Annotated in this window: 57 protein-coding genes (1 of these 57 only partly in view); 30 read left to right on the forward strand and 27 right to left on the reverse strand. The window is 59.6% G+C overall.

The annotated features are described in order from the left end of the window. Positions 1-248: 248 nt before the first annotated feature. Entirely contained in the window at positions 249-629 is a 381-nt protein-coding gene (locus ACWIKB_RS31930; protein WP_475271412.1) for a hypothetical protein, read from the reverse strand. A gap of 357 nt (positions 630-986) precedes the next feature. Here ACWIKB_RS31930 and ACWIKB_RS31935 point away from each other — a divergent pair, with 357 nt between their 5' ends. Both ACWIKB_RS31935 and ACWIKB_RS31940 read left to right on the forward strand, forming a co-directional pair. Further along, positions 987-2,009, forward strand: coding sequence for an alpha/beta fold hydrolase (locus ACWIKB_RS31935; protein ID WP_475271413.1), 1,023 nt, complete (start codon positions 987-989; stop codon positions 2,007-2,009). 145 nt (positions 2,010-2,154) lie between these two features. Next, on the forward strand, positions 2,155-2,820 hold the full coding sequence (locus ACWIKB_RS31940; RefSeq protein WP_475271414.1) for an NAD-dependent epimerase/dehydratase family protein: 666 nt from the start codon (positions 2,155-2,157) through the stop codon (positions 2,818-2,820). Between the two features lie 14 nt (positions 2,821-2,834). Here ACWIKB_RS31940 and ACWIKB_RS31945 read toward each other — a convergent pair whose 3' ends face one another. Continuing rightward, positions 2,835-4,358, reverse strand: coding sequence for an MFS transporter (locus tag ACWIKB_RS31945; protein WP_475271415.1), 1,524 nt, complete (start codon positions 4,356-4,358; stop codon positions 2,835-2,837). 118 nt (positions 4,359-4,476) lie between these two features. On the opposite strand from ACWIKB_RS31945, the gene ACWIKB_RS31950 reads away from it, so the two are divergent. Further along, the gene (locus tag ACWIKB_RS31950) at positions 4,477-5,382 is read left to right on the forward strand and encodes a LysR family transcriptional regulator (protein WP_475271416.1); all 906 of its coding nucleotides are present in this window, start codon (positions 4,477-4,479) and stop codon (positions 5,380-5,382) included. 287 nt (positions 5,383-5,669) lie between these two features. Here the strand turns inward: ACWIKB_RS31950 and ppnN are convergent, their stop codons facing one another. Continuing rightward, positions 5,670-7,043 carry a nucleotide 5'-monophosphate nucleosidase PpnN gene (gene ppnN / locus ACWIKB_RS31955; RefSeq protein WP_475271417.1) on the reverse strand — a complete coding sequence of 458 codons (1,374 nt, stop codon included), beginning with the start codon at positions 7,041-7,043 and terminating at the stop codon, positions 5,670-5,672. A 217-nt stretch (positions 7,044-7,260) separates the two neighbouring features. Here ppnN and ACWIKB_RS31960 point away from each other — a divergent pair, with 217 nt between their 5' ends. Together ACWIKB_RS31960 and ACWIKB_RS31965 are read left to right on the forward strand one after the other, a co-directional pair. Continuing rightward, positions 7,261-7,788 carry a DUF3087 domain-containing protein gene (locus ACWIKB_RS31960; protein WP_475271418.1) on the forward strand — a complete coding sequence of 176 codons (528 nt, stop codon included), beginning with the start codon at positions 7,261-7,263 and terminating at the stop codon, positions 7,786-7,788. Positions 7,789-7,899: 111 nt separating this feature from the next. Beyond that, positions 7,900-8,319, forward strand: a complete 420-nt coding sequence (locus ACWIKB_RS31965; RefSeq protein ID WP_475271419.1) for a hypothetical protein — start codon at positions 7,900-7,902, stop codon at positions 8,317-8,319. A gap of 6 nt (positions 8,320-8,325) precedes the next feature. Here ACWIKB_RS31965 and ACWIKB_RS31970 read toward each other — a convergent pair whose 3' ends face one another. Further along, a complete protein-coding gene (locus ACWIKB_RS31970) occupies positions 8,326-9,315 on the reverse strand; it encodes a LysR family transcriptional regulator (protein ID WP_475271420.1) in 990 nt (329 codons plus the stop codon). 85 nt (positions 9,316-9,400) lie between these two features. Here ACWIKB_RS31970 and ACWIKB_RS31975 point away from each other — a divergent pair, with 85 nt between their 5' ends. The 6 genes from ACWIKB_RS31975 to ACWIKB_RS32000 all read left to right on the forward strand — a co-directional run bounded on the left by ACWIKB_RS31975 (position 9,401) and on the right by ACWIKB_RS32000 (position 15,399). Beyond that, positions 9,401-10,570, forward strand: a complete 1,170-nt coding sequence (locus ACWIKB_RS31975; RefSeq protein ID WP_475271421.1) for a M20 aminoacylase family protein — start codon at positions 9,401-9,403, stop codon at positions 10,568-10,570. A 63-nt stretch (positions 10,571-10,633) separates the two neighbouring features. Further along, positions 10,634-11,422: an ABC transporter substrate-binding protein gene (locus ACWIKB_RS31980; RefSeq protein ID WP_475271422.1), complete on the forward strand. Its 789-nt coding sequence runs from the start codon at positions 10,634-10,636 to the stop codon at positions 11,420-11,422. Between the two features lie 91 nt (positions 11,423-11,513). Next, positions 11,514-12,203, forward strand: a complete 690-nt coding sequence (locus ACWIKB_RS31985) for an ABC transporter permease (protein WP_475271423.1) — start codon at positions 11,514-11,516, stop codon at positions 12,201-12,203. Beyond that, the gene (locus tag ACWIKB_RS31990; RefSeq protein ID WP_475271424.1) at positions 12,200-12,913 is read left to right on the forward strand and encodes an ABC transporter permease; all 714 of its coding nucleotides are present in this window, start codon (positions 12,200-12,202) and stop codon (positions 12,911-12,913) included. Before ACWIKB_RS31985 ends, ACWIKB_RS31990 begins: the two co-directional genes overlap by 4 nt. A 21-nt stretch (positions 12,914-12,934) precedes the next feature. Beyond that, positions 12,935-13,702, forward strand: coding sequence for an ABC transporter ATP-binding protein (locus ACWIKB_RS31995; protein WP_475271425.1), 768 nt, complete (start codon positions 12,935-12,937; stop codon positions 13,700-13,702). Positions 13,703-13,821: 119 nt separating this feature from the next. Beyond that, positions 13,822-15,399 (forward strand): sensor domain-containing diguanylate cyclase, encoded by a 1,578-nt coding sequence (locus tag ACWIKB_RS32000; RefSeq protein ID WP_475271426.1) that lies wholly within the window; start codon positions 13,822-13,824, stop codon positions 15,397-15,399. A gap of 2 nt (positions 15,400-15,401) precedes the next feature. Here the strand turns inward: ACWIKB_RS32000 and ACWIKB_RS32005 are convergent, their stop codons facing one another. The 4 genes from ACWIKB_RS32005 to ACWIKB_RS32020 form a co-directional block, all read right to left on the reverse strand. Further along, entirely contained in the window at positions 15,402-16,319 is a 918-nt protein-coding gene (locus ACWIKB_RS32005) for a LysR family transcriptional regulator (RefSeq protein ID WP_475271427.1), read from the reverse strand. 104 nt (positions 16,320-16,423) lie between these two features. Beyond that, positions 16,424-16,798, reverse strand: a complete 375-nt coding sequence (locus ACWIKB_RS32010) for a DUF2784 domain-containing protein (protein WP_475271428.1) — start codon at positions 16,796-16,798, stop codon at positions 16,424-16,426. 61 nt (positions 16,799-16,859) lie between these two features. Further along, a complete protein-coding gene (dapA, locus tag ACWIKB_RS32015) occupies positions 16,860-17,726 on the reverse strand; it encodes a 4-hydroxy-tetrahydrodipicolinate synthase (protein ID WP_475271429.1) in 867 nt (288 codons plus the stop codon). 283 nt (positions 17,727-18,009) lie between these two features. Continuing rightward, positions 18,010-18,945, reverse strand: coding sequence for a GGDEF domain-containing protein (locus ACWIKB_RS32020; RefSeq protein ID WP_475271430.1), 936 nt, complete (start codon positions 18,943-18,945; stop codon positions 18,010-18,012). 179 nt (positions 18,946-19,124) lie between these two features. Between ACWIKB_RS32020 and ACWIKB_RS32025 the strand changes: the two genes are divergently transcribed. The 3 genes from ACWIKB_RS32025 (at position 19,125) to ACWIKB_RS32035 (ending at position 20,354) form a co-directional block, all read left to right on the forward strand. After that, positions 19,125-19,823, forward strand: coding sequence for an AzlC family ABC transporter permease (locus tag ACWIKB_RS32025; protein WP_475271431.1), 699 nt, complete (start codon positions 19,125-19,127; stop codon positions 19,821-19,823). After that, complete coding sequence (locus ACWIKB_RS32030) at positions 19,820-20,134, forward strand: AzlD domain-containing protein (protein WP_475271432.1); 315 nt, start codon at positions 19,820-19,822, stop codon at positions 20,132-20,134. Before ACWIKB_RS32025 ends, ACWIKB_RS32030 begins: the two co-directional genes overlap by 4 nt. Positions 20,135-20,195: 61 nt before the next feature. Continuing rightward, positions 20,196-20,354, forward strand: a complete 159-nt coding sequence (locus ACWIKB_RS32035) for a hypothetical protein (RefSeq protein WP_475271433.1) — start codon at positions 20,196-20,198, stop codon at positions 20,352-20,354. A gap of 112 nt (positions 20,355-20,466) precedes the next feature. Here ACWIKB_RS32035 and ACWIKB_RS32040 read toward each other — a convergent pair whose 3' ends face one another. From ACWIKB_RS32040 to ACWIKB_RS32060, 5 genes are all read right to left on the reverse strand, one after another. Further along, positions 20,467-20,694 (reverse strand): DUF6555 family protein, encoded by a 228-nt coding sequence (locus ACWIKB_RS32040; protein WP_475271434.1) that lies wholly within the window; start codon positions 20,692-20,694, stop codon positions 20,467-20,469. 188 nt (positions 20,695-20,882) lie between these two features. Continuing rightward, positions 20,883-21,155 carry a hypothetical protein gene (locus ACWIKB_RS32045; RefSeq protein WP_475271467.1) on the reverse strand — a complete coding sequence of 91 codons (273 nt, stop codon included), beginning with the start codon at positions 21,153-21,155 and terminating at the stop codon, positions 20,883-20,885. Positions 21,156-21,404: 249 nt separating this feature from the next. After that, entirely contained in the window at positions 21,405-22,118 is a 714-nt protein-coding gene (locus ACWIKB_RS32050; RefSeq protein WP_475271435.1) for an ABC transporter ATP-binding protein, read from the reverse strand. Between the two features lie 3 nt (positions 22,119-22,121). Next, the gene (locus ACWIKB_RS32055; protein WP_475271436.1) at positions 22,122-22,958 is read right to left on the reverse strand and encodes an ABC transporter permease; all 837 of its coding nucleotides are present in this window, start codon (positions 22,956-22,958) and stop codon (positions 22,122-22,124) included. 122 nt (positions 22,959-23,080) lie between these two features. Next, positions 23,081-24,067 (reverse strand): aliphatic sulfonate ABC transporter substrate-binding protein, encoded by a 987-nt coding sequence (locus ACWIKB_RS32060; protein ID WP_475271437.1) that lies wholly within the window; start codon positions 24,065-24,067, stop codon positions 23,081-23,083. A gap of 295 nt (positions 24,068-24,362) precedes the next feature. On the opposite strand from ACWIKB_RS32060, the gene ACWIKB_RS32065 reads away from it, so the two are divergent. Then, entirely contained in the window at positions 24,363-25,310 is a 948-nt protein-coding gene (locus ACWIKB_RS32065) for an ABC transporter substrate-binding protein (RefSeq protein ID WP_475271438.1), read from the forward strand. On the opposite strand, the gene ACWIKB_RS32070 is transcribed toward ACWIKB_RS32065, so the two are convergent. After that, positions 25,284-26,186 (reverse strand): LysR family transcriptional regulator, encoded by a 903-nt coding sequence (locus ACWIKB_RS32070; RefSeq protein WP_475271439.1) that lies wholly within the window; start codon positions 26,184-26,186, stop codon positions 25,284-25,286. The genes ACWIKB_RS32065 and ACWIKB_RS32070 overlap by 27 nt on opposite strands. 131 nt (positions 26,187-26,317) lie before the next feature. Here ACWIKB_RS32070 and ACWIKB_RS32075 point away from each other — a divergent pair, with 131 nt between their 5' ends. The 5 genes from ACWIKB_RS32075 to ACWIKB_RS32095 all read left to right on the forward strand — a co-directional run bounded on the left by ACWIKB_RS32075 (position 26,318) and on the right by ACWIKB_RS32095 (position 30,688). After that, the gene (locus ACWIKB_RS32075) at positions 26,318-27,610 is read left to right on the forward strand and encodes a CitMHS family transporter (RefSeq protein WP_475271440.1); all 1,293 of its coding nucleotides are present in this window, start codon (positions 26,318-26,320) and stop codon (positions 27,608-27,610) included. Further along, positions 27,610-28,974, forward strand: a complete 1,365-nt coding sequence (locus ACWIKB_RS32080) for an acyclic terpene utilization AtuA family protein (RefSeq protein WP_475271441.1) — start codon at positions 27,610-27,612, stop codon at positions 28,972-28,974. Before ACWIKB_RS32075 ends, ACWIKB_RS32080 begins: the two co-directional genes overlap by 1 nt. Continuing rightward, positions 28,971-29,279: an AtuA-related protein gene (locus ACWIKB_RS32085; protein WP_475271442.1), complete on the forward strand. Its 309-nt coding sequence runs from the start codon at positions 28,971-28,973 to the stop codon at positions 29,277-29,279. Before ACWIKB_RS32080 ends, ACWIKB_RS32085 begins: the two co-directional genes overlap by 4 nt. 148 nt (positions 29,280-29,427) lie before the next feature. Continuing rightward, positions 29,428-30,327, forward strand: a complete 900-nt coding sequence (locus ACWIKB_RS32090) for a polysaccharide deacetylase family protein (RefSeq protein WP_475271443.1) — start codon at positions 29,428-29,430, stop codon at positions 30,325-30,327. A gap of 118 nt (positions 30,328-30,445) precedes the next feature. After that, on the forward strand, positions 30,446-30,688 hold the full coding sequence (locus ACWIKB_RS32095; RefSeq protein ID WP_475271444.1) for a DUF1652 domain-containing protein: 243 nt from the start codon (positions 30,446-30,448) through the stop codon (positions 30,686-30,688). Positions 30,689-30,872: 184 nt separating this feature from the next. Here the strand turns inward: ACWIKB_RS32095 and ACWIKB_RS32100 are convergent, their stop codons facing one another. The 9 genes from ACWIKB_RS32100 to gloB all read right to left on the reverse strand — a co-directional run bounded on the left by ACWIKB_RS32100 (position 30,873) and on the right by gloB (position 42,467). Further along, the gene (locus ACWIKB_RS32100; RefSeq protein WP_475271445.1) at positions 30,873-31,331 is read right to left on the reverse strand and encodes an REP-associated tyrosine transposase; all 459 of its coding nucleotides are present in this window, start codon (positions 31,329-31,331) and stop codon (positions 30,873-30,875) included. Between the two features lie 258 nt (positions 31,332-31,589). Then, positions 31,590-32,384 carry an enoyl-ACP reductase FabI gene (gene fabI / locus ACWIKB_RS32105; protein WP_133836158.1) on the reverse strand — a complete coding sequence of 265 codons (795 nt, stop codon included), beginning with the start codon at positions 32,382-32,384 and terminating at the stop codon, positions 31,590-31,592. Positions 32,385-32,405: 21 nt separating this feature from the next. Next, positions 32,406-34,016, reverse strand: a complete 1,611-nt coding sequence (locus ACWIKB_RS32110) for an ABC transporter ATP-binding protein (RefSeq protein ID WP_213939220.1) — start codon at positions 34,014-34,016, stop codon at positions 32,406-32,408. A gap of 1 nt (position 34,017) precedes the next feature. Beyond that, positions 34,018-35,037, reverse strand: a complete 1,020-nt coding sequence (locus ACWIKB_RS32115; RefSeq protein WP_475271446.1) for an ABC transporter permease — start codon at positions 35,035-35,037, stop codon at positions 34,018-34,020. A gap of 1 nt (position 35,038) precedes the next feature. After that, the gene (locus ACWIKB_RS32120) at positions 35,039-36,112 is read right to left on the reverse strand and encodes a microcin C ABC transporter permease YejB (RefSeq protein ID WP_475271447.1); all 1,074 of its coding nucleotides are present in this window, start codon (positions 36,110-36,112) and stop codon (positions 35,039-35,041) included. A gap of 3 nt (positions 36,113-36,115) precedes the next feature. Next, positions 36,116-37,957 carry an extracellular solute-binding protein gene (locus ACWIKB_RS32125; RefSeq protein ID WP_475271448.1) on the reverse strand — a complete coding sequence of 614 codons (1,842 nt, stop codon included), beginning with the start codon at positions 37,955-37,957 and terminating at the stop codon, positions 36,116-36,118. Then, positions 37,954-39,762 carry an extracellular solute-binding protein gene (locus ACWIKB_RS32130; RefSeq protein ID WP_475271468.1) on the reverse strand — a complete coding sequence of 603 codons (1,809 nt, stop codon included), beginning with the start codon at positions 39,760-39,762 and terminating at the stop codon, positions 37,954-37,956. Before ACWIKB_RS32130 ends, ACWIKB_RS32125 begins: the two co-directional genes overlap by 4 nt. Before the next feature lie 374 nt (positions 39,763-40,136). Then, the gene (locus tag ACWIKB_RS32135; protein WP_475271449.1) at positions 40,137-41,600 is read right to left on the reverse strand and encodes a transglycosylase SLT domain-containing protein; all 1,464 of its coding nucleotides are present in this window, start codon (positions 41,598-41,600) and stop codon (positions 40,137-40,139) included. Positions 41,601-41,699: 99 nt separating this feature from the next. After that, positions 41,700-42,467: a hydroxyacylglutathione hydrolase gene (gene gloB, locus ACWIKB_RS32140; protein ID WP_475271450.1), complete on the reverse strand. Its 768-nt coding sequence runs from the start codon at positions 42,465-42,467 to the stop codon at positions 41,700-41,702. Between the two features lie 65 nt (positions 42,468-42,532). Between gloB and ACWIKB_RS32145 the strand changes: the two genes are divergently transcribed. The 7 genes from ACWIKB_RS32145 to ACWIKB_RS32175 all read left to right on the forward strand — a co-directional run bounded on the left by ACWIKB_RS32145 (position 42,533) and on the right by ACWIKB_RS32175 (position 49,365). Further along, entirely contained in the window at positions 42,533-43,291 is a 759-nt protein-coding gene (locus ACWIKB_RS32145) for a methyltransferase domain-containing protein (RefSeq protein ID WP_475271451.1), read from the forward strand. Between the two features lie 90 nt (positions 43,292-43,381). Further along, positions 43,382-43,843, forward strand: a complete 462-nt coding sequence (gene rnhA, locus ACWIKB_RS32150; protein ID WP_475271452.1) for a ribonuclease HI — start codon at positions 43,382-43,384, stop codon at positions 43,841-43,843. A gap of 197 nt (positions 43,844-44,040) precedes the next feature. Beyond that, positions 44,041-44,619 carry an NAD(P)H-dependent oxidoreductase gene (locus ACWIKB_RS32155; protein WP_475271453.1) on the forward strand — a complete coding sequence of 193 codons (579 nt, stop codon included), beginning with the start codon at positions 44,041-44,043 and terminating at the stop codon, positions 44,617-44,619. A 160-nt stretch (positions 44,620-44,779) separates the two neighbouring features. Continuing rightward, positions 44,780-45,163 (forward strand): MerR family transcriptional regulator, encoded by a 384-nt coding sequence (locus ACWIKB_RS32160; RefSeq protein ID WP_475271454.1) that lies wholly within the window; start codon positions 44,780-44,782, stop codon positions 45,161-45,163. Between the two features lie 237 nt (positions 45,164-45,400). Beyond that, entirely contained in the window at positions 45,401-46,159 is a 759-nt protein-coding gene (gene dnaQ, locus ACWIKB_RS32165) for a DNA polymerase III subunit epsilon (protein WP_475271455.1), read from the forward strand. Positions 46,160-46,480: 321 nt separating this feature from the next. Further along, complete coding sequence (locus tag ACWIKB_RS32170) at positions 46,481-48,736, forward strand: Orn/Lys/Arg family decarboxylase (protein ID WP_475271456.1); 2,256 nt, start codon at positions 46,481-46,483, stop codon at positions 48,734-48,736. A 14-nt stretch (positions 48,737-48,750) separates the two neighbouring features. Then, positions 48,751-49,365: a GNAT family N-acetyltransferase gene (locus ACWIKB_RS32175; RefSeq protein WP_475271457.1), complete on the forward strand. Its 615-nt coding sequence runs from the start codon at positions 48,751-48,753 to the stop codon at positions 49,363-49,365. Here ACWIKB_RS32175 and ACWIKB_RS32180 read toward each other — a convergent pair. Both ACWIKB_RS32180 and ACWIKB_RS32185 read right to left on the reverse strand, forming a co-directional pair. Then, positions 49,331-50,224 carry a LysR substrate-binding domain-containing protein gene (locus tag ACWIKB_RS32180; protein ID WP_475271458.1) on the reverse strand — a complete coding sequence of 298 codons (894 nt, stop codon included), beginning with the start codon at positions 50,222-50,224 and terminating at the stop codon, positions 49,331-49,333. The genes ACWIKB_RS32175 and ACWIKB_RS32180 overlap by 35 nt on opposite strands. A gap of 88 nt (positions 50,225-50,312) precedes the next feature. Next, positions 50,313-50,573, reverse strand: a complete 261-nt coding sequence (locus tag ACWIKB_RS32185; RefSeq protein ID WP_213938219.1) for a hypothetical protein — start codon at positions 50,571-50,573, stop codon at positions 50,313-50,315. Positions 50,574-50,749: 176 nt separating this feature from the next. Here ACWIKB_RS32185 and ACWIKB_RS32190 point away from each other — a divergent pair, with 176 nt between their 5' ends. Further along, positions 50,750-51,310 (forward strand): NADPH-dependent FMN reductase, encoded by a 561-nt coding sequence (locus ACWIKB_RS32190; protein ID WP_475271459.1) that lies wholly within the window; start codon positions 50,750-50,752, stop codon positions 51,308-51,310. Between the two features lie 96 nt (positions 51,311-51,406). Here the strand turns inward: ACWIKB_RS32190 and ACWIKB_RS32195 are convergent, their stop codons facing one another. Next, positions 51,407-52,075 (reverse strand): TetR/AcrR family transcriptional regulator, encoded by a 669-nt coding sequence (locus tag ACWIKB_RS32195; protein WP_475271460.1) that lies wholly within the window; start codon positions 52,073-52,075, stop codon positions 51,407-51,409. A 55-nt stretch (positions 52,076-52,130) separates the two neighbouring features. Between ACWIKB_RS32195 and ACWIKB_RS32200 the strand changes: the two genes are divergently transcribed. Continuing rightward, entirely contained in the window at positions 52,131-53,234 is a 1,104-nt protein-coding gene (locus tag ACWIKB_RS32200; protein WP_475271461.1) for a DUF2855 family protein, read from the forward strand. 232 nt (positions 53,235-53,466) lie between these two features. Next, positions 53,467-54,750 carry an arsenic transporter gene (locus tag ACWIKB_RS32205; protein WP_475271462.1) on the forward strand — a complete coding sequence of 428 codons (1,284 nt, stop codon included), beginning with the start codon at positions 53,467-53,469 and terminating at the stop codon, positions 54,748-54,750. Between the two features lie 107 nt (positions 54,751-54,857). Here ACWIKB_RS32205 and ACWIKB_RS32210 read toward each other — a convergent pair whose 3' ends face one another. Next, a protein-coding gene (locus ACWIKB_RS32210) for a DUF1853 family protein (RefSeq protein WP_475271463.1) crosses the window boundary here: on the reverse strand, positions 54,858-55,263 show its final stretch. Its footprint extends 545 nt past the window's final position; 406 of the gene's 951 nt are visible here — the last part of the coding sequence; its start codon lies beyond the right edge, outside the window; the stop codon is at positions 54,858-54,860.

The following is a 55,263-nucleotide window of genomic DNA, read 5'->3' on the forward strand; positions in this document are numbered from 1 at the left end:
GAGCGGGCTTGCTCGCGAAGACTGCCTGACATTCAACAAAAATATCGTCTGTTACACCGCTTTCGCGAGCAAGCCCGCTTCCACAGTTGATAGGTGTTGATCGCATTTTCTGTGCCCGGCACAAAAACATTGTGGGAGCGAGCCAGCTCGCGAAGAGGCCTGTACATTCAACATTGAAGTTGTCTGTCAGGTCCCATTCGCGAGCAGGCTCGCTCCCACAGGGGATTTCGGTTGTGGCTGGATTGTGATCAGTAGCGCTGATATTTAGAGCCGAACTCAGGGCGGTTTTCTGCAACGACCACTCCGGCGTTCACGGCGTTGCTCGGGCTGATCAGCGCAACACGTTCGCGCAGTTCTTGCAGGCGGTCGGCGCCGCCTTCTGCCACGCGATTCTGGATCAGGCGATCCGAACCACCCTCGGCGACACGATTCTTTTGCAGGTTTTCAGAGCCATATTCCGCAACACGATTCTGTTGCAGTCGATCCGAGCCACCTTCCGCCAGCAGTTGCTTGACCGGGCTGTGGGAGGCCGCACTCAGGGTGTTGGCCGAAGCCAGGTTCGACAGGCCGAGGCCGCCAACCAATGCCAGACCGAGTGCCAGGGACGAGAATTTCGAGAAGTTGAACATGGATGATTCTCCGTGCATTTAAGTTGAGTGAGTCAGTAGCGCTGAGTGGGTCAGCGCTATCTGGTGTTCACAGTTGAAAGCTCGGGTGTATCGGGGATGTGTGCAGGAACGCCGCGAAATCGGGGTTTGCGTATCCGGAGCGGTTTCTTATACAGACCGATACAAAACCCTTTGAAATACCCGATCGGACTGTGGGCTTTGTATCGCTCTGTATCCAGCGGCCGGTTTGACACCTTTGGCCTTAATAACAGTGGTTTTACGACACATGACAGATACCTAGGGTCGATTGAATGGGTTCATCGAGACAAGGCGGCTCGCGTCGCGACTAGTCTTCATTGCAACCCGGAGGAAATCACCATGAACTGGAACAAACTAGCGGCAGCCAGCTTCTTCGCGGTCCTGAACGTTGCTGCGTTTGCGGCGCATGCGGATGTCAAAACCACGGCGCCTGTGGCAGCTAGCGCGAGCACCCTCAAGGTCGACCCGTTCGGCGCGCTGAAACATGTCAACGCCGGGTTGCTGAATGTGGCGTACGCCGAGGTCGGCCCGGCCGATGGGCCGGTGGTGATTCTGCTGCACGGCTGGCCCTACGACATTCACAGCTACAGCGACGTGGCGCCGTTGCTGGCGGCCAAGGGTTACCGGGTGTTGATCCCGTATGCGCGAGGCTACGGCGATACGCATTTCCTGTCTGACAAGACCCTGCGCAACGGCCAACCCGCCGCGCTGGCCAGTGATGTCATCGATTTCATGGATGCGCTGAAGATCAAAAAAGCCGTGCTCGGCGGTTACGATTGGGGCGCACGTTCGGCGGACATCGTCGCGGCGCTGTGGCCGGAGCGGGTAGAAGCGCTGGTTGCCGTGAGCGGTTACCTGATCGGTAACCAGGCCGCAGGCAAAAATCCGTTGCCACCCAAGGCTGAACTGCAATGGTGGTACCAGTTCTACTTTGCGACAGACCGTGGCGAGGCCGGTTACGAAAAAAATCGCCATGACTTCGCCAAGCTGATCTGGCAAATAGCGTCCCCGAAATGGACCTTTGACGACGCCACTTTCGACCGCAGTGCTGCGGCGCTGGATAACCCGGACCATGTCGCGATCACGATTTTTAACTATCGCTGGCGCCTGGGCATGGTTCAGGGCGAACCCCAATATGAAGCGCTGGAGCAACGGCTGGCCAAGGCACCGAGCATCACGGTGCCGACCATCACGATGGAAGGTGACGCCAACGGCGCGCCGCATCCCGCTGCCGAAGACTATGCCAAACGTTTTACCGGCAAATATGAGTACCGACTGATCAATGGCGGCATTGGCCATAACCTGCCGCAGGAAGATCCGCAGGCGTTTGCCAAAGCGGTGATTGACGCTGATCACCTGTAACATCGACACCGAACTACTGTGGGAGCGAGCTTGCTCGCGAAGGCGAAGTGTCCGGCGACGTTGATGCCGGATATGACGGCCTCTTCGCTAGCAGGCTCGCTCCCACAGGTATTTGATCGTTCCACTCAATCAGGATTCGCCGTTCATGAAAGCACTGATCTTCGGCGCCACCGGCATGGTCGGCCAGGGCGTACTGCGCGAAAGCCTGCTGGCGGCGGATGTCGAGCAAGTGGTCGTCGTCGGCCGAACCGCAGTCGAGGCGACGGACCCCAAGCTGCAATCGCTGGTGGTGCCGGACTTGACCCGGCTCAGCGGTGTTGAATCCCGGTTGCAAGGCTTTGACGCCTGCTTCTTCTGCCTGGGCGTTTCATCGTCCGGGATGGATGAGGCGCAGTATTCGCGCCTCACCTATGAGCTGACCCTGGCGGTGGCCGAAGTGCTCGCGCGACTCAACCCGAACATGACCTTCGTGTATGTCTCGGGTGCCGGCACCGACAGCAGCGAAAAGGGCAAAAGCATGTGGGCGAGGGTCAAGGGCCGTACCGAGAATGCGCTGCTGCGGTTGCCGTTCAAAGCGGTTTACCTGTTTCGACCGGGGATGATCCAGCCGTTGAATGGCGCCACCTCCAAGACCTCGGTGTATCGCTGGACCTACATCGTGATGGCGCCGTTAATGCCGCTCTTGCGCTGGCTGTTCCCGCGGCAGGTGTTGACCACCGTTTCGATGGGGCAGGCGATGTTGGGGGTTGTCAGGAACGGTTATACGACGGCGGTGATGGAGGCCGGGGATATCTATAAAGCGTCGGCCTGACATCGTTAACGCGATCAGTCCGCCGGTTCAAGGGCCGGCGCGGCTTCGTCGTTCTGCTCATTCCCACGATCAAGGAACAGAAAAACCACGCCTGCCGTCACCACAGTGATCGAGGTCAATACCAGCAGCAATGTACTGAAACCGGCGCTATAGCCATTGATCAGCGCGGCATGGCTGGTTCCGGCCAATAGCGTGGAAGCCCCCGGGACATCGCCGGTGACCAGGTGCTGTGCAGCCTCTGCGGTGTTGGTCGAGGGGCTTAGATGACTGGCCGTCAGTGCCGAGAGCAGGGCGCTGACCACCGCGACCGCGACCCCTTCACCGGCGACTCGCGTGGTGCTGAAAATGCCGGTGGCCATGCCGGCCCGTTCCTTGGGAACGACGCTGACCGCCAGCCCATCCATCAAGCCCCAAGGCAGGCTGATGCCGATGCCAATCACTAACATCGGCAATGCCAGCGCCCAAGGCGCGCTGCCGTTTGGCACATGACTGAGCCAGAACAGACCCGCTGCCGACACGAGCAATCCCACGCCGCAGATCGTCGATGGGGATAACCAGCGAGTCAGGTAGCCCGCCACGATCGGCAGAAACAACAGCGGTGCCGACAGCGCAATCATCAGCCGGCCGGCGTCGATTTCACTCATGCCGTCGATGCCGACAAAACGCACGGGCAGTAACAGGAGCAACACCACAAAGGCATAGGCCGGGGCGGCGGCGAGCAATTGCACGCCGACGAAGCGCGGGTAGCGGAACAGGCTGAGGTCGAGCATCGGCTGGGCGACCCGTTGTTCGATTACCACGAAGGCAATGAACGAGAGTAAGGCAACGGCGAACAAGCCGAGCACAAGCGGATCGCTCCAACCGCTTTGCGGCACCTTGAGCACGCCATAGGTGAAGATCCCCAAGGCCCAGGTGAAGCTGATTGCACCGGGCCAATCGATTCCGCCCGCCTGCGGATTGCGCGATTCGTCCATGTGCCGCGCCGCCAGAATAAAAGCGATCGAGGCCAGCAGCGTAATCAGCAGGAAAATCGTCGGCCAGCCAAACGCTTCAATCATGACGCCCGCCGCAATCGGTCCGAATGCCAGACCGATGCCAAAACTGCTGCCGACAAAACTGAACGCACGGATTCGCGCGGGTCCATCGAACACTTGCGCCAGGGCCGACATGCCGCCTGAGAAAGCCGCCGCAGCGGCGATCCCTTGGGCCGCGCGCAGCAGATCGAAAGTGGTCAGATCGGCAGCAAACGTCAGCGCCGCTGACAGCACCGCAAACGACGCTACGCCGCCGATGAAGACTTTCTTGCGACCGAAACTGTCGGCCAGTGCGCCTGCCACCATCAGGCAACTGCCGAAGGTCAGCATGAAAGCGTTGGTCACCCAATTGAGTTGCATGGGGCTACCGCTGAAGGCCCGGCCAATCGCCGGCAGTGCGACAGCGGCGGCCGTGAAGTTGAACGGCATGGTGATGGCCGCGATGCACACGGCCAGCAACACCAGGTTTTTTTGCGTTGTACGCGAAGCCGCTGAGCTTTCCATCGGGAGAATCCTTTGCTGAAGTTTGAACATGCAAGGATGATAGGGCGGCGGTAATCGTGTTAAAAACGGCAAATATTCCGCTTATATCGGAATAAAACGCTCGAATAGGAGATAGGTGATGGATCGGCTCAGTGGGCTCATGCCCTTCATACGAGCGGCTGAACTGGGCAGTTTTGTCGCGGCGGGCAGGGCGCTCGGATTGTCTGCCTCGGCGGTTGGCAAAGGCGTGACGCGGCTTGAACAGCAGGTCGGCGTGCGACTGTTTCAGCGCTCGACCCGCAGCATCAGTCTCACTGATGAAGGCCGGATGTTTCAGGAACGCTGTCGGCGCATTCTCGATGATCTGGACGATGCCCAGGCGGCGTTGTCACGCTCCACCGAAACCCCGCGCGGGCGCTTGCGACTGAGCTTGCCGATCGCCAGTTATCACCTGTTCCAGTCAGCGTTTCTCGAATTTATGTCCCAATACCCGGACATCGAACTGGACATCGATTTCAGCGACCAGATGGTCGACCTCATCGAGGAGGGCATCGACATCGCGATTCGTGGCGGCGAGTTGCCGGACTCGCGCTTGATGAAGCGCGCTTTGCTGCCGGTGCAGTTGATCATCTGCGCATCGCCTGACTACCTGGCGCGTCATGGCACGCCAAAAACGCCCAGAGACCTGGACAGTCATCTGGGCGTTCGTTTCCGGTTTTTCAAAAGTGGCAAGCTACAGGACTGGCCGCTCAAGCTTCGCGTCGGCGAGGCTGAAATTCGCACGCGTACCGTCCTGACCTGCAACAACATGGACATGGTGTGCAGCGCCATCATCAGCGGGTTCGGTGTGGGGATTCTTCCGGACTTCCTGGCGCGCGAACCCTTGGCCGATGGCTCGTTGCACAGGGTCTTGGGCGATCATCTGATCGGCCCTAATCCCTTGAGCCTGGTTTGGCCCTCAAGCCGTCAGCTCTCGCAGAAAATCAGGGTGTTTGTCGATTTCATCAGTGCGCATCTGGAAGGGCAGATGGCGTCGACGCGTTGAAACTCATGCTTTTTGCAGCATCTAGATAAGCCTTTGTGGCGAGGGAGCTTGCTCCCGCCGGGTTGCGAAGCGATCCAATTTTGGCGGGTGATCTGTAGGAGCGAGGCTTGCCCGCGAACAGGCATGACGCGGCGCAATAGATGACCGCGGCGCTCCCTTCGCGGGCAAGCCTCGCTCCTACAAAGGGCTGCTGCGCAGCCCCACGGGAGCAAGCTCCCTCGCCACAGGTTTTGCGTAAACCCGGAGAACGCAGCCCTCATCCAGCGGCAGCATTCACTTTAGGTTTGTTACGCAACCACTTGATAACAAGGCACATATGCCGCGCCGCCCGGCAGTTTCATCCGGTGCTGGGCAACGAACGCCTTGAGCAATTGATCCAGCGGTTGCATCACTGCCGCGTCGCCACGGATCTGGTATGGGCCGTGTTCTTCGATCAGGCGGATGCCCTTGTCCTTGACGTTGCCGGCGACGATGCCGGAGAACGCCCGACGCAGGTTGGCCGCCAATTCGTGGGCCGGCAGTTTGCGGCTCAGTTGCAGGCTGGCCATGTTTTCGTGAGTCGGATCGAACGGGCGCTGGAAGCCTTCGTCGATCTTCAGCAGCCAGTTGAAATGGAACGCATCGTTGCGCTCGCGGCGGAACTGTTTGACCTCTTTCAGGCCAGCCGTCATATGCCGCGCCACTTCCGCCGGGTCGTCGATGATGATGGTGTAGTGCTGCTTCGCCGCGTCACCCAGGGTGGCGCCGACGAATGCATCCAGTTGCTCAAGGTACGGCGCCGCGTGTTTCGGCCCGGTAAGGACGACCGGGAAGGGCAGGCCCTGGTTGTCCGGGTGCATCAGGATGCCCAGCAGGTACAGGAACTCTTCCGCCGTACCGGCGCCGCCCGGGAAGATGATGATGCCGTGACCGACGCGGACGAAGGCTTCCAGGCGCTTTTCGATGTCTGGCAGGATCACCAGTTCGTTGACGATCGGGTTTGGCGCTTCAGCGGCGATGATGCCCGGCTCGGTCAGGCCCAGATAGCGGCCGCCGTGGATGCGCTGCTTGGCGTGGGCAATGGTCGCGCCTTTCATCGGGCCTTTCATCACGCCGGGACCGCAACCGGTGCAGATGTCCAGGCTACGCAGGCCCAGTTCGTGGCCGACTTTCTTGGTGTATTTGTATTCTTCGGTGTTGATCGAGTGGCCGCCCCAGCACACCACGATCTTCGGCTCAACGCCTGGACGCAGGGTGCGGGCGTTGCGCAGCAGGTGGAAGACGTAGTCGCTGATGCCCTGGGACGTGCTGAGGTCGATGCGCTGGGCGTCGAGTTCGTTTTCGGTGTAGACGATGTCGCGCAGGGCGCTGAACAGCATTTCCCGGGTGCTGGCGATCATTTCGCCATCGACGAAGGCGTCGGCCGGGGCGTTCAGCAGTTCCAGGCGTACGCCACGGTCTTGCTGGTGGATGCGGATTTCGAAGTCCTTGTAGGCTTCGAGGATGGTCTTGGCGTTATCAACATGGGCGCCGGTGTTGAGGATGGCCAGGGCGCACTGGCGGAAAAGGGTGTAGGTGCTGCCGGAACCGGCTTCGCTCAGTTGCTGGACTTCACGTTGTGACAGGGTTTCCAGGCTGCCTTTAGGGCTGACAGAGGCGTTGATTACTTGTCGTTGGGACATTCAATGATCCTTAAAACGATGCCAGTCATAGAGGAGGAGCGATTGGCATCCGAATAAAATGTATCCATGAAAGAAGATGGCACGAAGTACGGTGTCTCGCCACGTTCTCCTTTTGACGATGAAAAGATGAAAAGGAGCCCCAGCATAGCTAAATCCTGTGATGAGGCGATAATGCCCCGCACTCTTTTTGCTCACTGACTCAAGGACGTTAGCCACGATGTTCGAAATCCAGCCGATGAATGCCGAAACCTTCCGACGCCAGACCCGGCGCAGCACGGTGATCATTGCCCTGATTTTCCTGGCGCTGGCGATGGTGCTGTCGACCACGGCCGTGGCGCTGTTCGGTGAGCCCGGCGGCGACAATTTACGGTTTAACGTCGGCGGCGTGTTTGTCGCGGTGCTGCTGATGGCGGCGCTGATGCGTGGCCGGTTCTGGAATCAGGAATGGATGGCCCCGGCGGTCTACGGCTGGCGCCTCAAGCGCAGCCTGATGAGCGTCACCAATGTCATGCACCAGGTGACGGCGGCGGTGGAGAAGCAAGACCCGACGGCCATGAAGCTGCTGCGTTTCTATCACCTGGGGTTGAACCAGATGCATGAACTGGACGGCAACTCCAGCGATCACAGCCAGTTGATCCGCGAAATGGATCAGCACAAGGCGCGGATGGAAGCGCTGGGCCTCGACACCGAACAGACGCAATTGAATCCGGCGTGGCTTGAGGCCGTGAAGCAAACGCCGCGTTAAGCCTGTGGTATGGGGGAAATCCGCACGATTGGATCTAGGGTTTCCCGGCGCTGGCGCCTAGGCTGAAAGTCATTCCCCGAACGGGGAAGCGGATGCCAGCAAGGAGCCCCCATGACCGCGACTCGCCCTATCCTTATCTTCGCCATGATCCTCGGCGTAGCCATGGCCGCCAACGGCGTGTTCATGCTGATCAATCCATCGTTGTGGTACAGCGCGGTACCCGGCGTCGAGCGCACCGGGCTGTTCAACCAGCATTTCATTCGCGATATCGGCTTGCTCTACGTGGCGATTGGCGCCGCGTTCGTCGGCGGCAGCCTGAGCCTCATCCACCGGATATTACTCTGGGCCTCGGCGGCGACCTGGCTGACCGCTCACGCACTGTTTCACTTCTGGGAAGTCGCCGCCGGGATCTGCGGGCCAGAGGCGCTACGGGTGGATTTTGCGGCGGTGACGTTGCCGGCGATTATCGGGATCTTGCTGACGTATTGGGCGTGGAAGACGTCGCGTCGCGTGACCGACTCCCGCGCCTGACACCTTTCAAACCCGCAGCCGCAGGGTCTCGAAGAGCTGCCGGTCTTCCTTTTTGGCCGAACGGGCATGACGTCGAATCACCTGCAACAGACATTCGGTGAAGCACTGGGCCGGATTGCTTAACGCGCCATTGCGGCGTGTCACGATGCTCAGTTGTCGCGGCTCGAACTGCTCGATCAGTCCCAGTGAGACCACTCGACCGAGGAAGGGAGGGGCAATACTGACGATGGACGGTCCCCAGGTGCACATGTCGACTCGCTCGACCATCATCTGCAAGATCGCCAGCGAGTGGGCGCGAACGATGCGGTTTTCATCGATCTGCGCGCCGTGTTGCCAGAACAACTCTTGCATCAGCCCATCGTGTCCGTCCGGCGCATAGTTCAACGTCCAGTTCTGCTCCAGCAGTTCATGGATCGATCGCGCGTCCTGACGAACATGGCCCTGACGGACCAGCACTGACGTCTGGTAATCGAGCAGGGTTTCGCAGGCAAACTCCTGGGTTGATTGCGCCGGGTGCAACTGGCCGATCGCAAAATCCATGCTGCCGTCGCGCAGCAGCGGCTGGGCCACGGCCATCAGGCTTTCGAACAACTCCAGGCGGATTTGCGGCATGCGTTCGCGAAAGGCCAGCACCACCTCGGGCAAGAAGGTCAGGGCGATCCACGGGGTAATCCCGACACAGAGCCGGCCCTGCGCCTTGCCGCGCATGTGATCGAGCTCGGTCTGTGCATGTTCCAGTTGCTTGATCACCAGCCGGGCGTGCGTCAGCAGCACTTTGCCGTATTCGGTGAAGTTCAGGCCGCTGGGGGTTCGGGTGAACAACGGCAGTTGTTGGCTGGTTTCCAGTTCACGCAGTGCTTTGGTCACTGCAGCCTGGGAAATCTCCAGCGAACGCGCGGCGGCCCGGATGCTGCCGGTTTCGGCGCTGGCAATCAGCGCTTGTAATTGATGCAGTTTCATCTGCTCACCCTGGTGACAACTGATGGTTGTCATCATAACCAAACTGCGTCTCCCCAGCCCAGAGGCCATTCCCTAAGATCCACCTCATCAACTGCTCAGCGTTTGTCGAAGGGGTACAACAATGGATGCCGGCCATGTCCTGCCTGGTATTGCAGCGATGCAAGATGAAATGATCGCGGTGCGTCACAGCCTGCACGCGCATCCTGAACTGGGTTTTCAAGAGTTCGCCACCAGTCAGCGGGTTGCAGAGTGTTTGACTCAATGGGGTTTTCAGGTCAGCACGGGCGTCGGCAAGACCGGTGTCGTCGGCACCCTGAAAAATGGTGAGGGCCGCTCCATCGGTTTGCGCGCCGACATGGATGCACTGCCGATTCAGGAAGCCACCGGTTTGCCCTATGCCAGCCAGATTGACGGAGTCATGCATGCCTGTGGCCATGACGGTCATACCGCAACCCTGTTGGCCGCTGCCAGGTATCTGGCGCAGACCCGGGCGTTCAACGGCACGCTGCAACTGATTTTCCAACCGGCCGAAGAAGGCCTGGGCGGCGCCCGGAAAATGTTGGAGGAGGGGCTGCTGGAGCGCTTCCCGTGCGACGCGATCTTTGCCATGCATAACGTGCCGGGTTACCCGGTCGGGCACCTGGGGTTTTACAGCGGACCGTTCATGGCATCTGCCGACACGGTGACGATCACTATCATCGGCAACGGTGGCCACGGCGCCGTGCCGCACAAAGCGATCGACCCGGTGGTGGTCTGCTCCTCGATTGTGATTGCGCTGCAAAGCATCGTCTCGCGCAACGTCAATCCGCAGGAAATGGCGATTATCACCGTGGGTTCCATTCATGCCGGCAGCGCATCGAATGTGATCCCGTCCAGTGCACAGATGAGCCTGAGCGTGCGTGCCCTGACGCCCGAGATCCGCCAGTTGCTGGAAGTCAGAATTACTGAGCTGGTCAACGGTCAAGCCGCCAGTTTCGGAGCCCGGGCCGAAATCGACTATCAACATTGCCATCCGGTGTTGATCAACCATCCCGGGCCTACCGCGTTTGCCCGGGAGGTCGCACGGGACTGGCTGGGCGAAGAGCGATTGATCGACGACCTGCGACCCTTCACCGCAAGTGAGGATTTCGCTTTCATCCTGGAAAAATGCCCCGGCAGTTATCTGGTGATCGGCAATGGCGACGGCGAGAGCGGCTGCCTGCTGCACAACCCCGGCTATGACTTCAATGATGCGTGCCTGCCGATCGGGGCGAGTTACTGGGTCAAGTTGGTCGAGGGATTTTTGAGGTGAGACGGCTTTTTTCGAGTGTCCATCTGTACACACATCGTTTGCGGTCTGGAGAGGAAAATAACAATGAACAAGATGATTGCCACTGTTTCTCTGCTTTGCCTGACGGCGTCCAGCCTGGCTGGCGCGGCTGACTGGTCTGGCAAAGTATTGAAACTGGGTGTCGACCCCACGTACCCGCCGCTGGAGTACAAAAACCAGGATGGCACGCTGACCGGGTTTGGCGTGGACATTGCCGAAGCGCTCTGCGCGGAATTGAAAGCCCGCTGCGTTTGGGTTGAAAGCAGCTGGGACGGGATGATCCCGGCGCTGCTGGCGCGCAAGTTCGACGCGGTGGCGTCGTCGATGACCGTGACGTCCAAGCGGCTGGAGCAAATTGCGTTTACCGACAAGGTGTCCAACGCTCCGGCACGGCTGGTGGTCAAGCGTGGATCGGGCCTGCTGCCGACCCTGGAATCGCTCAAGGGCAAACGCATCGGCGTAGAGCAGGGCTCGACCCAGGAAGCCTATGCCAAAGCTGTCTGGGGGGCGAAAGGCGTGGATATTTTGTCTTACCAGAATCAGGACCAGGTGTACGCCGACCTGGTGGTGGGGCGACTCGATGCCTCGCTGCAGGGCGCCATTCAAGCCAGTTACGGCTTCCTGGGCACGGCGGCGGGCAAGGACTATGAATTTGCCGGTGCAACCCTGGATGACCCGAGCTTCTTCGGCGTCGGTGATGGCATCGGCTTGCGCAAGAACGATGTGGAGTTACGTGAGGACTTGAACAAGGCACTGGCGACCATTCTGGCCAACGGCACGTACGCGCGGATCAACAAGAAATACTTTGATTTCGACGTCTACGGCGCGAAATAACGCCCCTCGCGACTTTGTGCAGGGCGGTCGACCTGGCCGCTCTGCTTCAGCATCCCCTTCACCTCAACCTAATAAGAACAAGGAGAGTGAAATGCTTCTGGAAGGCTTTGGCCCGCAGATCCTGCTGGGCACCCTGGCCACAATCAAACTGGCGTTGTGGTCATTATTGATCGCTGTGTTGGCAGGACTGCTGGGCGCCAGTTCCAAGTTGTCCTCCAACCGATTATTGCGGGCGCTGGCCACCGGTTACACCACGGTGATCCGCAGCATGCCGGACCTGGTGATCATGTTGCTGCTGTTCTTCAGTCTGCAGATGCTGCTCAACCGGATGACCGATTGGCTGGGTGTCAGTCAGATCGACATTGACCCGTTTCTGGCCGGTGTCGTGACCTTGTCCTTCATTTACGGGGCTTACTTTACCGAGACGTTTCGCGGTGCCTTCCAGGCCGTTCCGGCGGGTCAGCTCGAAGCGGCGCGGGCTTACGGCATGAGCCGGGGGAAAACCTTTCGCAAGGTGTTGTTCCCGCAAATGCTCCGTCACGCGTTGCCGGGTATTGGCAATAACTGGCAGGTGTTGATCAAGTCCACAGCCCTGGTATCGATCATTGGCCTGACCGATGTGGTCAAGGCCACCCAGGATGCGGGCAAGGGGTCGATGCAGTTTTTTTACTTCACGCTGGTGGGCGGCCTGATTTACCTGGCGATCACCACGGTGTCCAACGGCGTGTTGCTGTGGCTTGAGCACCGTTACTCAGTGGGTGTCAGGAAGGCCGCGCCATGACCGGCATACTCGACGAATACTGGCAGGCTTACTTGTGGAGTGACGGGCCACACTTTTCCGGGTTGGCGGTAACTTTATGGCTGTTGATTCTGGCGGTGGTGAGTGGCTTCTTGCTCGCGGTGCCGTTGTCGATTGCCCGGGTCAGCCGTAATCCGCTGCTCCGGCTGCCGGTCTGGTGCTACACCTATGTGTTTCGCGGCACGCCGTTGTACATCCAGCTGCTGTTCTTCTACACCGGGGTGTACAGCTTGCATGTGGTTCGGTCCCAGGACTTTCTCAACGCGTTTTTCCGAGACGGCTTCAACTGCACGGTGTTGGCGTTCGGGCTCAATACCTGCGCTTACATGACCGAGATTTTTGCCGGTTCGATCAGGGCGACGCCGTACGGTGAAATCGAGGCCGCCCGCGCCTACGGGATGAGCCGGTTCACGCTCTACCGCCGGATCGTCCTGCCGTCGGCACTGCGTCGGGCCCTGCCGTTTTTCAGCAATGAAGTGATTCTGATGCTGCATTCCACCTCGGTAGCGTTTACCGCCACGGTGCCCGATTTGCTGAAGATTGCCCGGGACGTCAACTCGGCGACCTACGCCTCGTTCACCGCGTTCGGTATCGCCGGGGTGCTGTATGCCGCCAGCGCTTTTTTCCTGATCTGGCTGTTCCGGCGCGGCGAACTGCATTGGCTCGCCTACCTCACTCCCCGGACGCACTGACCCCCCATCGGACTTGCTCGAATGTATAAATTGATCGTTGAAGATGTGCATAAAAACTATGGCAGCCATGAAGTTTTGAAGGGCGTCTCACTCAAGGCCAAGGCGGGTGATGTGATCAGCATCATCGGCTCCTCCGGGTCCGGGAAAAGTACCTTCCTGCGCTGTATCAATTATCTGGAACAGCCGTCAGCGGGGCGCATCATCGTCAATTCGCAGGAACTGCTTACCCGCAAAGATTCAAGAGGCGACTTGCGCGCAGTCGATCCCCGCCAGTTGCAGGTCATGCGCAGCCAGTTGTCGATGGTGTTCCAGCACTTCAATCTGTGGAGCCACATGACCGTGCTGGAAAACCTCATCGAGTGCCCGATGAGTGTGCTGGGTATCAGCCGTTTGCAGGCGCTGGAGCGGGCGCGCCATTACCTCGCCAAGGTTGGTCTGACGGCGAAGGTCGAGGGTCAGTATCCGGTCCACCTGTCCGGTGGCCAGCAACAGCGCGTCGCCATAGCCCGCGCGCTGGCCATGGAGCCCCAAGTGATGTTGTTCGATGAACCGACTTCCGCCCTCGACCCGGAGCTGGTGGGCGAAGTGCTTAAAGTCATGCAGCAATTGGCCGAAGAAGGCCGCACGATGGTGGTGGTCACCCACGAAATGGCGTTTGCCCGGCAGGTGTCAAACCACGTCATGTTTTTGCATCAGGGCCGGGTGGAAGAGCAGGGGGCGCCGAGCGCGGTGCTGGAGCAGCCTCGGAGCGAGCGATTGCGGCAATTTTTGACCGGGAGCCTAAAATAATCACAAGCGTCGGCTTTTGATGATGCATAGTCGCTCGGTGCCGGGCGACTCCTGTGCGTCATGGGCCGTAAAAAGGGCGAACGGGAAGATTCGCCACGTCATAAGAGTCAGGGAGTGTCATGGGGCATCCGTCCGTAAAAGTTCGTATCGAAACCCTTCAACCCACGGCGTCGTTGCTGGCCGAACAGGTCCAGGCGAAGCTCAAGGTTCGTTACGCCGTGGTTTTGCTGGTCGCGGTGTGTCTGTCCATGGCCGCCATTGCGGGCTGGGAGGCCTGGAACTCGCGTTTTTACCACTTGCATGACAAAGAAGTGGCGATGTCCAACCTGGCGCAGACCCTGGCTTCCCAGGCGCAGTCGACGATCAAGCAGGCCGACACGTTGCTGTTTACTTTGGTCGATCGCATCGAGAAGGACGGGATGGGGCCGGCACCGTATACCCGGATGCAACAGTTGCTGGGTGCGCAACGCAACGAGTTATCCCAGCTTCACGGTCTGTTCATCTATGACGAAAGCGGTCGTTGGCTTGTCAATTCCAACGGTGCCTCTTTGCCCAATGCCAATAACTCCGACCGTGAATACTTCATTTTCCATCGTGACCATCCCGACCGTGGCCCGCATATCGGCCCGTCGATCAAGAGTCGCTCGACCGATGAGTGGATCATGACTGTGTCGAGAAGGATCAATCATCCCGACGGCAGTTTCGCCGGCGTCGTGGTGGCAACGATTTATCTCAATCACTTCCTTGCGCTGTACGACAGCATCGATATGGGCAAAAACGGTGCGATTAACCTAATGGCCGACAACGGCACCATCCTCGTACGCCGCCCCTTCAAGGAAGCCGACATCGGTACCAGTGTGGCCAATGGGCCATTGTTCAAACAATTGCTGCCCCATGCCGACTTCGGGACTGCAACGATCAGGTCAGTGATTGATGGTGTCGAGCGGGTCTTGGGGTTTCGACGGATCAATGGTTATCCGATGATCGTGTCCGCCGCCCTGAACAAGGAAGAGGTGCTGGAAGGCTGGCGTGAGGAATCGTTGAACAGCGCCATTATCGTGGCCTTGCTGCTGGGGTTCCTGGGCGCGCTCGGTTATCGGCTTATTCGTGTCATGAAGCAGCAAAATCACATTCAAAGCGTATTGCTGGACGCCCAGGAAAAGCTTATCGAGGTCAATCGCAGCCTTGAACTGCTGGCCCTGGAAGATGCACTGACGGGGTTGGCCAACCGGCGTCAGTTCGACCTGTTCATGGTCGCGGAAATGGGTCGCGCCCGACGCAGCCAGACGGGCCTGGCGTTGCTGATGATCGATGTCGATCATTTCAAACTGTTCAACGATCACTACGGGCACGTGGCCGGCGATGTGTGCTTGCGCAAAATCAGCGCCGTCATCACGGAAAACATCAAGCGCCCCGGGGATCTGGCTGTTCGCTATGGTGGCGAGGAGTTCGCGGTGGTGCTGCCCGGCACGGACTATGTGGGCGCCTTCCTGGTGGCGGAAAAAATCCGCCGCGCGGTGCAACTGGCGGGTATCGAGCACACTGAAGGTACTGAAGGCGTGGTGACGGTCAGCCTGGGCGTCTGCGCCTACGACCCGGCTTCGCAAGCCGGGGCCGACGACTTGGTTGGTGCCGCCGACAAGGCGTTGTACGTGGCTAAGGCCAGTGGCCGGAACATGAGCGTCATCGCCAACTGAGTTCAGGCAAAACAGTCACTGCCCTGGACGAGTTTGGTCGCGAGCCAGGGTTGCTTGAGTTTTTCCAGCCACCAGCCCAGGGCGCGACCGTCATGGTCGCCGCGCCAGCCAGCGTAAAGGATGTTCGGCTCACGCGGGTCGGCCATCTGTTTTTCAATCAGCGTGCCGTTGTTCAGCAGGGAACCGACGCGATGCCGGGGCAACCAGCCCACGCCCAAACCGTCGCATTGGGCCAGGATCTTGGCACGCATGGTCGGCACGGCAAGCACCGGTTGCCCGCCAGAAACGCCATACGTGCTGCCTTCGGTGGCCCGGGATGAGTCGGCCACGACAATCGCCCGGTGCTGCGTGACCATGGCGCGGGTAATCGGCTCTTTAGCCTTGGCCAGCGGGTGTTTGGGCGAGACGGCGAACACCCATTCCATTTCCCCCAGTTGCATCCAGCGCAACGAAGGGATGGCCGGCGGTTCGTTGGTGGCGCCGATGATCAGGTCTGCGCGACCTTCACGCAGGGCTTCCCAGACCCCTTTGAGTACTTCCTGAGTGATGCGCAGCGGTACGCCGGATTCCAGCGCGTCGAATTCGTGAATCACCGGGATCAAGGTGTCGAATTCCAGCAGTTCGTCGGTGACGATCCACAACCGGCTTTCCCAGCCGTTGGCCACTTGCTGGACGCGCTGGGTCAGTCGGGAGACGTCCTGCATCAGCCGCGCCGCTTCGTTCACCAGCAACTCGCCGGCCGCCGTGAGCTGCAAGCGGTAGCGGCGGCGGTCGAACAGCAAGGCATCGAAGCGTTCTTCAAGTTGCCGCGCGGCGTAGGAGACGGTTGAAGGCGCCTTGCCCAAATGGGCAGCGGCGCGGGACAGGCTGCCGGTTTCGCGAATGGCTTCAAGCAGCGCCAGGTCTTCAATCGACAGCATGTTCAAGCTCCTCGAAGATCAAAAGATCGCAGCCTTCGACAGCTCTTACAGGGGATTGCATGCACCTGTAGGAGCTGCCGAAGGCTGCGATCTTTTAGCGGTACTCACGTGGCCCGACGCAACTTCCACAATCGGATCAAGCGCACGTAAACCGCCAGGTTGACCGCCAGCACCACGCTGCCAAGCCCCAGTTGAATTGTCGGTGTCAGACCGGCCGGGTAGATGATCGGCAACACGTAGTGCTCGATGAAACCGCCGCCATACACCGTTTGCCCGGCCGCCTCGCGCATCAGGTTTTCCCAATAGGTCAGCGGGCAGGTCAGGTGAAAGACTTCGACGATCACGCCCCACGCGGCGGCTGGCAGGTGCCACCAGATCAGGTGGCGCCATTTGAGCACCAGCAGCCCGCCGAACAGCACGAACAGAATGAACAACAGGTGAAACAGCACCAGCCCGTCGGCGGCGATTCGGTAAAGCATGTCGATTCCCTGACTCTTCAGTTTGAATCGCTCCATGTTACTCGGGCGGGTGGCCTGGGTTCTATCGATTCAATGCGCCCAGTATTGCTTTCAAGTGCGCCATGGTGTTTTCGCCACTGCGTTGCATGGGCGCACGCAGTTCGTCGTCGATCAAGCCTTGCAGGGCGAGGGCGGTTTTTACCGGGGCGGGATTGGGCTCGATGAACAGGCTGTGAATCAGCGGCAGTAACCGCAAGAACGTCGTTCGGCCAGCCGCGAGCTGCTGGTCGCGAATCTGTCGATACAGCGTCACGAACAACTCGGGATGAACATGGGCTGATGCGGCAATCACGCCTTTGGCACCCAGGCACAACGCATTGAAGATCTGGTGGTCTTCGCCGCACAGCACGTCGACCTTGCCGCTGGCCAGCAGCGCCAGGGTCGTTGCCTGATTGCCGCCGCAATCCTTGATCGCGACGATCCGCTCGTGCGAAACGATGTTGAGCAAGGTTGCCTGCTCGAATGCCACGCCGGTGCGGTAGGGGATGTCATAGAGAATGATCGGCACACTGGAGGCATCGGCCACCGTCTTGAAAAAGGCTTCGAGGCCAGCCTGGGACGGACGGATGTAGTACGGCGGCGGCACCAGCAGGCCGGCCAGGGGACGTTTGAGGATTTCGCTCTGCAACTGCAGCAGCTCGGTCAGGTTGTTACCGGCCAGGCCCATGACCACGCGATCCGCCGGCACTTGCGCGAGCACAGCATCGAGCACGGCCAGTTGCTCATGTTTGCCCAGCGCCGCGGCTTCCCCGGTGGTGCCACAGACCACGATGCCATCTACGCCATTTTCCAGCAGGTGGCTGATCAGCCGCCGCAACCCGACAAAATCGATGGCGCCATGGTGAAACGGCGTGACGATAGGGACCCAGATACCTTGAAACGATGACATGTAACTTCTCCTGAAGGTTGACCGAATTCGTCACCGTCAGAAGCGTAGAAAGGAGGTAAGCAAGGGGAGGGTGCCCGTCGCGCTCAATGTCCTGTCAGCTCATCTGACGGGACAGCGCGCCCCGGTCACATGAGCGACTGTTTCTTCGATTTGAGGGTGTGCGCAACGCAACCTTGTGCCTTGGCATTCAAGCCAATGACGACAGTGTTGAAGTTGAAGGTTGCGGACATATCGCTGACACCCTGAGTGAGGCGCTCAGTTTTAAAAGGCGCCGAGGTGTTTGTCAATCCTGAAAATCGGCGAACTCGGCGCGCATCCGTCCGTTGTGCTTGGCCCGATAGAGCAGTTTGTCGACCTGTTCGACGAAATCCAGTGCGCTGGCGCCTTGGCTTACGACGGTGGTGCCGACGCCGAGGCTCAGGGTGACGAGTGACGAAACCGACGAAAACTCATGCGCAATCTGCTGCTGGCGAATCAAGTGCAGACACTTGCGCGCCACCAGTCGGGCAGACTCGGCATCGGTTTCCGGCAGCAGCCAGACGAACTCTTCGCCGCCGATCCGGGCAATGAAATCCCGTGGCCGATTGGCCGCCAGGGACAACGTCTGCGCCACGCGCCGCAGGCATTCGTCACCCTTGATGTGGCCGTAGTGATCGTTGTACTGCTTGAAGTAATCGATATCCAGAACCAGCAGCGACAACGGCAACCCGGTGCGCTGGGCGTTGCTCCATTCGCGTTCCAGCACGGTGTCGAACATGCGTCGGTTGGCGATGCCGGTGAGACCGTCCTGAAATGAATATTCTTCCAGCTGCTTTTGCAGGCGAATCAGGTGCTCTTCGGTTTTCTTGCGCTCGCTGATGTCGAACATGAAACCCACCAGCGCCTCCACTTCACCGTCCTTGCGCACCACGTGCACCACATCGCGAATCCACACGTAGTCACCGTTTTGAGTCAGTGTGCGGTAGTCGGCCTCGTGGTCGACGCCGGCACGCGATTGCGACACGCAGAAGTCCACCACGTAGTCGCGATCGTCCGGGTGCATGCGCTCGACCCAGTCATTGACCGAGACCCAACTGTCCTGCTGCCAGCCCAGCAAGCTCTCGATCTGCGGGCCGATGTAGCTGAACGTCATGGTTTGCCAGTCGATCCGCCAGGGAATCGCCTTGGTCGACTCAAGCAGGGTTTTGTAAACATCACTGTCGGTGTCGACGGAACTCATAAAGGGCCGGCCTCATGGAGAAATGCAGGGCCATCATGTTGATACTATCGCTGCGAATCAAGCGGGCAGCCGATGAAAGGCGCAGCCAGGTGTATTGCTCGAAAGTGCGCAAGATTGTTCAAGCCTTCGCCGGCATCTGCTGGCACAGTCAGCGGTCTTTCCCCAGGTTGTAGAGCGTTATGTCGAATTCACTCATGCCGCGCAGCGCCTTTCTGCGTGGCGCGGCGGCGATCATGCCGTTATCCCTGGCCACCGCGCCGTGGGGGCTGTTGGCCGGTTCCATGGCCATTGAGGCCAACCTCACGCCTCTGCAAGGTCAGGGCTTGTCGAGCATCGTGTTTGCTGGCGCCGCGCAATTGGTGGCGATCGGCATGCTCAAGGGTGGGGCCGGGGTCTTTTCGATTTTGCTGACCACGCTGTTGCTGACGTCCCAGCATTTGCTGTACGGGATGAGCATGCGCTCGGTGATTTCCCCTTTGCCGGGGCGCTGGCGAGTGGGGTTGGGCTTTTTGCTCACCGATGAGTTGTTCGCCCTGACCAGCCAACATGACAAGCAGCAGTTCAACCGCTGGTATGCGTTGGGCGTGGGTCTGACGTTTTATATTGCCTGGAACCTGTTCACCCTGGCCGGCATCGTGTTGGGCAGTAGCATTCCCGGTCTTGAACACCTGGGCCTGGATTTTTCCATCGCAGCGACCTTTATCGCCCTGATTACGCCGGTGGTGCGCAATGTGCCGACGGTGGTTTGCGTGGCGGTGTCGCTGTTCTGTTCGGTGCTGTTCAGCTATTGGCAATGGGGCTCGGCCCTGGTGCTGTCGGGGCTGGCGGGCATGACCGCCGGGTTTATCTGCAACAAGCTGTATCTGGAGCGTACATGATCGTTTGGGCAGTGATTATCGGCATGGGTGTGTTGGTGTTTTTGAACCGCTACGTGTTTCTTGAACCGCGATTGCCGGTGCGCCTGAGCAGCAATGCGCGGCAGTTTCTCGGTTTTGCGGTGCCGGGCATGTTGACGGCGATTTGCGGGCCAATCGTGTTTATGCCGGACAAACAGCTGAACCTGCAGTGGGACAACCCTTACCTGATCAGTTCGCTGGTGGCCGTGGGGTTGGTGATCTACACCCGCAATACGTTGCTCAGCATGCTGTTGAGCATGGGGTTCTTCTTTGTATTGCGCTGGTTGCTTTGAGTCGGGCGTGGGGAAATGTTCTACGCTTAAAACTGATATCCCTTCAGGAAGAGAGGTGGACATGGCAACTGAACCCAAGCAGCCGGACCTGGATGAAGACACGGACGAACCGAGCGAAGAAGAGATCAAGCGGCAGAGGCGCTCGACGCCGGACTGGAAGCACCCGGACGATGGTAAAGAGCTGTCCGACCGAGACGTAGAAATTCCGCTGAAACCTTGACCCTGTGGGAGCGAGCCTGCTCGCGAAAGCGGTATGTCAGTCAACGAGGATGTTAAGGCTGATGGCCTCTTCGCGAGCAGGCTCGCTCCCACAATTTAGCGACCGCGCAGAATCAAATCGCCTCATTCCACCGAATCTGCGTAATTCCCATTTGCTGAGCCTTGTCGCGCGCGGTTTCGAGACTCGCGTGTGGCGCAATCTTTTGTCCGGATTCGGGATAGGCATGGGCAGATGCCGAATGGATGGCTTGCACATCGGAAAAACCCACGGACAATTTGAAAAAGTGCTGTCGCACACCGTCGAGCAGGTAATGCACGGCATAAGGGACAAGTTCGCTCATGTAATTCCATTTGGAGCCAGCCCGACATCGGCTTAGTCATTGAACAGGGAATTCAGAGAGATCTGCGGTGCCAGTGTCATGCAGAAATAGGGCGCTTGAAAAAAGAGGCCGGTTTGGCCTCTTCATTCTGAGTATTTCCAGGGCGGGTTCGTTCAGTTCTTCTGCTGACATAGCCCTGGAACGTTATTTCAGACGTCTTCCAACTGGGGGAAGTCGGGGTGGGCCGCTCGATAGCCAAGGGTTTTGTCGATCCAGGCGTTGAGCTCATTCACCATCACGGGAGGCTTGCCCGGATAGCGTTGCAGCGTGGTGCGCAGAATGCTGCTGATATCAGCGACGGCGCGCAGGTTTCGAGTTTTTATGTAATGGCCGATAAAGCAGTCGAGTTGCAAGTGTTCTGTCATCGAAAGATAGACACACGCCAGCTCACCGACTTGATTAATTGCAAAATCGTCGCGCAACTTATTTCTCTGCAAGGTGTAAAAGTTGTAGGGATTTCCTTGGGTTGTTGACTGTTTGGTCAACTTTGGATGCTTATGGAAATGCGGCGCGCATGCTATCTGTAGTCTTGTTAAATGTATGTATGACGGTCGAAATGTCAGACAAGCGGTTATCCGTCAAACGGCCGTATTAATATAAATGTCTCTCCATTGAAACACTCGATGTAACGTTTGAGACTTTGATTTGTATAGACAAGTTGAAGTATCAGTTTAAATAACGTGAGCCTGCTGCAATTCAGTCAACGATAACGCTTTGAGCCGCGCCAACAACGGATCGCGGCGATCACGGGGATGGGCCAGATCCACCTGTATTTCCTGGCGAATGCGGCTGGGTCGATGGTCCATCACCAGCACCCGGTCGCTCAGGTACAGCGCTTCATCGACGTCGTGGGTAACCAGCAGCAGGGCAATGGCGTGGTGCTCGGCCAGTTGCAGCAGCAGGTCTTGAAGTTTCATCCGGGTAAAGGCGTCCACTGCGCTGAAAGGTTCATCGAGCAACAGCACCTGCGGGCGCGAATACAGGCCGCGAGCAATCGCTACCCGTTGCGCCATGCCACCGGACAACGCTTTGGGCAAGGCTTGGGCAAAACCGCCGAGGCCGACTTCTTCGATCAATTGCGCCACCCAGGCCTTGTCGTACTGGTTGTCGGCGCTGAAACCTATGTTTTGCTCCACCGTCAGCCACGGCATCAAGCGCGGTTCCTGAAACACGAACGCCACCTCACCGGCATTGTTTTTCAGTTCGCCTTGAAAGTCCTTTTCCAGCCCGGCGACGATGCGCAGCAATGTGCTTTTGCCACAACCGCTGGGGCCGAGCAGGCTGACGGTTTCCCGGGGCTTCAATTGCAGATGGATGTTGTTGAGGACGGTGGTGGCAGCGAAGGTTTTGCGCTCCACGCGGATGTCCAGCAGGTGTTCGGTCATGGCTCAATCCTCTGCGCTTTGGCCGTTGAAGGTGTCGCGCCAGGCCAGGAAGCGTTTCTCCAGGCTGGCGAGGATGCCGTCGCTGAGTTTGCCCTGCACCGCCAGCACAATAATCGCCGCGAGGACGATGTCGGGCCGTGAGGTTTCGCGACCGTCGCTGAGCAGGTAGCCCAGGCCTTTGGTCGCGGCGATCAGTTCGGCCGCCACCAGAAACATCCAGGCCAGGCTCATGCCGCTGCGCAACCCGGTGAACAGGCCGGGGAGGGCAGCGGGCAGCAAAATCCGCCGAACCAACCGGGCGCGGCTGAAACCGTACATTTGCCCGACTTCCACCAGTTTGCGGTCGATGTCACGAATCGCCGCGACGCCGTTGAGGTACACCGGGAAGAACGCGCCGATGGCGATCAGGACGATTTTCGAGGTCTCGTCGATGCCCAGCCACAGCAGCAACAGCGGCACCCAGGCCAGGCTCGGAATCGAACGCAGGCCGGCGAAGGTTGGTTCCAGATAGGCTTCGGCTTCGCGGCTCAAACCGACCCATGCGGCAAACACCAGGGCCAGGCTCGCACCGATGGCGAACCCCAGCAGCACCCGCAACAGACTGGCGCTGATGTGTTTCCACAGCGCGCCTTCGGCCAGATCGCTGAGGGTCAGGGCCACTTCACTGGGGGCAGGCATCTGGTAGGACGGCAGCCAGCCGATGCGTACGACAAATTCAAGGATGAGGATGATCAGCACCGGCAGGGCCAGGCCTTTTAGGCGCAGTTGCCAGGCGTGGCTGAGGCGACGTGATGCGGGGAGTGCCAGAGCGGCGGGCAGGGTTTTGCTCTTACTGGTCATGGGGTTTCTCCAGGCCAAGATCAAAAAATCGCAGGCCTTTGTAGGAGCGAGGCTTGCCCGCGAAGCTTTTGGCGCTTTCAAAGGCCCCTTCGCGGGCAAGCCTCGCTCCTACAGGGCTGCGTTTATTGACGGGCCACGGTTTCCTTGAAGCCGGTGTCGATCAACTGATCGATGACTTGGTCGACGTTAACCCCTTTGCGCACCAGCTCTTCGGACACCAGAATCGGCGCCGCAGCCTTGGACGCAATCACATCCTTGGCGGTCAATTGCGGGCTGCTCAGATCGGTGCGCGACAGTTGCAGCTTGGCCACTTCCAGCGGCAGGCCGGATTCGCTGGCGAGCAACTGCGCCAGTTCTTCCGGGTTTTTAACCGCCCATTCCCGCGCCTGTTCGTAGGCGTTGAGCACGGTTTCGATGGTTTTCGGGTGTTCCTTGGCGTAGTTGTCGGTGACGCTGACTACGCCGTAACTGTTGAAGTTGGTGTTGCGATAGAGCAACCGGGAACCGGCCTGGACCTGGCTCGCGGCCATGTGCGGGTCGAGCCCGGCCCAGGCATCGACGTCACCTTTTTCCAGGGCGGTGCGACCGTCCGGGTGTTGCAGATGCACCAGTTCCACGTCGTCCTTGCTCAATCCGGCCTGTTGCAGGCTGCGCAGGGTAAACAGGTACGGATCGGTGCCTTTGGTGGCGGCGATTTTCTTGCCTTTCAGATCAGCCACGGTCTTGTAGGGCGAATCTTTGCGCACCACCAGCGCGGTCCATTCGGCGCGGCTGTAAACGTAGACTGATTTGATCGGGCTGCCATTTGCTCGGCTCAACACCGCCGCCAGGCTGGCGGAAGAGGCGAAATCGACGCCGCCGCTGTTGAGGTATTCCAGAGAGCGGTTGCTGCCTTGGCTTAGCACCCAGCCGACCTTGGTCTGGGGCAGGGCTTTTTCCAGGAAACCAAAGTGCTTGAGCACCAGGCTCACCGGCGAGTAATAGGCGTAATCCAGATGCACTTCGGTCGGCGTGGTTTCGGCGGCCTGAGCCAGGGGTTGCAGGCTCAAGGCGATGGCGACGGCGCTGATCAGGTGTCTGGCTTTGGGAAAACGGAAGGTGGGTTTCATGGAACAGCTCCGGCAAGGCAACGGGATTCTTATGTCCGAATAATCGGTTTTAATGAATGCTTCCTGCATAAACGGAATATTGCAGGCTCTGTGCCATGTTCCGGGCATCACCGTTTTCGGGCCTTTGCCGGTGGTTATGGGGACAACCAATGTCCAGGGCAAAACAGTCTGTTGAGCCACTGTTGCTGGGCCAACACTGTTGATTGCCAGTCATGAGCTTATGCATAAATCGAATTTAAAAAGCTTGTAATAAGAGCGTTATGGTCTATCGGAATAACACCCCCCGGAGACTCCGATGAACCCGTCCCGATTCCTACGCAGCTTGCTGATCAGCACGCTATTTGCCGCAGCCTTTGCCTACGCAAATGACCCCGTCGTCCTGCACGTCGGCGACCAGAACTACTACAACGTTCGCGCCTCGGTGGAGGCGTCGGGTGTGTTGGAAGGGGCGCCTTACACCGTCGACTGGAAACACTTCCAAGCGGCCGCGCCATTGGCGGAAGCGCTGAACACTGGCGCGCTGGACCTGGGCTTTCTCGGTGATTCAGGCTTTCTGTTCCTCGCCGCGAAACAGGCGCCGGTGAAGCTGATTGGCGTGTCGCGACAAAACCCGGACACCATCGCGCTGCTGGTGCCCAAGGATTCGCCGGTCAAAACCATCGCCGACCTCAAGGGCAAGAAAGTTGCCTATTGGCCCGGCGCCTGGAGCCAGCAACTGACCTTGCGCGCGCTGGAGAAAGCCGACCTGCCGGAAGACTATGTCGACTTCATCAAGTTGATGCCGATTGACGCGGCGGCAGCCTTGCCCCAGGGCAGCATCGACGCGTTCCCGGTGTGGGAACCGTACATCTCGCAACAGATTCTGTTCTCTGGCGCCCGGCCGATTCTCACTGCCAAGAACCTGATGCCCGGCCTCAGCGCGATTGCCGCCTCGACACCGTCCATCGACAGCAAGCGCGAAGCCATCGCCGACTTCCTCGGGCGCCTGAAAAAGGCCCGGGCCTGGGTCGACAACCACACCGACGAATACGCCGACCTGTGGGCGAAGAAAGCCAACCTCGATCAGGACGTTTCGCGCCACTGGTTGCGTCAGGCGCACATGACCGTCGGCCCGGTGGATCAGCAAGCGGCGGCGGATTTGCAGAGCACTGCGGACTTCCTGTTCAAGGTCAAGGCACTGCCGGCAGCCTTCGCGACGGCGCCGATCATCGACAGCTCATTCCAGAAGTCCTTCGCCGAGTAAGCCGTCACCCTGCAGCATGTCGATAAAGCGCTGTGCTGCCGGCGCCATGGCCTGACCGGTGCGGGTGATCAGACCGATCTGACGCGTGACGCCGGGATGATCCACCGGCACTTTGACCAGATCGTCGCGGCCGTCATCGGCTGATTCGGGCAGCAGGCTCACACCCAAGCCCTGGCGCACCAGCGCCAGCACCGTCGACATGTAATTGGCTTCCAGCCCTGGCGACAACGGCAACTGTGCGTCGGCGAACAGTTGCTCCACCAACTCCCGCACGCTGCTGTCGCGCCCGGTGAGGATGATCGGTTGATCCGTCAGTTCGTTGAGTTTGACCGAGCGTCGCCCGGCTAACGGGTGATCGGCGGGGATGAACAGGCACAACCGATCTTCCAGCACCGTCTGAAACTCCAGCCCATGGCTCATCCGCGCCCGTACGCCGAGGCCGAAGTCCACCTCGCCATCGCGCACCAGCGTGTCGATCCGTTGCGCCACCACGTCCCGCAGCCGCACTTCGACCCCCGGAAACTGCTCGCGAAACTGCTTTAAAAGCGGCGGCAGGGCAGCGGCGCACAGCGATGGCAGCGCGGCGATGGTGACCACGCCCCGGCGCAATGAAGCCAAGTCCCTCGATGCGCTGACGATGTTGTCCAGGTCCAGCAGCAACTTCTCCATGGGCAGCAGCGCACTTTGCCCGGCACTGGTCAACGCAACATGCCGCGGGCTGCGTTCGAGCAGGGCGACGCCGAGCCAGTCTTCCAGTTGTTGAATTTGCACGGTCAGGGCCGACGGCGAGAGATTGAGCGCCACCGCCGCTTTAGCGAAGTTGCCGGTTTGCGCCACGACTAGAAAGGCGCGGATGTGCTGGATTGAGTTCTTCATTTTGTTTTTCCGAATGCAGGCAGCCGAACATTTCAATTTACAAAGATTACCTGCAATTCCAATACTCGATGAAAACAACAACAGCGCATTTCATCGCCGCCGCGAGCAGAAATGCCGAACAGGACCTGCCCATGCTTGCCACACTCGGTGTCATCACCATTCTCTGTTTGCTCGTTGCAGTGATGAGCAAACGCCTGTCGCCACTGGTTGCGCTGATCGCCTTGCCGATCGTTGCCGCGCTGCTCGGTGGTTTCGGCCTGCAAACCAGCGCCTTCATCATTACCGGGATCAAAAACGTCGCCCCAGTGGTCGGGATGTTTGTGTTCGCGATTCTGTTTTTCGGCGTGATGACCGACGCCGGGATGCTCGACCCGATCATTGATCGCATCCTCAAACGCGTCGGTACTCGCCCGACCCGCATCGTCATGGGCACCGCGTTGTTGGCGTTGCTGGTGCATCTGGATGGTTCCGGGGCGGTGACCTTCCTCGTGACCATCCCGGCCATGCTGCCGTTGTACACGCGACTCGGCATGGATAAACGCATCCTCGCTTGCGTCACGGCGATGGCGGCGGGGGTTAACTTCTTGCCGTGGACCGGTCCGGTTTTGCGTTCTTCGGCAGCTTTGCATGTACCGGTGGCCGACCTGTTTCAGCCATTGATTCCGGTGCAGATCGTCGGTCTGATCTTCGTCTTCAGTTGCGCCTGGTTCCTCGGCCGACGCGAAGAAAAACGCCTGGGGCTGGGCGCTGGAGCCGTGGTGGACGTGATGCCACAACGGGTGTTGACCGAGGCTGAAGTGGCCCTGCGCAAGCCGCGCTTGTTCTGGCTCAATCTGGTGCTGACGGTGGTGGTGATGGGCGTGATGATTGCCGGGGTCGTCGATCCGGTGGTGATGTTCATGCTCGGCACGGTACTCGCTTTGTGCATCAACTACCCGAACGTCGATGCGCAACGGGCGCGCATCGATGCGCATGCGAAAACCGCGCTGACCATGGCGAGTATTCTTCTGGCCGCCGGGGTGTTCACCGGGATCATGCAGGGCAGTGGCATGCTCAAGGCCATGGCCGAGGTCGCGGTGGCGCAGATTCCCGCCGGTCACGGCAAGCTGATTCCGATGGTGGTGGGCTTTATCTCGATGCCGTTGAGCCTGCTGTTCGATCCGGACTCCTTCTACTTCGGCATCATGCCGGTGGTGGCCGAAGTCGGCCGCGCCCTCGGTGTCGATCCGCTGCAAGTGGCCCAGGCCTCGCTGCTCGGCGTGCACACCACCGGGTTCCCGGTCAGCCCGCTGACCCCGGCGACCTTTCTCTTGGTGGGACTGTGCAAGATCGAGTTGGCAGATCACCAGCGTTTCACCATCCCGTTTCTGTTCGCGGCCTCGGTGCTGATGACCCTGACCGCGCTGCTCTTTGGAGTCTTCTAATGAAAACCTTACGCATCGGTTCCGGTGCCGGTTACTCCGGCGACCGCATTGAACCGGCGATGGAACTGGCCGAGCACGGCGATCTGGATTATCTGGTGTTCGAATGCCTGGCCGAGCGCACCATTGCCTTGGCACAACAGGCGCGATTACTCGATCCGCAAGCAGGCTTTGATCCGCTGCTGGGCGAACGCATGCGCCGGGTGCTGCCCTTTGTCGGGCGCGGCGCCGAGGGGCAGCGCCGGCGCTTGCGGGTGATCACCAACATGGGCGCGGCCAACCCGTTGGCGGCGGCGCAGGAAGTGCGGCGCATTGCCGGGGAATTGGGCTTGTCGGGGCTGAAAGTGGTCGCGCTGACTGGTGACGATGTACTGGCGACGTTGCTGGTCGATCCGTCGCAGACGCTGGATAACGGCAAGACTCTGGCGTCCCTGGGCGAGCGCCTGATTTCCGCCAATGCCTATCTGGGGGTGGACGGCATTATCGAGGCGTTGCGCGCCGATGCCGACGTGGTGATCACCGGTCGCGTGGCGGACCCGTCGCTGTTCCTCGCGCCGCAGATGTTCGAATTTGGCTGGGCGGCGGACGATTGGCCGTTGCTCGGGCGCGGTACGTTGGTCGGGCATTTGCTCGAATGTGCCGGACAGATCAGCGGTGGTTACTTCGCCGATCCGGGGTTCAAGGATGTGCCGGATCTGGCGCGCCTGGGGTTCCCGTTGGCCGAGGTGGATGCCACGGGGCGCGCAGTCATCAGCAAGGTCGCCGGGTCCGGCGGACGCATCGATACCGCGACCTGCACCGAGCAGATGATCTACGAAGTGCATGACCCTGCGGCGTATCTCACGCCGGATGTCAGCGCCGATTTTTCCGGCGTGTCCTTCAGCGTTCAAGGGCCGGATCGGGTGTTGGCGTCAGGTGCTGACGGCCGGGCGCGACCGCAGTCGCTGAAAGTCTCGGTGGGTTATCTGGATGGCTGGATTGGCGAGGGGCAGATTTCCTATGGTGGGCCGGGCGCGCTGGCGCGAGGGCGACTGGCGCGTGAAGTGGTGCTGGAACGTTTGAAGCTGACGGGCGTGGTGTTTGAAGAGATCCGTGCCGAGTTGATTGGCGTCGATGCCTTGCACGGTTCGGACTTGGGGTCGCGGGCGGACAGCGAACCTTGGGAAGTGCGCCTGCGAGTTGCGGCCCGTTGCGCTGATCGCGCCGAGGCTGTGCGAATTGGTAATGAGGTGGAAACGTTGTACACCAACGGGCCTTATGGCGGCGGCGGGGCGAGTAAGTTGGTACGTCAGGTGGTGGCGGTGGCTTCGCTGTTCTTGCCGCGCGATGCTGTCACGTTGCAGATTCATTCGGAGGACTTGGCATGAAACTGCGCGAACTGGCTCATTCCCGAACCGGGGACAAGGGTGATACTTCAAACATCTCGGTGATTGCTTTCCGGGCCGAGGACTATCCACGCTTGTGTGAATGGCTGACGGTGGAGCGGGTCACCGCGTACTTTGCCGAGCTGCTGGACCCGCAAGCCCCGCCGGTGCGCCGCTACGAATTGGCCAACGTCCAGGCGCTGAATTTCGTGTTGCCCGGTATCTTGCGTGGTGGCGTCACTCGATCCCTGGCCCTTGACGCCCACGGCAAGGCATTGGGGGCTGCGTTGCTCGATCTGGAGCTATGAAACACCTGATATAGCGGCACTTGAACCAAAACTGTGTACCCTGTTCCAACCTGAGCTCGCCGGCACCGGCGGGCCCATTGGAGGATCACCGGGCGAGGGGTTTTTGCCATTAACGTGACGACCGCAACGGTCTGGCCCAAGGCAAAACATGACGCAATTGTTCAAGGTTCTATCGGCGCTTGCCCTGGCTATCGGGTTGACGGGCTGCATCGCGTCGCCCATCGAACTGACGCCGCAGACACAACAGCGTCTGCAAACCCAGGCGCCGGTCCGTTTTCTGCTGACCTTCGATGACGGCCCCAGCGCCTCAAGCTTCTGGAACCCGACCGACACTGTGCTCGACGGTCTCGCGCAAAATCCGCTGCAGCCGAATATCAAAGCGGTGTTCTTCGTTCAGACCGGTGCACCCCGGGCTGGAAATAGCGATATCGGCCGGCGAGTCATGCAGCGCGAGCATGCCGAAGGGCAGATCCTCGGCTTTCACACGGCTACGCATTTCCACACCAATCATCGTTCGTTGAGCCCTGAAGACCTGGAACAATCCCTGAGCAACGGCAGCGTCGCCATCGCCGCGATCACCGGCGCGCCACCGAGCCTGGTGCGTCCGCCGTTCTGGAATTATGACAAGCGCACCTTCGCTGCCTATCAGCGGCATGGCATGCACGTGTTGTTGACCGACGTGAGCGCGAATGACGGCAAGATCTGGGGCTTCAACGCCAGCCCCCGGCGCCGGGCGAACATGCTGCGCCAGTTATCGGAAATTCGTGAGCGTATCGCCCAGGGTGAACTGCCCACGGTGGACGGGGTGATTCCGGTGGTCGTGACCTTTCACGACCTCAATCGCTACACCGCCCGGCATACCCGCGAATACCTGCAAATCCTGCTCGACAGCGCCAAGGCTACCGGGGTGAACACCGCGCCGAAGCCGTTTTACGATGACCAAGGGCAACTGTTGAGAGCGGCCATGGCCCGCACCGTCACCGAAAGTGCGGAACCGGTGCAATTGCCGGGCATCTGGAATTGGCTCTGGGACGGAGACAGCCATTAAACGCTCGCCAAAGTGAGACGCCGATAACACTTATTGTTGGCATTCGCGATGCAGGACGGTGAAAGCCTATCTATGCTGATCGGGTTGAATCCGATCAACCGCCATGGAGGCCCCCGTCTTGGTTCCGATTCCAGAGCTTTGCCGCATCGTGACATCCGGTTTTCAGCCGCTCTCGTGCGACTGCACGGTGAACCCCGACGGCACCCTACGGATCAAGGTCTTCGAGCCTGCCACCGGGCGGATCGACCTATTGATCACCGGGGTTTCGCCGGCGCAACTGACCACCGTTCGCGATATTTCCAACCTGATCGGCGAACTCCGCACCGAAATGCGCGCGGGGCGTCGGGCGTTTGCTGGCTAAAAGCACCACCGACCATGTAGGAGCTGCCGAAGGCTGCGATCTTTTGATCTTGATTGTAAAAAACCAAATCAAAAGATCGCAGCCTTCGGCAGCTCCTACAGTGACCGCGTACGACATCAGATTGGTGGATGTACACAACTCCCGTAGGAGCTGCCGAACGCCGCGATCGTTTGATCTTGCTGTTTCAAAACCAAATGGCATCCCACAAAGGGTAATCACCCACTCGCCTTACCAACCCCGCACGCAAAGGATTCAGGACGATGTACCGTGCCGCATCCTTGATATCTTCATCACGACGTAACGCGCGGTCGTAATACCCCCGTTGCCATATTCGGCCTTGGCTGCAGCGCGCAAGATTGATTGAGCGACTGCTTCTGGATTTGATGCGGCACATCAGCTCGGCCAACGTGCCGTGATGCAATTCCACCAGCCAATGCAAATGATCCGGCATCACGACCCAAGCCATGGATGTGACCCAAGAGGTTTGATCAGCATGGCGCAACTGATCGACCAGAAGCCGCCCCAACCGCCAATCGGCGAACACTGGTTGACGTTGTTCAGTCACGGCGGTCAGCAGGTAGATACGACCTGATTCAGTAATGCGGGCCTTGCGCAGGCGACATCCATTTGCAGCGACAGGCATTCCTTTGCCCTCCTTGAGATGTGTTTGCAAATGAACGTTAGTCGATGCAATTTCTGTCGTTGGCCAAAGCGTTTTCGGGATATTTCAAGTGCGCCTAAAGATCGCAGCCTTCGGCAGCGCCTACAGTGACCGCGTACGACATCAGATCGGCGGATGTACACAACCCCCGTAGGAGCTGCCGAAGGCTGCGATCTTTTGATCTTGAACCCATAAAAAAACCCGCCATAACCGGCGGGTTTTTTATGCGCTAACCGAAGATCACTCTTCGATATTGCCCATTGCAGTGGTGTTGAAACCACCGTCTACGTACATGATTTCGCCGCTGATGCCGGACGCCAGGTCCGAGCACAGGAAGGCGCCGGCGTTGCCGACTTCGTCGATGGTGACGTTACGACGCAGCGGGGTTTGCGCTTCGTTGGCGGCCAGCATCTTGCGGAAGTTCTTGATGCCGGAAGCAGCGAGGGTGCGGATCGGGCCAGCCGATACAGCGTTGACGCGAGTGCCTTCCGGGCCCAGGGAGCCGGCCAGGTAACGTACGCCCGCTTCCAGGGAAGCCTTGGCCATGCCCATTACGTTGTAATTCGGCATGGTGCGCTCGGCGCCCAGGTACGACAGGGTCAGCAGGCTGCCATTGCGGCCTTTCATCATTTCGCGGCCAGCCTTGGCCAGGGCCACGAAGCTGTAGGCGCTGATGTCGTGAGCAATGCGGAAACCTTCACGGGTGGTGGCTTCAGTGAAGTCGCCGTCCAGTTGGTCGCCCGGGGCGAAGCCGACGGAGTGAACGATCACGTCCAGGCCATCCCACTTCTTGCTCAGTGCTTCAAAGACCTTGGCGATTTCTTCATCGCTGGCCACGTCGCACGGGAAGCACAGCTCAGGGCTCGAGCCCCAGCCTTGTGCGAATTCTTCAACACGACCTTTCAGTTTGTCGTTCTGATAAGTGAAGGCAAGCTCAGCGCCCTCGCGATGCATGGCGGCAGCGATGCCGGATGCGATGGACAGCTTGCTGGCGACACCGACGATCAGTACGCGCTTACCGGCGAGAAAACCCATGTGTTGCTCCTCTCTTTCAGGTTATTGCGCAGTGGCTGGTGCCAGGAAAGCGGCTTCCAGCAACTGCTGTGTATACGGATGTTGGGGGGCGGCAAAGATACTTTGCGCGTCTCCCTGTTCGACCACTTGGCCATGCTTGACCACCATCAACTGGTGGCTCAGCGCTTTGACGACAGCCAGGTCATGGCTGATAAACAGATACGTCAGGTTGTACTTGGTTTGCAGTGACCGCAACAGCTCCACCACTTGGCGTTGCACTGTCCGGTCGAGGGCCGATGTCGGCTCGTCCAGCAGGATCAACGCCGGTTTTAGCACTAATGCCCGGGCAATGGCGATTCTCTGCCGTTGCCCGCCGGAAAATTCGTGGGGGTAGCGGTTCCGGCTTTCCGGGTCCAGGCCTACCTCCTTCAATGCCGCAATAATCGCTTGTTCCTGTTCCGCCTCGGTGCCCATCTTGTGGATCCGCAGGCCTTCGCCGACGATCTGGCTCACGCACATCCGCGGGCTCAGGCTGCCGAACGGGTCCTGGAACACCACCTGCATCTCGCGGCGCAACGGCCGAACCTCGTTCTGCGTCAGGCAGTCTAGCTGCTTGCCTTCAAAACGGATGCCTCCTTTGCTGCCGATCAGCCGCAAAATCGCGAGGCCGAGCGTCGATTTACCGGAACCGCTTTCTCCCACGATCCCCAGAGTCTGGCCCTGAGGCAGGCTGAAATTGATTCCGTCCACCGCCTTGATGTAATCCACCGTGGTTTTCAAGAAGCCTTTTTTGATCGGGAACCAGACTTTCAGGTCCTCGACCTGCAGCAATGGCGGGCCAATAACGTTGGTCGCCGGCTTGCCGCTGGGCTCCGCTGCCAGCAGTTCCCGAGTGTACGGATGCTGCGGCGCGCGGAACAACTCTTCGCACGATGCCTGTTCGACGATGCAACCGCGCTGCATGACACATACGCGATGCGCAATTCTTCGCACCAGGTTCAAATCGTGACTGATCAGTAACAACGCCATGCCCAGACGGGCCTGTAATTCCTTGAGTAATTCGAGGATTTTCAGCTGAACGGTTACGTCCAGAGCCGTGGTCGGTTCGTCGGCAATCAGCAGTTCCGGCTCGTTGGCCAGGGCCATGGCGATCATCACCCGCTGCCGTTGGCCGCCGGAGAGTTCATGGGGTAAAGCTTTCAGACGCTTGTGCGGCTCAGGAATACCGACCATCTCCAGCAATTCCAACGTGCGCTTGGTCGCCACTTTGCCGGTCAGGCCCTTGTGGATGCCCAGTACCTCGTTGATCTGCTTCTCGATCGAGTGCAGCGGATTGAGCGAGGTCATCGGCTCCTGGAAGATCATCGCGATCCGGTTACCACGGATGTGACGGATGGTTTTCTCTTTCAGGCTCAGCAGGTCTTGCCCGGAATACTCGATGGTGCCGGACGGGTGCCGGGCCAGCGGGTAGGGCAGCAGGCGCAGGATCGAGTGCGCGGTCACCGATTTGCCGGAGCCGCTTTCACCCACCAACGCCAGGGTTTCGCCACGCTTGATATCGAAGCTGACGCCTTCGACCACCCGCTGCACGCGTTCGCCGACGACAAATTCGACGGCGAGGTCGCGCACTTCGATCAGATTGTCCTGATTCATTTCACTTCCTCGGGTCGAAGGCATCGCGAGCGGACTCGCCGATAAACACCAGCAAGCTCAACATCAAGGCCAGCACGGCAAACGCGCTCATTCCCAGCCACGGCGCTTGCAGGTTGGATTTACCCTGGGCCACCAGCTCACCCAGGGACGGACTGCCCGCTGGCAGACCAAAGCCGAGGAAATCCAGGGCGGTCAGGGTGCCGATGGCGCCGGTCAGGATGAACGGCATAAAGGTCATGGTCGAGACCATCGCGTTGGGCAAAATGTGGCGGAACATGATCGCTCCATTCTGCATCCCCAGCGCCCGGGCCGCGCGCACGTATTCGAGATTACGCCCGCGCAGGAACTCGGCGCGCACCACGTCTACCAGGCTCATCCACGAGAAAAGCAGCATTATCCCCAGCAGCCACCAGAAGTTCGGCTGCACGAAACTGGCGAGGATGATCAGCAGATACAGCACCGGCAGCCCGGACCAGATCTCGAGGAAACGCTGCCCGGCCAGATCGACCCAGCCGCCATAAAAGCCCTGCAAGGCCCCGGCAATCACGCCGATGATCGAGCTGAGAATGGTCAGCGTCAGGGCAAACAACACCGAAATCCGGAAACCGTAGATCACCCGGGCCAACACGTCGCGGCCCTGATCGTCGGTGCCCAGCAGGTTGTCCGTCGACGGTGGCGCCGGGGCCGGGACTTTCAGGTCGTAGTTGATGCTCTGGTAGCTGTAGGGGATTGGCGCCCACAGAATCCACGCGTCCTTGGCCTTGAGCAGTTCGCGGATGTACGGGCTCTTGTAGTTGGCTTCCAGCGGGAATTCGCCGCCGAAAGTGGTTTCCGGGTAGCGCTTGAGCGCCGGGAAGTACCAACCGTTGTCGTAATGCACCACCAGCGGCTTGTCGTTGGCGATCAACTCGGCACCGAGGCTCAGGCCGAACAGAATCAAAAACAGCCACAGCGACCACCAGCCACGCTTGTTGGCCTTGAACAGTTCGAAACGCCGGCGATTGAGGGGGGACAGGCTCATCTCAATGCTCCCGGTGTTCGAAGTCGATGCGCGGATCGACCAGGGTGTAGGTGAGGTCGCCGATCAGTTTCACCACCAGCCCCAACAGCGTGAAGATAAACAGCGTGCCGAACACCACGGGATAGTCGCGGTTGATCGCCGCTTCAAAACTCATCAGACCGAGGCCGTCGAGGGAGAAAATCACTTCCACCAACAGCGAACCGGTGAAGAAGATCCCGATAAACGCCGACGGGAACCCTGCAATCACCAACAGCATTGCGTTGCGGAACACGTGGCCGTAGAGCACGCGGTGATTGGTCAGGCCTTTGGCCTTGGCGGTGACCACGTACTGTTTGTTGATTTCATCGAGGAAGCTGTTTTTGGTCAGCAGGGTCATGGTCGCAAAGTTGCCGATCACCAGCGCCGTCACCGGCAATGCCAGGTGCCAGAAGTAATCGAGAATCTTGCCGCCCATGCTCAGCTCGGCGAAGTTGTTGGAGGTCAGGCCGCGTAGCGGGAACCAGTCGAAATAACTGCCGCCGGCAAACACCACGATCAGCAGGATGGCGAACAGGAACGCCGGGATCGCGTAGCCGACGATGATCAGCGAACTGGTCCAGACGTCGAAGTGGCTACCGTGCCGCGTGGCCTTGGCGATCCCCAGCGGGATCGACACCAGGTACATGATCAGCGTGCTCCACAGGCCGAGGGAGATCGACACCGGCATCTTTTCCTTGATCAGGTCGATGACCTTGGCGTCGCGGAAGAAGCTGTCGCCGAAATCCAGGGTGGCGTAGTTCTTGACCATGATCCACAAGCGTTCCGGCGCCGACTTGTCGAAGCCGTACATGTGCTCGATTTCCTTGACTAGCGCCGGGTCCAGGCCTTGGGCACCGCGATAGGCGGAACCCGCAACCGAGACCTCGGCACCGCCACCGGCGATGCGGCTGGTGGCGCCTTCGAAGCCTTCGAGCTTGGCGATCATCTGTTCCACCGGGCCGCCGGGGGCAGCCTGGATGATCACGAAGTTGATCAGCAAAATGCCGAACAAGGTCGGGATGATCAGCAGCAGTCGCCGAAAAATATACGCCAGCATTGATTACTCCGTGCCCGCAGGGTCGGCTTGCAGTTTGGTTTCGACTTCTACCGCAGGTTTGGCGTCAGGCTTGACCCACCAGGTGGCGATGCCGACGTCGTACTTGGGCGAGACTTTTGGATGGCCGATGTGATTCCAGTACGCCACGCGCCAGGTCTTGATGTGCCAGTTGGGGATCACGTAATAACCCCATTGCAGCACGCGGTCCAGCGCCCGGGCATGGGCCACCAGGCTTTTACGCGAGTCAGCGTTGATCAACTCCTCGACCAACTGGTCCACCACCGGGTCTTTCAGGCCCATGGAATTGCGGCTGCCGGGTTTATCCGCGGCGGCGGACATCCAGAATTCGCGCTGTTCGTTGCCCGGCGAATTGGACTGCGGGAAGCTGCCGACGATCATGTCGAAATCCCGGGAGCGCACGCGGTTGATGTACTGCGAAACGTCGACCCGGCGAATCACCAGGTCTATGCCAAGGTCGCTGAGGTTGCGCTTGAACGGCAACAGCACCCGTTCGAATTCAGTCTGGGCTAGCAGGAACTCGATGATTACCGGTTTGTCGGTGGCGTCGACCATTTTGTCGTCGACGATTCGCCAGCCGGCCTCTTGCAACAGTTGATAGGCCTTGCGCTGCTGAGTGCGGATCATGCCGCTGGCATCGGTCGTCGGGTTCTCGAACGCCTCGCTGAACACCTGTGCCGGGAGCTTGCTGCGGAACGGGTCGAGGATCGCCAACTGATCGGCGTCTGGCAGGCCGGCGGCGGCCATTTCCGAGTTTTCGAAATAACTGCGGGTGCGCGCGTAGGCGCCGTTGAACAGTTGCTTGTTGGTCCATTCAAAATCCAGCAACAACGTCAGGGCCTGACGCACGCGGATGTCCTGGAACACCGGGCGGCGCAGGTTGAAGACGAAGCCTTGCATGCCGGTCGGGTTGCCGTTGGGGATTTGTTCCTTGATCAGCCGCCCCTCGGTCACCGCCGGGATGTTGTAGGCGTTGGCCCAGTTCTTCGCGGTCATCTCCAGCCAGTAATCGAACTGCCCGGCCTTGAGCGCTTCCAGAGCCACGGTGTTGTCGCGGTAATAATCGGTGGTCATCACATCGAAGTTGTAGAAGCCGCGGTTGGCTGGCAGGTCCTTACCCCAGTAGTCCTTGACCCGTTCATAACGCACCGAACGCCCGGCCTTCACTTCGCTGACTTTGTAAGGGCCGCTGCCCAGCGGGATCTCCAGGTTGCCCTTGTTGAAGTCGCGGGTGGCCCACCAGTGTTTCGGCAGGACCGGCAACTGGCCGAGGATCAGCGGCAGCTCGCGGTTGTTGCTGTGCTTGAACTTGAACAGCACCGTGAGCGGGTCTTCGGCGACCACGTCGGCGACATCGTTGTAATACCCGCGATAGAGTGGGGCGCCATCCTTGATCAAGGTCTGGAAACTGAACACCACGTCTTCAGCGCGCACCGGGTGGCCGTCGTGGAACCGCGCTTCGGGGCGCAGGTAGAAACGCACCCAGCTGTTGTCCGGCGCTTTTTCGATCTTGCCGGCGATCAGGCCGTATTCGCTGAACGGTTCGTCCAGGCCCTGTTTGGCCAGGGTGTCGTAGATCATATCGATGTTGTCAGCTGCAACCCCTTTGCTGATAAACGGGTTGAGGCTGTCAAAGCCGCCGAAGCCGGCCTGGCGGAAGATCCCGCCCTTGGGCGCGTCCGGGTTGACGTAATCGAAGTGTTTGAAGTCGGCCGGGTATTTCGGCGGCTCGTTGTACAGGGTCAAGGCATGTTGCGGGGCGGCGCAGGCCAGCCCGGCGAACAGTAGACCGCTGGCCTGCAGGAGCAGGGCGCGTACGGGTTTCATTGATCTTTCTCCGAAGACTTCAGCCACCATGCGCTCAAGCCCAGTGTGTAGGGCGGCGTGGTGACGAAGGCCAACCGGTTGCGGTAGGCCAGGCGATGATAATTGAGGTACCAGTTGGGAATGCTGTAGTGCTGCCATAACAGCACGCGGTCGAGGGCCTTGCCGGCGGCGACCTGTTCGTCGCGGGTTTGGGCGGCGAGCAATTGTTCGAGCAAATGATCGACCACTGGGTTGGCGATGCCAGCGTAGTTCTTGCTGCCCTTGACCCCGACCTGGCTGGAATGGAAATACTGCCATTGCTCCAGGCCCGGGCTGAGAGTCTGGTTGAGGGTCATCAGGATCATGTCGAAATCGAACTGATCCAGGCGTTGTTTGTACTGGGCGCGATCCACCGTGCGCAGCCGTGCGTCGATGCCGATGCTGGCGAGGTTTTCGACGTAGGGCTGGAGGATGCGTTCCAGGTTCGGGTTGACCAACAGAATTTCAAACCTCAGCGGTTGCCCGGCGGCGTTCTGCACGCGCTGGCCATTGAGCTTCCAGCCGGCCTCGCTGAGCAGGGCCAGGGCCTTGCGCAGGGTTTCCCGGGGGATGCCGCGGCCTTCGGTCTGCGGCAGGCTGAAGGGCTCGGTGAAGAGCTTGGCGGGTAACTGTTCGCGATAAGGCTTGAGCATCAGCCATTCGTGACCGACCGGCAGCCCGGTGGCTTCGAACTCGCTGTTGGGGTAGTAACTCATGGCGCGCTTGTAGGCGCCGCTGAACAGGGTGCGGTTGGTCCACTCGAAATCGAACATCAGCCCCAGCGCTTCGCGAACCTTGACCTCGGCAAAAGTCGGGCGCCGGGTGTTCATGAACAGGCCCTGGCTCTGGGTCGGGATCTGGTGCGCGATTTGCGCCTTGATCACGTCGCCGCGCCGCACCGCCGGGAAGTTGTAGCCGTTGTCCCAGTTCTTCGCCTGGTGCTCGATGTAGATATCGAATTCGCCCGCCTTGAAGGCTTCGAAGGCCACATCGCTGTCGCGGTAGAACTCGACTTCCATGCGGTCGAAATTGTACTTGCCGCGATTGACCGCCAAGTCCTTGCCCCAGTAATCCTTGACGCGTTCAAAAATGATCTGGCGTCCCGGTTGCACCGAGGTGATGCGATACGGCCCGCTGCCCAGCGGCGGCTCGAAGGTGGTGGCTTTGAAGTCGCGACCTTTCCAGTAGTGTTGGGGCAGCACCGGCAACTCGCCCAGGCGCAGGATCTGCAACGGATTGCCAGCGCGCTTGAAGACAAAACGGATGCGTTGCGGGTTGAGGATGTCGACCCGCAGCACTTCCTGGAGGGCGGTGCGGTACTGCGGATGGCCTTCCTTGAGCAGCAAACGGTAGGAAAACGCCACGTCATAGGCCGTGATCGGCGTGCCGTCGTGAAATCGAGCTTCGGGGCGCAGGTTGAACACCACCCAACTGCGGTCCTCGCTGTATTCCACTGACTGGGCGATCAGGCCATAACTTGAAGTCGGCTCGTCGCCGGACGGCGCGTATTGGCCGGTGCCAACCATCAGCGGTTCGTTGAGCTCGTTGATGCCGTACTGCAGGAAGTTCGGTGTGGAAACCGGGCTTGAACCCTTGAAGGTGTAAGGGTTGAGCGTATCGAAGGTGCCAAATGCCATTACCCGCAACGTACCGCCCTTGGGCGCTTGCGGGTTGACCCAGTCGAAGTGGGTAAATCTGGCCGGGTACTTGAGCGTGCCGAACTGCGCATAACCATGGCTTTCGCTGATCGTCGCGCTGGCGCAGGGGCTCAAGGCCAGGCTGATCAGGAGAAGGAGGAGGGGACGCTTCAAGTCAGAGATCCGATCCAGGCGGCTTGGGCTTTGTGGGCCGTACAGTAACAGCTTGTATCGACAGGAAAAAGACAGGGGCTTAATGCGCTGTTAATTGCGGGTGCGGACCGCTTGTAGCCGCTGTCGAGCCTGCGTTCGGTTTGTAGCAGCTGTCGAGCTTGCGAGGCTGCGTTCGGCTGCGAAGCAGGCGTGAAATCAGTACTCGCGGTGTGTCAGGAAAACTGCATGCTCAGGTTTACGACTGCTTCGCAGCCGAACGCAGCCTCGCAGGCTCGACAGCTGCTACAGGCGAACGCAGTGGTTAGCAAATTCCGGGCAAAAAAAAGCCCCTGAATTTCAGGGGCTCTTTGTTAGCGTGGCGAAGACACCGTCAGCATCTGCCCAGGCTTCAGCGCCTGGCCAACCCGTGGATTCCAGCGCTTGAGGTGTTGCATTTCAACGTTGAAACGTTTGGCAACCATATACAGCGAGTCACCTTGCTGGACTTTGTAGGTCTGCTGGGTCTTGGCGACGGTCTTGCCGTTGTCCTTGCCTTTCGACTTGCCATTCGCGGCCACGACGGTGTTGATGCGTCCGGCGCTGCGCTTGGTGTTGTCCTGCATGACCAGGGTCTGACCGACCTTGAGATTCTTGCCGGTCATCTTGTTCCAGCGCTGCAGGTCTTTGACATCGACCTTGTTCGCCTTGGCGATGGTGGCGAGGTTATCACCACGTTTCACCCGGTAGGCGCGCTTGAGTTTGGCGATTTCGTTGTCATCAGCACCTTCGAACACCGGTTTGAGTGGTCGCGAGCTGATCAGCTCCTCGGGGCGCATGGTCGACAGGCTGGCAGTCAGCAGCTGCGCCTTGGACGTCGGCACCAGCAAATGCTGGGGACCGTCGATGGTGGTGCGCTGCTTGAAGGCTGGGTTGAGCTGGAACAGCTCGTCTTCGTCAATGTTGGCCACCGCGGCAACCTTGGACAGGTCCATGCGCTGGTTGATTTCGACGACCTGGAAGTACGGTTCGTTGGCGATCGGGTTGAGGTTCACGCCGTAGGCTTCTGGCGACAGCACCACTTGCGACAGGGCCAGCAACTTCGGCACGTAGGCCTGGGTTTCGGCCGGTAGAGGCAAGTTCCAGTAGTCGGTTGGCAGGCCGAGCTTCTCGTTACGCTCGATGGCGCGGCTGACTGTGCCTTCGCCAGCGTTATAGGCCGCGAGGGCCAGCAACCAGTCACCGTTGAACATGTCGTGCAGGCGGGTCAGGTAGTCCATGGCCGCGGTGGTCGAAGCGGTGATATCGCGACGGCCATCATAGAAACGGGTTTGACGCAGGTTGTAGTAACGCCCGGTGGAAGGAATGAATTGCCAAAGACCCACCGCGTCGGCCCTGGAGTAGGCCATCGGGTTGTAGGCGCTTTCAATCACTGGCAGCAGCGCCAGTTCCAGCGGCATGTTGCGTTCTTCAAGGCGTTCAATGATGTAGTGAATGTACAGGCTGCCGCGTTCGCCGGCGTTTTCGAGGAAGGACGGGTTACTGGCGAACCACAGTCGTTGTTGCTCGATACGCGGGTTGACGCCCAGGCCGTCCTGCAGCTGGAAGCCCTGGCGCATGCGCTCCCAGACATCCTGCGGTACTTGCGGGGTTGGTTTCTCGCTGAGCCAGATCGGTTTCTGCTTGGCTCGCGCGGCAATATTCGGGGTATGGGTTGCTTCGGTTTGCGGGACATGGCTTGAACAGCCCGCCAAAGTGGCGGACACAGCCACCGCGATGGCTTGAGCCAAGCGGGTCAATGCGTCTGAATTGATGGCTTTACGAATAGGTGACGACATTGGCTGGAAGTAAGTTCCGGGCAAAAATGTCGGGGGATTCTAGAAAGCGTACCCCCCGCGGTCAACCATTCAGAATTTTTGTACCAATAGGTAGCCAGCTTAGAACTTATCTTTCCAAGCCCGCAAGGCAGCAAAAACCGCACTCGGACCCCGGTTTTGAGTTCCAATCCGTTCGTCCACTTTTTCTTTAACGGATGTTTCATCGACACGCAAAAACGGGTTGGTGAGCTTTTCAAGCGCCAGCGTAGAGGGCAGCGTCATGATTGCGGCTTCACGTTGCGCGCTGACTTTTTCCAGACGTGCGGCAGTGTCCGGATTGTTCGGTTCCACCGCTGCGGCGAATCTCAGGTTGCTCAGGGTGTATTCGTGGGTGCAATAGACCAGCGTGTCCTCAGGCAACGATGCCAGGCGCGTCAGCGAGGTGTGCATCTGCTCCGGGGTGCCTTCGAACAACCGGCCACAACCGGCGGCGAACAAGGTGTCGCCGCAAAACAACAGGCCATGGTGATAAAAGGCAATATGCCCGAGTGTATGGCCGGGGACGGCGTAGACATCGAAATCCCAGCCGAGCACGCTGATGCGGTCGTTGTCCTTGAGCGCGACGTCCCGCGCCGGGATGGTTTCACTGGCCGGGCCATAGACTGTCGCGTCAGTTGCTTTTTTCAGCTGCTCGACGCCGCCGACGTGGTCATGATGATGGTGAGTGATCAGAATATCGCTGAGCACCCAGCCCGGATGCGCCACCAGCCAGGCCTGGACCGGCGCGGCGTCTCCCGGATCGACCACGGCGCAGCGTTGGGTGCGGTGGTCCTGTAACAACCAGATGTAGTTGTCGGTGAAGGCGGGCAGGGCACTGATCTGTATCATCGTCGGATTCGCCAAGCGGAAAACAATGGCGCATCTTAGAACTTCCTGGCGCTTTGGAGAATGCAATGACCGATAAAGCGTTCGCTCAGGCCGATCCTGAGTGGCTGACATTGATCAGCGCAGCCCGCGAATGGCTGTCCGGCCCGATCGGGCAATTTCTGCTGGATGAAGAACGGCGCATGCTCGAAGACGAGTTGGGCCGGTTTTTTGGCGGCTACCTGGTGCACTACGGTCCATCGGCCGAAACGCCACCGTCGGCTCCGCAAGTTCAGCGCAATGTGAGACTCGGTGCGCCATTGCCCGGGGTCGAGATTGTCTGCGAAGAGCAGGCCTGGCCCTTGAGCGAGCACGCCGCCGACGTGGTGGTGTTGCAACATGGGCTGGATTTCTGCCTGTCGCCCCACGGTTTGTTGCGCGAAGCGGCGAGCAGCGTGCGGCCCGGCGGGCATTTGCTGATCATCGGCATTAACCCCTGGAGCAGTTGGGGCCTGCGGCATGTGTTCGCCCACGACGCTATGCGCAAGGCTCGTTGCATTTCGCCGTCGCGGGTCGGTGACTGGCTGAACCTGCTGGGTTTCGCGCTGGAGAAACGCCGCTTCGGGTGCTATCGTCCGCCGCTTGCGTCGCCCACATGGCAGGCCCGTCTGGCGGGTTGGGAGCGCAAGGCCGGTGACTGGCAACTGTCGGGTGGCGGCTTCTATTTATTGGTCGCGCGCAAGATTGCGGTCGGGCTGCGGCCCGTGCGTCAGGCCCGGCGCGAGCCGATGGGCAAGTTGATTCCGTTGCCGATGGCTAAGGTCAATCGTCGCCATATCGAGCCGTAAACACTCTTTATTTTCCCGGCCGGGTTTGCCCGGCCTCGGGCATCGTCGATCCTGGATCGGCGAGCCACCGCATTTTCTGGATAGATTGGCATGAGCGATAGCAGCGATAGCGTAGAACTGTTCACTGATGGCGCCTGCAAAGGCAACCCTGGCCCCGGCGGCTGGGGCGCACTGTTGGTGTGCAAGGGCGTCGAAAAGGAACTCTGGGGCGGCGAAGCCAATACCACCAACAACCGCATGGAACTGATGGGCGCAATCAAGGGCCTGGAAGAACTCAAGCGTTCCTGCGACGTACTGCTGGTGACTGACTCGCAGTACGTGATGAAAGGCATCAACGAGTGGATGGCCAACTGGAAGAAACGCGGCTGGAAGACTGCGGCGAAAGAGCCGGTTAAAAATGCCGACCTGTGGAAGCTGCTGGACGAACAGGTCAACCGCCACAACGTGACCTGGAAATGGGTGCGTGGGCACATTGGCCACCATGGCAACGAGCGGGCCGACCAGTTGGCCAACCGTGGCGTGGATGATGTGCGCGGTTACAAGCAGGACTGATCCAGCGCCGATCTACTGTAGGAGCGAGTCTGCTCGCGAAGAGGGCGTTTCAGTCGACATTGATGTTTGCTGATACACCGCTTTCGCGAGCAAGCTTCGCTCCTACAGGTTTTTTGAGCACCAAAATTGCGCTCGCCCATTGACTCTCCCGTTAGGGGCACACTTTACGCTGAAGGCTCTTCTTTCAGGATGCAGTGATGATGAGCAAGCGAGTGCTGGTGATTTTGGGTCACCCCTCAACCGACAGTTTCTGTGGTGCCTTGACCGAGACGTATGTCGAGGCGGCAAAAAGTGCCGGGCACGAGGTGCGTCTGTTACGACTGGATGCGCTGAGCTTCGATCCGGTGCTGCGCGATGGCTATAAACAGATTCAGCCACTGGAGCCCGATCTGCTCAGGGCTCAGGCCGATATCACCTGGGCTGAGCACCTGGCCTTTGTCTATCCGATCTGGTGGGGCGGCATTCCGGCGTTGATGAAAGGCTTCTTCGACCGGGTATTCCTGCCCGGTTTTGCCTTCAAATACCGCGAAGGCAAAGCCTTTCCCGATAAGCTCCTCAAAGGGCGAACCGCTCACCTGTTAGTCACGATGGATACTCCACCGTGGTACTACAAGTGGGTCTATCGCATGCCTGGCTTGCACCAGGTGCGCAAGACCACGCTGGAGTTCTGTGGCATCAAGCCATTGAAGGCCCTGACGTTCGGACCGCTCCTCGGTTCCAGGCCCAATCAGCGAAATGCCTGGCTCAAGCAAGCTCAGGCGATCGCCAGCCACTGATACGCATGTTATGCCGCATCGCCTTGCAACAGGCGATGCCAGCTTCATTCCTGTCAGCTCCCCGCCATTAAACGCCCTTGGCTTCCCGCCCTTGCCTACAAGTGTAAAGATGCGCCGTGCGAGTGCCCCCACCACTTGCCGGCCATAAAAAGGACTTTTCATGTACATCGGCAAAGCCGCCCAGTTGTCGGGCACGACGATCAAAAGCATCCGCCACTACGAAGACATTGGCTTGTTGCCGCCGCCCCAGCGCGAAGGCAAATATCGGATCTATAACCAGCAGAGCGTTGAGTTGCTGACGTTTATCAAATGCGCTCAGCAATTGGGCTTCAAGCTAAAGGAAATGCAGGCGATCCTGAAGGATCACCGAGGCCAACAGCTGCCCTGGGACTTGGCGAACAAGGCCATCGCGGATAAAAAACAGGAACTGATGACCCGGATTGAAGGGTTGCAGCAGGTCTACACAGGGCTGGTGGAATTTGAAGCCAGCCTCAAGGATGCGCAGGAGCAATGCCAGTTTGAACACCTTGCCAAAACCGCCTGAGCGGTTTTCTTGCATGGGCTGGTGAGACGCGTCGACGACTGTCGAACGTCCGACGCTGTATATGAACGCGAGAAATGCTTCATCCACGTTCACACCTTGCTGAACCAGCAACTTGATTCGCGAAAGCAGGTTCAATGTGGAGCGTACCGGCATTGGTCACTTGCAGGTTCAATTGGATCGGGTGTGTTAATATCGCCGGCCTTCGAAGGGTGACGAGTGATGAGGATTTAATAGCGTATGGCTCAACGGAGCGTTGTACTCGATACCGAAACCACCGGCATGCCGGTGACCGACGGCCACCGGATTATCGAAATCGGTTGTGTCGAGTTGATCGGTCGGCGCCTCACGGGCCGGCACTTTCACGTTTATCTGCAACCGGATCGCGAGAGTGATGAAGGCGCCATCGGCGTCCACGGCATCACCAACGAATTCCTGGTGGGCAAGCCGCGTTTCACCGAAGTGGCCGATGAGTTCTTCGAATTCATCAAGGGCGCGCAGCTGATCATCCATAACGCGGCGTTCGACGTTGGCTTTATCAACAACGAATTCGCGCTGATGGGCCAGCACGATCGCGCAGATATCACGCGGCACTGCTCGATCCTCGACACCCTGATGATGGCCCGGGAACGTCACCCGGGGCAGCGCAACAGCCTCGACGCCTTGTGCAAACGCTACGGCGTCGACAACTCCGGCCGTGAACTGCACGGCGCCTTGCTCGACTCCGAGATCCTCGCCGACGTTTACCTGACCATGACCGGCGGCCAGACCAGTCTGTCCCTGGCGGGTAACGCGTCTGACGGCAACGGTTCGGGCGAAGGCGCGGACAACTCCGCCACCGAAATTCGTCGCCTGCCTGCCGATCGCCAGCCGACCCGGATCATCCGCGCCAGTGAAGATGACCTCGCGCAGCACCTCACGCGCCTGGAGGCAGTGGCTAAATCCGCCGGTGCGCCGTCGTTGTGGCAGCAGTTGATCGAAGCCAAGGCTCAGGCCTGAGGCTGAAAGGCTTTTGTGGCGAGGGGCTTACCTGTGGCGAGGGGGCTTGCCCCCGTTGGGTCGCGAAGCGGCCCCTGCATTTCTTTCAGATAAACCGCATTCGCAGTATTTACAACTGCTGCGCAGCCGAACGGGGGCGAGCCCCCTCGCCACAAGGTCCCGCATCCACCTCTGATCATCATTTCAGATTGCGATTGATGGCCACATGATGGTGCGCTGACTGACCCGCTTCGGGGCATCCGCGCTCGCCACATCCGCCTCAACCCTCTACCCTGAGGGTATTGGCAGGCCACGGTCTGCCGCCTCAGGACACTGAGCCCCATGTATAAAGATTTGAAATTCCCGGTCCTGATCGTCCATCGCGACATCAAGGCCGACACGGTTGCCGGCGATCGCGTGCGTGGCATCGCCCGGGAGCTGGAGCAGGAAGGTTTCAGCATTCTCAGTGCGGTGGATTACACCGAAGGGCGCCTCGTCGCCTCGACCCATCACGGCCTCTCGTGCATGTTGATTGCCGCCGAAGACGCCAGCGCCCACTCTCATTTGTTACACAATATGGCCGAATTGATCGGCTTGGCGCGGGTGCGTGCGCCGGACTTGCCGATCTTCGCCCTGGGCGAGCAGGTCACCCTGGAAAACGCCCCGGCCGACGCCATGGCCGAACTCAATCAACTGCGCGGCATTCTGTACTTGTTCGAAGACACCGTGCCTTTCCTCGCCCGCCAGGTCGCCCGGGCGGCGCGCAAGTACCTCGATGGTCTGTTGCCGCCATTCTTCAAGGCGTTGGTGCAGCACACCGCTGACTCCAATTATTCCTGGCATACCCCCGGTCATGGCGGTGGCGTGGCGTATCACAAGAGTCCGGTGGGGCAGGCGTTCCACCAGTTCTTCGGGGAAAACACCCTGCGTTCGGACCTGTCGGTGTCAGTCCCTGAGCTCGGTTCGCTGCTCGATCACACCGGCCCCCTGGCCGAAGCTGAGGCCCGAGCCGCGCGCAACTTCGGCGCCGATCACACTTTTTTCGTGATCAATGGCACTTCCACGGCCAACAAAATCGTTTGGCACTCCATGGTTGCCCGGGATGATCTGGTGCTGGTGGATCGCAACTGCCATAAGTCGGTCTTGCACTCGATCATCATGACCGGTGCGATCCCGTTGTACCTGTGCCCGGAGCGCAATGAGCTGGGGATCATCGGCCCGATTCCGCTGAGTGAATTCAGTCGCGAATCGATCCAGGCCAAGATCGACGCCAGCCCGCTGACCAAAGGCCGCGCGCCCAAGGTCAAGCTGGCGGTGGTGACCAACTCGACCTACGACGGCCTCTGTTACAACGCCGAGCTGATCAAGCAGAACCTTGGCAACAGCGTCGAGGTCTTGCACTTCGACGAGGCCTGGTACGCCTACGCGGCGTTTCACGAGTTCTTCGCCGGGCGCTACGGCATGGGCACGACCCGCAGTGAAGACGGCCCGTTGGTGTTCACTACCCATTCCACCCACAAACTGCTGGCGGCGTTCAGTCAGGCGTCGATGATTCATGTGCAGGACGGTGGCGCGCGGCAACTGGATCGTGATCGTTTCAACGAAGCGTTCATGATGCACATCTCCACGTCGCCGCAGTACAGCATCATCGCCTCGCTCGACGTGGCTTCGGCCATGATGGAAGGTCCGGCCGGGCGTTCGCTGTTGCAGGAAATGTTCGATGAAGCCCTGAGTTTTCGCCGGGCCCTGGCCAACCTGCGCCAGCACATTGCGGCAGATGACTGGTGGTTTTCCATCTGGCAGCCGCCGTCGGTGGAAGGTATTACCCAGGTCATCACCGAAGACTGGTTGCTGCAGCCCGACGCCGACTGGCACGGTTTTGGCGGCGTGACGGATGACTACGTGCTGCTCGATCCGATCAAAGTCACGCTGGTCATGCCGGGCCTGACCGCAGGCGGCGCACTGAGTGAGCGCGGGATTCCGGCAGCGGTGGTCAGCAAATTCCTCTGGGAACGTGGGCTGGTGGTCGAGAAGACCGGGCTGTATTCGTTCCTGGTGCTGTTCTCCATGGGCATCACAAAAGGCAAGTGGAGCACGCTGCTCACCGAGTTGCTGGAGTTCAAGCGCAGTTATGACGCCAACACCAGCCTGGCTTCCTGTCTGCCGTGCGTAGCCCAAGAGAATCTGGTGCGTTATCAAGGCATGGGCCTGCGCGATCTGTGCGATCAGTTGCACGCCTGCTACCGCAGCAATGCCACCGCCAAACATCTGAAACGCATGTACACCGTGCTCCCGGAAATCGCCATGAAGCCCGCCGACGCCTATGATCAATTGGTACGCGGTGAGGTTGAGGCGGTGTCGATCGATGCCCTGGATGGGCGAATCGCCGCCGTGATGCTGGTGCCGTACCCGCCGGGGATTCCGTTGATCATGCCCGGCGAGCGTTTCACCGAATCGACTCGATCGATCATCGATTACTTGTCATTCGCCCGTACCTTCGACAGCAGCTTCCCGGGATTTGTCGCCGATGTGCACGGATTGCAACACGAAGATGAGGGCAATGGGCGGTATTACACCGTCGATTGCATCAAGGAATGAGGACCTTTCCCAGTATGCAACCGGTCATGAATCCGAAATACCCAGGGCTGTCGGTGCGTGTCGCCGACGATGGTTTTGCCGCCTACATCTGGGGCAGCGATTTCAGTTTTGAAGTCGCCGCCTACGGTGCCGCGCAAATTGGCAAACCGGTGGCACAGTGGCCGGTAACGCCGATCACCCCTTATCGAAAGTGCTACGGCATCGATCCGGAAGAGTTCAGCAGTTTCCGCGATGCCGCCGACAGTGCGATTTTCATGGCGTATCTGGATGACGAGCCAGTGGGTCACCTGGTGATCAGCACCAACTGGAACGGCTTTGCCCATATCGATGAACTGGCGGTGCATGCGCCGGCCCGGCGGCATGGCGTGGCGAAGTCGCTACTGGATGTGGCGCAGTTCTGGAGTCGCAAGAAAAAACTGCCAGGCATCATGCTCGAAACCCAGAACAACAACCTCGGCGCCTGTCGGCTGTATGAGCGCAGTGGGTATGTGATTGGCGGGATCGATCATCTGCGCTATCGCGGCATTGATCCGAACACCGCTGAAGTGGCGCTGTTCTGGTATCGATTATTCGATAACCCGCTGGAAAACCCGATCAGCTCGCCAGCATCGCCACGGCTTGTTCCGTGATGATTGCCAGCAACGCCTGAACGGCCGGTGATAGCTCAGCGTTCTTCAGGGTCAGGGCGTAGAGGCTGATCGGCACTGCCGGCGCCAACGGGCAGGCGTCCAGCCCGGACGCCTTGGCGCCGAGGGCGGTGAAGGGGTCGACGATGGCCAGGCCTTCACCGGCCTCGACCATGCTGCGCATCATCTGGTGGGTCTGCACGCGGGTCTGGATCACCAGGGCCGGGCGCAGCGCCTGCAATTTGGTTTCCAGCGCCGGGCTCAACGGGTCGTGACCGTCGAGGCCGACCATCGATTGACCGGCCAAATCCTGTACCGACACGTACTTCTGCTTCGGTTGCAGCCAGCCGTGGGGCGCCAGTAACTGGAGCTTGCCTTGGGCAATCACTTGGCAGTCGATGTCGGCGTGGTCGGGGTCGTGCAGACTCAGGCCCAGATCACTTTCGCGCAGCAACAGGCTGCGGACGATCTCGCGGGTGGGTTGGCTGAGGAGGGTGCACGGCGCATCGGGAAAACGTCGGCGCAGGGCTGCGATGCTGTGGGGCAACAACTGTTGGGCCAGCGGCGGGGTGCCGATGACGCGCAACGGTGGGGCGAGGTATTGCTTGAGACTGTTGGCCAGGCGCTGGACCGGCTCGAGGGCTTCATAAACGTGGGCAATTTCGACCTGCAACTCCCGCGCCTCGCGCGTGGCCTGCAAGCGACCGCGCACGCTGGAAAACAGCATGAAGCCCAACTGACCCTCGGCGTCGTGCAAAATCCCTTCGACCTCGGCCACCGGCAACTGCAGCCATTCGGCGGCGGTGCCCAGGTGACCGGTCTGCAAGAGCGCCTGGATCACTTCGATATGACGTAAACGCATGCGTGAAGTCCATGTTCAGCAGGTGAGGGAGTCAGTGGCTGAATCCTAACTCAAGTGCGCGCATATGACTTCTGCTCATAACACGGGGTTATGAGGCGACGGTGGTTTCCGGCAGGCTACCGATGTAAGTGTCCGGTTCGCGAGTGAGGGTGATATCCGACTGGATCAACTGGAACCGATTGTCGTCGAGCTTCTTCATGCGATCGCCAATGGCCAGTTTGTAGGTGGTGACAGGCTCCGTGCCTTCGACACCGTCTGCCGACGGGGTGGATTCCTGGAACTCATGCACGGAATAAACGCGGCCTTCCGCGTCTCTTGCATGGAACTGACCGACGAGTACTGCTGCCATCTGCTTAGAACCTCTGGAGATAAATCACTCAATTTGCGGTTCTGTAGACCGTGCTTGGGTGAAGTAAGTTTTCCTACAAGAAAAAAATAGTCAGCGGCGGCGATTTTCGCTCGCCCGCTGATCGAAACGTCATCTATAACTACAGGCTCTTTCCATCGGACAGTCGAGAATCTTCCATGAGCAACGTCTATACGGTCGCCGTTGTGGTCGGCAGCTTGAGAAAAGAATCGATCAACCGCAAGGTCGCATTGGCCCTGGCTGATCTGGCGCCTGCCAATCTGAAATTGAACATCGTCGAAATTGGCGACTTGCCACTCTACAACGAAGACATCGATGGCGCTTCACCGCCGGCAGCCTACAGCACTTTCAGACAACAAGTGAGCTCATCCGACGCAGTGCTGTTTGTGACCCCGGAATACAACCGTTCGGTGCCAGCACCGTTGAAGAATGCGATTGACGTGGGGTCCCGCCCTTATGGCAAAAGTGCCTGGAGCGGAAAACCGGGGGGTGTGATCAGCGTTTCGCCGGGCGCGGTCGGCGGTTTCGGCGCCAACCATCACTTGCGCCAGTCCATGGTGTTTCTCAATGTGCCCTGCATGCAGCAACCGGAAGCCTATCTGGGTGGTGCCGGTACAGCGTTCGATGAGGCGGGCAAGTTGAGTGAATCAGTGAAGCCGTTCTTGCAGAGCTTCATCAATGCTTACGGGCAGTGGGTCGAACAACACAAAAAAGTCTGACAAATACCCTGTAGGAGCGAAGCTTGCTCGCGAAGGCGGCGGTACATTCAGCATTGATGTCGGCTGGAACGCCGCCTTCGCGAGCAAGCTTCGCTCCTACAGGGGGGCAGTAGGCCCGAGCAATCTCGCGCAAATCATGGTCTCGATTTCCGCCAACCACGCAGCGGTTTGTTCAGCCGCCGGTTGCGCGACCACGCAATACCGCCGCCCACCCCAAGCCATGATCACCCAGGCATCGATGGTGGCCGGCGACGGTTGCACAAGCAAATCACCACACGCCGCAAACGCTTCACGCCATTTTTGCGACAGTTCCTGGAACAGCCGCCGATGATGCTTGGGCTCGGTGAATTGGTGTTCGATCGCCAGCACTTCATGGTTGAACAGCGGTTGTCGCACGCCGTCCGGCTCGCAGGTCAGGCGGATCAAGCGTTTGATCCGGGTCAGCCCGTCCAGGTCGTTGGCCTGTACGACCTGTTCGTCCAGATGCTGCAACAATTCATCCAGGGAATGCCGGATATAGCCCGACAGCAAGGCTTCCTTGCTCGGGAAATAGTCGTACAACGTGCCAATCGCCACGCCCGCTTCCAGGGCTACTTCGCGGGTGGTCAAGCCGGACCAGCCGTCACGCTGCCAAATCCGAACAAACGCCTCGTAAATCGCCTCAACAGTGAAAATCGCCCGGGCCTGACTCGGCCGTTTCAGCGGTTTGGCACGGGGGTTGAGGGTTGGCGCGTGGCCTTTGGTGTTTCCGAACCCGCTCTTCATCGGCTGCCATTACTCTGGTGCTACCCGCCACTCACTCGCAGCAGGAGTCTGAAAGATGCAAAGCCTGAGCACGGTAACACGGCTGATCACCCGTAAAAACGCCCTCGACCAGAGCCGGATCGAGCAGGAGCAACGCAGCCTGATTGCGGCGCCCGGCGAGATCATCTTGAAGATCGACCGCTGCGCGTTGACCACCAACAACATTACCTACGCCGCGTATGGCGATTCGATGAACTACTGGGGATTCTTTCCTACGGGGCTCGCGGAATGGGGCCACATTCCGGCGTGGGGATTTGCCGATGTCGTGGCGTCGGACGTCACGGGTATCAAGGTCGGCGAGCGCTTTTACGGGTACTTCCCGATCGCCAGCCATATCTGGATGCGCCCGGACCGGGTCACCGAACGGGGCTTCTATGACGCGGCTGAGCATCGCCAGGCGCTGACCTCGGCTTACAACCAATACACACGCTGCAGTTGGGATACGTACTACACGCCCGAAACCGAAAACCTGCAGATTCTGCTCAAGCCGCTGTTTCTGACCTCGTCGATGCTGGCGGACTTCCTGCAGGACAACGAGTTCTTCGGCGCGACCCGACTGGTGTTCTCCAGTGCGTCGAGTAAAACCGCGTACGGCACGGCGGTGTGCCTGGAAAATAATCCCGACCTGGAGCGGATTGCCCTGACCTCGGCCGGTAACAAAACCTTTGTCGAATCGTTGGGTTGTTACGAACGCACCGTGTCCTACGCAGAACTCGACAGCTTGCCGAATGATCGTGCGACGCTGTACGTGGATTTTTCCGGCGACCTGAAACTCCGTGATCGGGTGCATCAGCATTTCGCCGGTCAATTGGTTTACAGCTGTTTCGCCGGTTCGGCCCAGAGCACCGACAAGGCACAGTTGAGCGCCATTGCCGGGCCACAACCGGTGTTCTTCTTTGCGCCGATCCAGATCCGCAAGCGCAATACCGAATGGGGCCCGGAAAAGGTCAGCCAACATATTGGCGAGGGGTTGCAGCGGTTTTACGGGTTGGTCACTGCGACGTCCACGCCGTTGCTCAAAGTGGTGGAGAGTGAAGGCTACGAAGCGGCGCAACGTGTAATATCGCGGCTGTTTCATGGACAGGTTGCGCCGGTCGAGGGGCACGTCATCAAGTTGTAGTCTGCGGACTCCAAGCCAATCCCCAATCCCCTGTGGGAGCGGGCTTGCTCGCGAAGGCGGTGGGTCAGTCAATATCAATGTCGACTGACACGACCTCTTCGCGAGCAAGCCCGCTCCCACATAGGGGATTTTGATGTGGTGGGGATTTTTGTCTCGCGCCACGGAATTATCGCCCCGACCCTTCACTCTGTTGCATGTCCCCATCCCGATTGTCTGTTCAAGGCTGCTGTGCATGCTCATTGCGTCGTTGATTTTCCTGCTGACCATTACTTTGGTGATCTGGCAGCCCAAAGGCCTCGGCGTCGGCTGGAGCGCGGTGTTCGGTGCGGTGCTGGCGCTGCTCTTCGGGGTGGTGCACCTCAGTGATATCCCGTTGGTGTGGCAGATTATCTGGAACGCCACCGGCACTTTTGTCGCACTGATCATCATCAGTCTGTTGCTGGACGAGGCGGGGTTCTTTGCCTGGGCGGCGTTGCATGTGGCGCGCTGGGGCAAGGGCAGCGGGCGCAAGCTGTTTGCCTTTATGGTGTTGCTCGGCGCGCTGGTGTCGGCGCTGTTTGCCAATGACGGCGCGGCGCTGATCCTCACGCCGATTGTGATCTCCATGCTACTGGCCCTGCGTTTCTCGCCCGCCGCAACCCTGGCCTTCGTGATGGGCGCCGGTTTCATCGCCGACACCGCGAGCCTGCCGCTGGTGGTATCGAACCTGGTGAACATCGTCTCCGCCGACTTCTTCCACATCGGCTTCAACCGCTATGCAGCGGTGATGATCCCGGTCAACTTCGTCAGCGTCGCCGCAACGTTGGGTATGTTGATGTGGTTCTTCCGCAAGGACATTCCCAAGGCCTACGACCCCGAGCAACTGGAAGACCCGGCCACGGCGATCCACGACAAAGCCACGTTTTATGCCGGTTGGGCGGTGTTGGTGATCCTGTTGGTCGGGTGCTTTGCCCTGGAGCCGCTGGGGATTCCGATCAGCGCGATTTCTGCGGTGTGCGCGGCATTGCTGCTGGGTATCGCTGCCCGTGGACACAAGATTTCCACGCGCAAAGTCATGAAAGAAGCACCGTGGCAGATCGTGATTTTCTCCCTGGGCATGTACCTGGTGGTCTATGGCCTGCGCAACGCCGGGCTCACCGACTACCTCGCCGGGTGGCTTAACGGCTTTGCCGATTACGGCGTTTGGGGCGCCGCCATGGGCACCGGCGTGCTGACGGCGTTGCTGTCGTCGATCATGAATAACTTGCCGACAGTGTTGATCGGTCTGCTCTCTATTGATGCGAGCCAGGCCACGGGCGTGGTCAAGGAAGCGATGATCTATGCCAACGTCATCGGCAGCGACCTGGGGCCGAAAATCACCCCGATCGGCAGTCTGGCGACGTTACTGTGGCTACATGTGCTGGAGCGCAAGAGCATCAAGATTGGCTGGGGTTATTACTTCAAGGTCGGGATTGTGTTGACGGTGCCGGTGTTGTTGGTGACGTTGGCGGCGTTGGCTTTGCGGTTGTCCATTTAAACCGCGTCGGCCCCTTCGCGAGCAAGCCTCGCTCCTACAGGGGAGCGCGTTCCAAATGTAGGAGCGAGGCTTGCCCGCGAAGAGGCCAGCCCAGACACCACAAAATCTCAACCATTACCCGGCACATTCGGCCAAAGATCCGCCACCAGAAACAACCGCTCGGCTTCCTCCCATTCGCCACTGGCATTCTCGGTCAGCCGCACCATTAACTGCGCCGGGGCCAACGGCTCCAGCTCACTGAGCCAGGCATCCAACTGTTCCGTGTTCCAGGTCTGCTCCGCCGGATAGTGCGCCGGCGCCAGCCAGGCATGGCGGGGCAGGGGTTGCCAGCGCCCGAACGGCCGTTGCACGACAAAGTCCGCCCAATCCTTCTGATGCAACCAACTGCCACGCAAATGCTGCGGGTGAGCGCCATTCGGCGACGCCGATTGTCCCGGCCACGGATACAACAAATACCCGCCCAGCCACAAATGCGCGCTGAACTGCTGGATATCCAGCGCCGCCAGCGCCTCG

It is taken from the genome of Pseudomonas sp. 5Vm1k, assembly GCF_056161485.1.

Excerpts from the sequence above, each read along its gene's own strand:
- ACWIKB_RS31930 (WP_475271412.1), bottom strand. The coding sequence starts at position 629 with ATGTTCAACTTCTCGAAATTCTCGTCCCTGGCACTCGGTCTGGCATTG.
- ACWIKB_RS31935 (WP_475271413.1), top strand. The coding sequence starts at position 987 with ATGAACTGGAACAAACTAGCGGCAGCCAGCTTCTTCGCGGTCCTGAAC.
- ACWIKB_RS31940 (WP_475271414.1), top strand. The coding sequence starts at position 2,155 with ATGAAAGCACTGATCTTCGGCGCCACCGGCATGGTCGGCCAGGGCGTA.
- ACWIKB_RS31945 (WP_475271415.1), bottom strand. The coding sequence starts at position 4,358 with ATGGAAAGCTCAGCGGCTTCGCGTACAACGCAAAAAAACCTGGTGTTG.
- ACWIKB_RS31950 (WP_475271416.1), top strand. The coding sequence starts at position 4,477 with ATGGATCGGCTCAGTGGGCTCATGCCCTTCATACGAGCGGCTGAACTG.
- ppnN (WP_475271417.1), bottom strand. The coding sequence starts at position 7,043 with ATGTCCCAACGACAAGTAATCAACGCCTCTGTCAGCCCTAAAGGCAGC.
- ACWIKB_RS31960 (WP_475271418.1), top strand. The coding sequence starts at position 7,261 with ATGTTCGAAATCCAGCCGATGAATGCCGAAACCTTCCGACGCCAGACC.
- ACWIKB_RS31965 (WP_475271419.1), top strand. The coding sequence starts at position 7,900 with ATGACCGCGACTCGCCCTATCCTTATCTTCGCCATGATCCTCGGCGTA.
- ACWIKB_RS31970 (WP_475271420.1), bottom strand. The coding sequence starts at position 9,315 with ATGATGACAACCATCAGTTGTCACCAGGGTGAGCAGATGAAACTGCAT.
- ACWIKB_RS31975 (WP_475271421.1), top strand. The coding sequence starts at position 9,401 with ATGGATGCCGGCCATGTCCTGCCTGGTATTGCAGCGATGCAAGATGAA.
- ACWIKB_RS31980 (WP_475271422.1), top strand. The coding sequence starts at position 10,634 with ATGAACAAGATGATTGCCACTGTTTCTCTGCTTTGCCTGACGGCGTCC.
- ACWIKB_RS31985 (WP_475271423.1), top strand. The coding sequence starts at position 11,514 with ATGCTTCTGGAAGGCTTTGGCCCGCAGATCCTGCTGGGCACCCTGGCC.
- ACWIKB_RS31990 (WP_475271424.1), top strand. The coding sequence starts at position 12,200 with ATGACCGGCATACTCGACGAATACTGGCAGGCTTACTTGTGGAGTGAC.
- ACWIKB_RS31995 (WP_475271425.1), top strand. The coding sequence starts at position 12,935 with ATGTATAAATTGATCGTTGAAGATGTGCATAAAAACTATGGCAGCCAT.
- ACWIKB_RS32000 (WP_475271426.1), top strand. The coding sequence starts at position 13,822 with ATGGGGCATCCGTCCGTAAAAGTTCGTATCGAAACCCTTCAACCCACG.
- ACWIKB_RS32005 (WP_475271427.1), bottom strand. The coding sequence starts at position 16,319 with ATGCTGTCGATTGAAGACCTGGCGCTGCTTGAAGCCATTCGCGAAACC.
- ACWIKB_RS32010 (WP_475271428.1), bottom strand. The coding sequence starts at position 16,798 with ATGCTTTACCGAATCGCCGCCGACGGGCTGGTGCTGTTTCACCTGTTG.
- dapA (WP_475271429.1), bottom strand. The coding sequence starts at position 17,726 with ATGTCATCGTTTCAAGGTATCTGGGTCCCTATCGTCACGCCGTTTCAC.
- ACWIKB_RS32020 (WP_475271430.1), bottom strand. The coding sequence starts at position 18,945 with ATGAGTTCCGTCGACACCGACAGTGATGTTTACAAAACCCTGCTTGAG.
- ACWIKB_RS32025 (WP_475271431.1), top strand. The coding sequence starts at position 19,125 with ATGTCGAATTCACTCATGCCGCGCAGCGCCTTTCTGCGTGGCGCGGCG.
- ACWIKB_RS32030 (WP_475271432.1), top strand. The coding sequence starts at position 19,820 with ATGATCGTTTGGGCAGTGATTATCGGCATGGGTGTGTTGGTGTTTTTG.
- ACWIKB_RS32035 (WP_475271433.1), top strand. The coding sequence starts at position 20,196 with ATGGCAACTGAACCCAAGCAGCCGGACCTGGATGAAGACACGGACGAA.
- ACWIKB_RS32040 (WP_475271434.1), bottom strand. The coding sequence starts at position 20,694 with ATGAGCGAACTTGTCCCTTATGCCGTGCATTACCTGCTCGACGGTGTG.
- ACWIKB_RS32050 (WP_475271435.1), bottom strand. The coding sequence starts at position 22,118 with ATGACCGAACACCTGCTGGACATCCGCGTGGAGCGCAAAACCTTCGCT.
- ACWIKB_RS32055 (WP_475271436.1), bottom strand. The coding sequence starts at position 22,958 with ATGACCAGTAAGAGCAAAACCCTGCCCGCCGCTCTGGCACTCCCCGCA.
- ACWIKB_RS32060 (WP_475271437.1), bottom strand. The coding sequence starts at position 24,067 with ATGAAACCCACCTTCCGTTTTCCCAAAGCCAGACACCTGATCAGCGCC.
- ACWIKB_RS32065 (WP_475271438.1), top strand. The coding sequence starts at position 24,363 with ATGAACCCGTCCCGATTCCTACGCAGCTTGCTGATCAGCACGCTATTT.
- ACWIKB_RS32070 (WP_475271439.1), bottom strand. The coding sequence starts at position 26,186 with ATGAAGAACTCAATCCAGCACATCCGCGCCTTTCTAGTCGTGGCGCAA.
- ACWIKB_RS32075 (WP_475271440.1), top strand. The coding sequence starts at position 26,318 with ATGCTTGCCACACTCGGTGTCATCACCATTCTCTGTTTGCTCGTTGCA.
- ACWIKB_RS32080 (WP_475271441.1), top strand. The coding sequence starts at position 27,610 with ATGAAAACCTTACGCATCGGTTCCGGTGCCGGTTACTCCGGCGACCGC.
- ACWIKB_RS32085 (WP_475271442.1), top strand. The coding sequence starts at position 28,971 with ATGAAACTGCGCGAACTGGCTCATTCCCGAACCGGGGACAAGGGTGAT.
- ACWIKB_RS32090 (WP_475271443.1), top strand. The coding sequence starts at position 29,428 with ATGACGCAATTGTTCAAGGTTCTATCGGCGCTTGCCCTGGCTATCGGG.
- ACWIKB_RS32100 (WP_475271445.1), bottom strand. The coding sequence starts at position 31,331 with ATGCCTGTCGCTGCAAATGGATGTCGCCTGCGCAAGGCCCGCATTACT.
- fabI (WP_133836158.1), bottom strand. The coding sequence starts at position 32,384 with ATGGGTTTTCTCGCCGGTAAGCGCGTACTGATCGTCGGTGTCGCCAGC.
- ACWIKB_RS32110 (WP_213939220.1), bottom strand. The coding sequence starts at position 34,016 with ATGAATCAGGACAATCTGATCGAAGTGCGCGACCTCGCCGTCGAATTT.
- ACWIKB_RS32115 (WP_475271446.1), bottom strand. The coding sequence starts at position 35,037 with ATGAGCCTGTCCCCCCTCAATCGCCGGCGTTTCGAACTGTTCAAGGCC.
- ACWIKB_RS32120 (WP_475271447.1), bottom strand. The coding sequence starts at position 36,112 with ATGCTGGCGTATATTTTTCGGCGACTGCTGCTGATCATCCCGACCTTG.
- ACWIKB_RS32125 (WP_475271448.1), bottom strand. The coding sequence starts at position 37,957 with ATGAAACCCGTACGCGCCCTGCTCCTGCAGGCCAGCGGTCTACTGTTC.
- ACWIKB_RS32135 (WP_475271449.1), bottom strand. The coding sequence starts at position 41,600 with ATGTCGTCACCTATTCGTAAAGCCATCAATTCAGACGCATTGACCCGC.
- gloB (WP_475271450.1), bottom strand. The coding sequence starts at position 42,467 with ATGATACAGATCAGTGCCCTGCCCGCCTTCACCGACAACTACATCTGG.
- ACWIKB_RS32145 (WP_475271451.1), top strand. The coding sequence starts at position 42,533 with ATGACCGATAAAGCGTTCGCTCAGGCCGATCCTGAGTGGCTGACATTG.
- rnhA (WP_475271452.1), top strand. The coding sequence starts at position 43,382 with ATGAGCGATAGCAGCGATAGCGTAGAACTGTTCACTGATGGCGCCTGC.
- ACWIKB_RS32155 (WP_475271453.1), top strand. The coding sequence starts at position 44,041 with ATGATGAGCAAGCGAGTGCTGGTGATTTTGGGTCACCCCTCAACCGAC.
- ACWIKB_RS32160 (WP_475271454.1), top strand. The coding sequence starts at position 44,780 with ATGTACATCGGCAAAGCCGCCCAGTTGTCGGGCACGACGATCAAAAGC.
- dnaQ (WP_475271455.1), top strand. The coding sequence starts at position 45,401 with ATGGCTCAACGGAGCGTTGTACTCGATACCGAAACCACCGGCATGCCG.
- ACWIKB_RS32170 (WP_475271456.1), top strand. The coding sequence starts at position 46,481 with ATGTATAAAGATTTGAAATTCCCGGTCCTGATCGTCCATCGCGACATC.
- ACWIKB_RS32175 (WP_475271457.1), top strand. The coding sequence starts at position 48,751 with ATGCAACCGGTCATGAATCCGAAATACCCAGGGCTGTCGGTGCGTGTC.
- ACWIKB_RS32180 (WP_475271458.1), bottom strand. The coding sequence starts at position 50,224 with ATGCGTTTACGTCATATCGAAGTGATCCAGGCGCTCTTGCAGACCGGT.
- ACWIKB_RS32185 (WP_213938219.1), bottom strand. The coding sequence starts at position 50,573 with ATGGCAGCAGTACTCGTCGGTCAGTTCCATGCAAGAGACGCGGAAGGC.
- ACWIKB_RS32190 (WP_475271459.1), top strand. The coding sequence starts at position 50,750 with ATGAGCAACGTCTATACGGTCGCCGTTGTGGTCGGCAGCTTGAGAAAA.
- ACWIKB_RS32195 (WP_475271460.1), bottom strand. The coding sequence starts at position 52,075 with ATGAAGAGCGGGTTCGGAAACACCAAAGGCCACGCGCCAACCCTCAAC.
- ACWIKB_RS32200 (WP_475271461.1), top strand. The coding sequence starts at position 52,131 with ATGCAAAGCCTGAGCACGGTAACACGGCTGATCACCCGTAAAAACGCC.
- ACWIKB_RS32205 (WP_475271462.1), top strand. The coding sequence starts at position 53,467 with ATGCTCATTGCGTCGTTGATTTTCCTGCTGACCATTACTTTGGTGATC.